Origin of the sequence: Micromonospora sp. B11E3, from assembly GCF_039871625.1 — a bacterium.
Lineage (GTDB): Bacteria > Actinomycetota > Actinomycetes > Mycobacteriales > Micromonosporaceae > Micromonospora.
Genome location: NZ_JBDPMC010000041.1, coordinates 1 through 56,585, shown reverse-complemented (window position 1 = coordinate 56,585; position 56,585 = coordinate 1). Strand labels below are relative to the sequence as shown.

General features: G+C 74.5%; 49 protein-coding genes, 3 tRNA genes and 3 pseudogenes (1 of these 55 running past the window's edge). 34 read left to right on the top strand and 21 right to left on the bottom strand.

Annotated features, from left to right (window positions below; all coding sequences use genetic code 11):
- Positions 1-1,234, bottom strand: partial view of a dihydroxy-acid dehydratase gene (gene ilvD, locus ABGB16_RS20590; protein ID WP_347669712.1) — the 5' portion only. It extends 614 nt beyond the left edge of the window; the window shows 1,234 of its 1,848 coding nt (coding positions 1-1,234); it begins with the start codon at positions 1,232-1,234; its stop codon lies beyond the left edge, outside the window.
- Between the two features lie 111 nt (positions 1,235-1,345).
- Here ilvD and ABGB16_RS20585 point away from each other — a divergent pair, with 111 nt between their 5' ends.
- The 5 genes from ABGB16_RS20585 to serA all read left to right on the top strand — a co-directional run bounded on the left by ABGB16_RS20585 (position 1,346) and on the right by serA (position 9,564).
- Positions 1,346-3,952, top strand: a complete 2,607-nt coding sequence (locus ABGB16_RS20585; protein WP_347669711.1) for an EAL domain-containing protein — start codon at positions 1,346-1,348, stop codon at positions 3,950-3,952.
- 188 nt (positions 3,953-4,140) lie between these two features.
- Positions 4,141-6,018 (top strand): acetolactate synthase large subunit, encoded by a 1,878-nt coding sequence (locus ABGB16_RS20580; RefSeq protein WP_347669710.1) that lies wholly within the window; start codon positions 4,141-4,143, stop codon positions 6,016-6,018.
- A 2-nt stretch (positions 6,019-6,020) separates the two neighbouring features.
- Positions 6,021-6,545 (top strand): acetolactate synthase small subunit, encoded by a 525-nt coding sequence (ilvN, locus tag ABGB16_RS20575; RefSeq protein WP_347669709.1) that lies wholly within the window; start codon positions 6,021-6,023, stop codon positions 6,543-6,545.
- 103 nt (positions 6,546-6,648) lie between these two features.
- Positions 6,649-7,662, top strand: coding sequence for a ketol-acid reductoisomerase (gene ilvC / locus ABGB16_RS20570; RefSeq protein WP_347669708.1), 1,014 nt, complete (start codon positions 6,649-6,651; stop codon positions 7,660-7,662).
- A gap of 303 nt (positions 7,663-7,965) precedes the next feature.
- The gene (gene serA, locus ABGB16_RS20565) at positions 7,966-9,564 is read left to right on the top strand and encodes a phosphoglycerate dehydrogenase (protein WP_347669707.1); all 1,599 of its coding nucleotides are present in this window, start codon (positions 7,966-7,968) and stop codon (positions 9,562-9,564) included.
- A 117-nt stretch (positions 9,565-9,681) separates the two neighbouring features.
- On the opposite strand, the gene ABGB16_RS20560 is transcribed toward serA, so the two are convergent.
- Together ABGB16_RS20560 and ABGB16_RS20555 are read right to left on the bottom strand one after the other, a co-directional pair.
- A complete protein-coding gene (locus ABGB16_RS20560; RefSeq protein WP_347669706.1) occupies positions 9,682-10,035 on the bottom strand; it encodes a hypothetical protein in 354 nt (117 codons plus the stop codon).
- Between the two features lie 339 nt (positions 10,036-10,374).
- Complete coding sequence (locus ABGB16_RS20555; protein ID WP_347669705.1) at positions 10,375-11,241, bottom strand: FAD:protein FMN transferase; 867 nt, start codon at positions 11,239-11,241, stop codon at positions 10,375-10,377.
- Positions 11,242-11,462: 221 nt separating this feature from the next.
- On the opposite strand from ABGB16_RS20555, the gene ABGB16_RS20550 reads away from it, so the two are divergent.
- Positions 11,463-12,494: a 3-isopropylmalate dehydrogenase gene (locus tag ABGB16_RS20550; RefSeq protein ID WP_347669704.1), complete on the top strand. Its 1,032-nt coding sequence runs from the start codon at positions 11,463-11,465 to the stop codon at positions 12,492-12,494.
- 315 nt (positions 12,495-12,809) lie between these two features.
- Positions 12,810-13,907, top strand: coding sequence for a branched-chain amino acid aminotransferase (locus ABGB16_RS20545; RefSeq protein WP_347669703.1), 1,098 nt, complete (start codon positions 12,810-12,812; stop codon positions 13,905-13,907).
- A gap of 579 nt (positions 13,908-14,486) precedes the next feature.
- Here the strand turns inward: ABGB16_RS20545 and ABGB16_RS20540 are convergent.
- The 4 genes from ABGB16_RS20540 to ABGB16_RS20525 all read right to left on the bottom strand — a co-directional run bounded on the left by ABGB16_RS20540 (position 14,487) and on the right by ABGB16_RS20525 (position 17,058).
- Positions 14,487-15,227 carry a tyrosine-protein phosphatase gene (locus ABGB16_RS20540; RefSeq protein ID WP_347669702.1) on the bottom strand — a complete coding sequence of 247 codons (741 nt, stop codon included), beginning with the start codon at positions 15,225-15,227 and terminating at the stop codon, positions 14,487-14,489.
- Between the two features lie 72 nt (positions 15,228-15,299).
- A complete protein-coding gene (locus ABGB16_RS20535; protein WP_347669701.1) occupies positions 15,300-15,758 on the bottom strand; it encodes a PRC-barrel domain containing protein in 459 nt (152 codons plus the stop codon).
- Positions 15,759-15,964: 206 nt separating this feature from the next.
- A complete protein-coding gene (locus ABGB16_RS20530; protein ID WP_347669700.1) occupies positions 15,965-16,495 on the bottom strand; it encodes a carboxymuconolactone decarboxylase family protein in 531 nt (176 codons plus the stop codon).
- 2 nt (positions 16,496-16,497) lie between these two features.
- Complete coding sequence (locus ABGB16_RS20525; RefSeq protein ID WP_347669699.1) at positions 16,498-17,058, bottom strand: peroxiredoxin; 561 nt, start codon at positions 17,056-17,058, stop codon at positions 16,498-16,500.
- A gap of 367 nt (positions 17,059-17,425) precedes the next feature.
- Between ABGB16_RS20525 and cimA the strand changes: the two genes are divergently transcribed.
- On the top strand, positions 17,426-19,009 hold the full coding sequence (cimA, locus tag ABGB16_RS20520) for a citramalate synthase (RefSeq protein WP_347669698.1): 1,584 nt from the start codon (positions 17,426-17,428) through the stop codon (positions 19,007-19,009).
- A gap of 3 nt (positions 19,010-19,012) precedes the next feature.
- On the opposite strand, the gene ABGB16_RS20515 is transcribed toward cimA, so the two are convergent.
- Positions 19,013-20,002 (bottom strand): endonuclease/exonuclease/phosphatase family protein, encoded by a 990-nt coding sequence (locus tag ABGB16_RS20515; RefSeq protein ID WP_347669718.1) that lies wholly within the window; start codon positions 20,000-20,002, stop codon positions 19,013-19,015.
- A gap of 375 nt (positions 20,003-20,377) precedes the next feature.
- Between ABGB16_RS20515 and ABGB16_RS20510 the strand changes: the two genes are divergently transcribed.
- The 8 genes and pseudogenes from ABGB16_RS20510 (at position 20,378) to ABGB16_RS20475 (ending at position 26,511) form a co-directional block, all read left to right on the top strand.
- Positions 20,378-20,878, top strand: coding sequence for a hypothetical protein (locus ABGB16_RS20510; protein WP_347669697.1), 501 nt, complete (start codon positions 20,378-20,380; stop codon positions 20,876-20,878).
- 195 nt (positions 20,879-21,073) lie between these two features.
- Entirely contained in the window at positions 21,074-22,123 is a 1,050-nt protein-coding gene (locus tag ABGB16_RS20505; RefSeq protein WP_347669696.1) for a MoxR family ATPase, read from the top strand.
- Between the two features lie 74 nt (positions 22,124-22,197).
- A pseudogene (locus tag ABGB16_RS20500) lies at positions 22,198-23,151 on the top strand (DUF58 domain-containing protein); the annotation flags it as partial.
- Between the two features lie 167 nt (positions 23,152-23,318).
- A complete protein-coding gene (locus ABGB16_RS20495) occupies positions 23,319-24,278 on the top strand; it encodes a VWA domain-containing protein (protein WP_347669695.1) in 960 nt (319 codons plus the stop codon).
- A gap of 91 nt (positions 24,279-24,369) precedes the next feature.
- A complete protein-coding gene (locus ABGB16_RS20490; RefSeq protein ID WP_347669694.1) occupies positions 24,370-25,233 on the top strand; it encodes a trypsin-like peptidase domain-containing protein in 864 nt (287 codons plus the stop codon).
- A gap of 107 nt (positions 25,234-25,340) precedes the next feature.
- On the top strand, positions 25,341-25,649 hold the full coding sequence (locus ABGB16_RS20485) for a hypothetical protein (protein ID WP_347669693.1): 309 nt from the start codon (positions 25,341-25,343) through the stop codon (positions 25,647-25,649).
- A gap of 10 nt (positions 25,650-25,659) precedes the next feature.
- A complete protein-coding gene (gene arfB, locus ABGB16_RS20480) occupies positions 25,660-26,082 on the top strand; it encodes an alternative ribosome rescue aminoacyl-tRNA hydrolase ArfB (RefSeq protein ID WP_347669692.1) in 423 nt (140 codons plus the stop codon).
- Between the two features lie 109 nt (positions 26,083-26,191).
- A pseudogene (locus ABGB16_RS20475) lies at positions 26,192-26,511 on the top strand (GNAT family protein).
- 22 nt (positions 26,512-26,533) lie between these two features.
- Here the strand turns inward: ABGB16_RS20475 and ABGB16_RS20470 are convergent.
- The 3 genes from ABGB16_RS20470 to ABGB16_RS20460 form a co-directional block, all read right to left on the bottom strand.
- Positions 26,534-27,277 carry a hypothetical protein gene (locus ABGB16_RS20470; protein WP_347669691.1) on the bottom strand — a complete coding sequence of 248 codons (744 nt, stop codon included), beginning with the start codon at positions 27,275-27,277 and terminating at the stop codon, positions 26,534-26,536.
- A gap of 164 nt (positions 27,278-27,441) precedes the next feature.
- Positions 27,442-28,314, bottom strand: a complete 873-nt coding sequence (locus tag ABGB16_RS20465; RefSeq protein WP_347669690.1) for a 3-methyladenine DNA glycosylase — start codon at positions 28,312-28,314, stop codon at positions 27,442-27,444.
- A gap of 120 nt (positions 28,315-28,434) precedes the next feature.
- A complete protein-coding gene (locus ABGB16_RS20460) occupies positions 28,435-29,913 on the bottom strand; it encodes a hypothetical protein (protein WP_347669717.1) in 1,479 nt (492 codons plus the stop codon).
- Positions 29,914-30,312: 399 nt separating this feature from the next.
- On the opposite strand from ABGB16_RS20460, the gene ABGB16_RS20455 reads away from it, so the two are divergent.
- The 4 genes from ABGB16_RS20455 (at position 30,313) to ABGB16_RS20440 (ending at position 31,778) form a co-directional block, all read left to right on the top strand.
- A complete protein-coding gene (locus ABGB16_RS20455; protein WP_347669689.1) occupies positions 30,313-31,116 on the top strand; it encodes a fumarylacetoacetate hydrolase family protein in 804 nt (267 codons plus the stop codon).
- 125 nt (positions 31,117-31,241) lie between these two features.
- Positions 31,242-31,313: transfer RNA gene (locus ABGB16_RS20450), tRNA-Gln, on the top strand.
- Positions 31,314-31,449: 136 nt separating this feature from the next.
- A tRNA-Glu gene (locus ABGB16_RS20445) sits at positions 31,450-31,522 on the top strand.
- A gap of 183 nt (positions 31,523-31,705) precedes the next feature.
- A tRNA-Glu gene (locus ABGB16_RS20440) sits at positions 31,706-31,778 on the top strand.
- A gap of 315 nt (positions 31,779-32,093) precedes the next feature.
- On the opposite strand, the gene ABGB16_RS20435 is transcribed toward ABGB16_RS20440, so the two are convergent.
- On the bottom strand, positions 32,094-32,780 hold the full coding sequence (locus ABGB16_RS20435) for an IclR family transcriptional regulator (RefSeq protein WP_145775510.1): 687 nt from the start codon (positions 32,778-32,780) through the stop codon (positions 32,094-32,096).
- Between the two features lie 49 nt (positions 32,781-32,829).
- On the opposite strand from ABGB16_RS20435, the gene leuC reads away from it, so the two are divergent.
- The 4 genes from leuC to ABGB16_RS20415 all read left to right on the top strand — a co-directional run bounded on the left by leuC (position 32,830) and on the right by ABGB16_RS20415 (position 37,658).
- Positions 32,830-34,275: a 3-isopropylmalate dehydratase large subunit gene (gene leuC, locus ABGB16_RS20430; RefSeq protein ID WP_347669688.1), complete on the top strand. Its 1,446-nt coding sequence runs from the start codon at positions 32,830-32,832 to the stop codon at positions 34,273-34,275.
- 17 nt (positions 34,276-34,292) lie between these two features.
- On the top strand, positions 34,293-34,880 hold the full coding sequence (gene leuD / locus ABGB16_RS20425; protein WP_347669687.1) for a 3-isopropylmalate dehydratase small subunit: 588 nt from the start codon (positions 34,293-34,295) through the stop codon (positions 34,878-34,880).
- A 172-nt stretch (positions 34,881-35,052) separates the two neighbouring features.
- Positions 35,053-35,766, top strand: a complete 714-nt coding sequence (locus tag ABGB16_RS20420; RefSeq protein ID WP_347669686.1) for an HU family DNA-binding protein — start codon at positions 35,053-35,055, stop codon at positions 35,764-35,766.
- Positions 35,767-35,936: 170 nt separating this feature from the next.
- Positions 35,937-37,658 (top strand): endonuclease/exonuclease/phosphatase family protein, encoded by a 1,722-nt coding sequence (locus ABGB16_RS20415; RefSeq protein WP_347669685.1) that lies wholly within the window; start codon positions 35,937-35,939, stop codon positions 37,656-37,658.
- 15 nt (positions 37,659-37,673) lie between these two features.
- On the opposite strand, the gene ABGB16_RS20410 is transcribed toward ABGB16_RS20415, so the two are convergent.
- The 4 genes from ABGB16_RS20410 to cofC form a co-directional block, all read right to left on the bottom strand.
- Entirely contained in the window at positions 37,674-38,552 is an 879-nt protein-coding gene (locus ABGB16_RS20410; RefSeq protein WP_347669684.1) for an NUDIX hydrolase, read from the bottom strand.
- 15 nt (positions 38,553-38,567) lie between these two features.
- Positions 38,568-40,703 (bottom strand): RNA degradosome polyphosphate kinase, encoded by a 2,136-nt coding sequence (locus ABGB16_RS20405; protein WP_347669716.1) that lies wholly within the window; start codon positions 40,701-40,703, stop codon positions 38,568-38,570.
- Positions 40,704-41,008: 305 nt separating this feature from the next.
- On the bottom strand, positions 41,009-41,206 hold the full coding sequence (locus ABGB16_RS20400) for a cold-shock protein (protein WP_145775517.1): 198 nt from the start codon (positions 41,204-41,206) through the stop codon (positions 41,009-41,011).
- 23 nt (positions 41,207-41,229) lie between these two features.
- Positions 41,230-41,874 (bottom strand): 2-phospho-L-lactate guanylyltransferase, encoded by a 645-nt coding sequence (gene cofC / locus ABGB16_RS20395; RefSeq protein WP_347669683.1) that lies wholly within the window; start codon positions 41,872-41,874, stop codon positions 41,230-41,232.
- 122 nt (positions 41,875-41,996) lie between these two features.
- Here cofC and ABGB16_RS20390 point away from each other — a divergent pair, with 122 nt between their 5' ends.
- The 4 genes from ABGB16_RS20390 to ABGB16_RS20375 all read left to right on the top strand — a co-directional run bounded on the left by ABGB16_RS20390 (position 41,997) and on the right by ABGB16_RS20375 (position 46,047).
- Entirely contained in the window at positions 41,997-42,740 is a 744-nt protein-coding gene (locus ABGB16_RS20390) for a lysophospholipid acyltransferase family protein (protein WP_347669682.1), read from the top strand.
- A gap of 156 nt (positions 42,741-42,896) precedes the next feature.
- Positions 42,897-43,904: an NAD(P)H-dependent glycerol-3-phosphate dehydrogenase gene (locus ABGB16_RS20385; RefSeq protein WP_347669680.1), complete on the top strand. Its 1,008-nt coding sequence runs from the start codon at positions 42,897-42,899 to the stop codon at positions 43,902-43,904.
- A 9-nt stretch (positions 43,905-43,913) separates the two neighbouring features.
- Positions 43,914-45,026 (top strand): cystathionine gamma-lyase, encoded by a 1,113-nt coding sequence (locus ABGB16_RS20380; RefSeq protein ID WP_347669679.1) that lies wholly within the window; start codon positions 43,914-43,916, stop codon positions 45,024-45,026.
- 238 nt (positions 45,027-45,264) lie between these two features.
- Positions 45,265-46,047, top strand: a complete 783-nt coding sequence (locus tag ABGB16_RS20375; RefSeq protein ID WP_347669715.1) for a putative protein N(5)-glutamine methyltransferase — start codon at positions 45,265-45,267, stop codon at positions 46,045-46,047.
- 161 nt (positions 46,048-46,208) lie between these two features.
- Here ABGB16_RS20375 and ABGB16_RS20370 read toward each other — a convergent pair whose 3' ends face one another.
- Together ABGB16_RS20370 and ABGB16_RS20365 are read right to left on the bottom strand one after the other, a co-directional pair.
- On the bottom strand, positions 46,209-46,409 hold the full coding sequence (locus ABGB16_RS20370) for a DUF397 domain-containing protein (protein ID WP_347669678.1): 201 nt from the start codon (positions 46,407-46,409) through the stop codon (positions 46,209-46,211).
- A 4-nt stretch (positions 46,410-46,413) separates the two neighbouring features.
- Positions 46,414-47,055, bottom strand: a pseudogene (locus ABGB16_RS20365) (DUF5753 domain-containing protein); the annotation flags it as partial.
- A gap of 97 nt (positions 47,056-47,152) precedes the next feature.
- On the opposite strand from ABGB16_RS20365, the gene ABGB16_RS20360 reads away from it, so the two are divergent.
- Together ABGB16_RS20360 and ABGB16_RS20355 are read left to right on the top strand one after the other, a co-directional pair.
- Entirely contained in the window at positions 47,153-47,374 is a 222-nt protein-coding gene (locus tag ABGB16_RS20360) for a hypothetical protein (RefSeq protein WP_347669677.1), read from the top strand.
- A 222-nt stretch (positions 47,375-47,596) separates the two neighbouring features.
- Positions 47,597-48,694 carry a D-alanine--D-alanine ligase family protein gene (locus tag ABGB16_RS20355; protein WP_347669676.1) on the top strand — a complete coding sequence of 366 codons (1,098 nt, stop codon included), beginning with the start codon at positions 47,597-47,599 and terminating at the stop codon, positions 48,692-48,694.
- A 156-nt stretch (positions 48,695-48,850) separates the two neighbouring features.
- Here ABGB16_RS20355 and ABGB16_RS20350 read toward each other — a convergent pair whose 3' ends face one another.
- Together ABGB16_RS20350 and ABGB16_RS20345 are read right to left on the bottom strand one after the other, a co-directional pair.
- The gene (locus ABGB16_RS20350) at positions 48,851-49,459 is read right to left on the bottom strand and encodes a DUF3515 family protein (RefSeq protein WP_347669675.1); all 609 of its coding nucleotides are present in this window, start codon (positions 49,457-49,459) and stop codon (positions 48,851-48,853) included.
- The gene (locus tag ABGB16_RS20345) at positions 49,460-49,693 is read right to left on the bottom strand and encodes an Lrp/AsnC ligand binding domain-containing protein (protein WP_347669674.1); all 234 of its coding nucleotides are present in this window, start codon (positions 49,691-49,693) and stop codon (positions 49,460-49,462) included.
- 176 nt (positions 49,694-49,869) lie between these two features.
- Here ABGB16_RS20345 and ABGB16_RS20340 point away from each other — a divergent pair, with 176 nt between their 5' ends.
- On the top strand, positions 49,870-50,808 hold the full coding sequence (locus ABGB16_RS20340) for a thiamine-phosphate kinase (RefSeq protein ID WP_347669673.1): 939 nt from the start codon (positions 49,870-49,872) through the stop codon (positions 50,806-50,808).
- 44 nt (positions 50,809-50,852) lie between these two features.
- On the top strand, positions 50,853-51,320 hold the full coding sequence (locus tag ABGB16_RS20335) for a GNAT family N-acetyltransferase (protein ID WP_347669672.1): 468 nt from the start codon (positions 50,853-50,855) through the stop codon (positions 51,318-51,320).
- Positions 51,321-51,726: 406 nt separating this feature from the next.
- Here the strand turns inward: ABGB16_RS20335 and rpmB are convergent, their stop codons facing one another.
- The gene (gene rpmB, locus ABGB16_RS20330) at positions 51,727-51,918 is read right to left on the bottom strand and encodes a 50S ribosomal protein L28 (protein WP_145775527.1); all 192 of its coding nucleotides are present in this window, start codon (positions 51,916-51,918) and stop codon (positions 51,727-51,729) included.
- A 201-nt stretch (positions 51,919-52,119) separates the two neighbouring features.
- On the opposite strand from rpmB, the gene ABGB16_RS20325 reads away from it, so the two are divergent.
- Positions 52,120-53,736 carry a DAK2 domain-containing protein gene (locus tag ABGB16_RS20325; protein WP_347669671.1) on the top strand — a complete coding sequence of 539 codons (1,617 nt, stop codon included), beginning with the start codon at positions 52,120-52,122 and terminating at the stop codon, positions 53,734-53,736.
- Positions 53,733-55,934, top strand: a complete 2,202-nt coding sequence (recG, locus tag ABGB16_RS20320) for an ATP-dependent DNA helicase RecG (protein WP_347669670.1) — start codon at positions 53,733-53,735, stop codon at positions 55,932-55,934. The genes ABGB16_RS20325 and recG overlap by 4 nt, the downstream gene beginning before the upstream one ends.
- Positions 55,935-56,585 lie beyond the last annotated feature (651 nt).

The following is a 56,585-nucleotide window of genomic DNA, read 5'->3' as shown; positions in this document are numbered from 1 at the left end:
CGCAGCCGCCGGCCGCGTCCGTGTCCAGCGACGACCAGCGGTTGGTGGTGGAGAACGGCTCGGTGGTGCGCACCCCGCCCGGGGCGGCGTGGAACAGCTCGACCGCCTCCCGCGTGGCGGAGCCGCCGCGGACGTCCCAGTCGGCGAGCCAGCGCTCCAGCGTGGGGGAGTGGACGGCGTGCACGTCCCGGTTGAGCAGGCCGGCGCGGTCCAGTTCGCCGAGGATGGCGGGGATGCCGCCGGCCCGGTGCACGTCCTCCATGTGGTACTGCGGCGAGTTCGGGGCGACCTTGGCCAGGCAGGGCACCCGGCGGGAGATCGCGTCGATGTCGGCGACGCCGAAGTCCAGCTCGGCCTCCCGGGCGGCGGCGAGCAGGTGCAGGATCGTGTTGGTCGAGCCGCCCATCGCCACGTCCAGGGCGACCGCGTTCTCGAACGCGGCCCGGCCGGCGATCGCGCGGGGCAGCACCGAGGCGTCGTCGCCGTCGTACCAGCGCTTGGCGATCTCCACGACGGTGCGGCCGGCCTCGACGAAGAGCGACCGGCGCGCGGCGTGGGTGGCCAGCGTCGAGCCGTTGCCGGGCAGCGCCAGGCCGATGGCCTCGGTCAGGCAGTTCATCGAGTTGGCGGTGAACATGCCGGAGCAGGAGCCGCAGGTCGGGCAGGCGGAGCGCTCGATAGCGCCGAGCTGGTCGTCGGTGACCGACTCGTTCGACGCGGCGATCATCGCGTCGATCAGGTCGATCTTGGAGTGGACCACGCCCTCGATCGCGACGGTCTTGCCGGCCTCCATGGGGCCGCCGGAGACGAAGACGGTGGGGATGTTGAGCCGCAGCGCGGCCAGCAGCATGCCCGGGGTGATCTTGTCGCAGTTGGAGATGCAGACCAGGGCGTCCGCGCAGTGCGCGTTGACCATGTACTCCACCGCGTCGGCGATCAGCTCGCGGCTGGGCAGCGAGTAGAGCATCCCGCCGTGGCCCATGGCGATGCCGTCGTCGACGGCGATCGTGTTGAACTCCCGGCCCACGCCGCCGGCCTCGGCCACCGCGTCGGCGACCAGGCCGCCGAGGTCCTTGAGGTGTACGTGGCCGGGGACGAACTGGGTGAAACTGTTGGCGATGGCGACGATCGGCTTGCCGAAGTCGTCGTCGGTCATCCCGGTGGCCCGCCACAGGGCCCGGGCGCCGGCCATCGTCCGACCGTGCGTGGAGGTCTTCGACCGCAGCTCAGGCATGCCTACCAGTCTGGCACCACCGGGCGGGTCGCTCCCAGCCGTGCACGCCGCGTCCCAACAGATGCACACCTGGTACCCCACGGCGTGCGGTCATCCGGCAGAGTTGAGGGCGTGCACTTCCCCCCGGGCATGATCGCGGTCGCGGTGCTGAGTGGGCTCGTCGCCGTCGGCGCCACCGGGCTGCTGGCCCTGGTCGTCCGGCGGCTCGGGCGGCCGTGCGGGCAGGCCGCCGCCCTGGTCGCCACGGCGGCGGCGTTCGCGCTGGTCAGCCTCCTGGTCGGGCTCACCGCGGCGTTCGGTGTGGGGTACGACGCGGACCAGCGGGGGCAGCGCGTGGGCTGGGCGACCCTGGTCTCGGCCGGCACCGCCGCGAGCGCGCTCGCGTTCGGCGCGGGACTGCTGCGGCTGCCCGGCGCCCCGAACACCCCGGCGGCCCGGGCGCGGCTGTTCCTGGACGGCCTGATCATGGCGACCGCGCTGTGGTTCGTCGGCTGGGTCCTCGTCTCCGAGCCGACCCGGCTGCTGGGCGTCGCGACGCCGCCGGCGTGCGTACCGATCCTGCTGGCCACCGTCGGCGTCGCGCTCGCCGTGGGGCTCACCGTGGTCGTGCTCACGCGGGCCGCCCCGCCCCGGCGCCGGCTGGCCTGGCTCGGTGCCGGGATCACCGCGGCGACCTGCGGCGGGCTCGGCATCGCGGTGGGGCTCCTGCAGGCCCTGCCGGCGACGGTGGTGGCCGGCGCCGCCCTGGTCGCGGGCGGGCTGGTGGCCGCCGCGTTCGCCGTGCACCGGGCCGCGCCGACCGGCGAGATCGAGGTCGACCTGATCGGCCGGGACGGCGCGTACGCCTTCGTGCCGATGCTCGCGATGGCGGCGTCGGCGATGTACCACCTGTTCCAGGGCGGCCGGTTCGACGCCCTGGGCATCGTCGCCGGCAGCGTCGAGGGCTTCGCGCTGGTGGCCCGGCAACAGTTGACGCTCAACGACGTGCGCGGGTACGCGGGCCGGCTGGCCGCGCGGGAGGCGCACTTCCGGGAGTTGGCGCACACCGACCCGCTGACCGGCCTGGCCAACCGTCGGGGCCTGCTGCGCGCCCTGCACCGGGCCGCCGCCTCGGGCGCCCCGCGCGTGCTGCTCGGCCTCGACCTGGACGGCTTCAAGAACGTCAACGACATGCGTGGGCACGACGTCGGTGACAACGTGCTGGCGGAGGTGGGGCGGCGGCTGCGCGGCAACCTGCGGCCCGGGGACCTGGCGGCCCGCCTGGGCGGGGACGAGTTCGCGGTGCTCATGCCCGGCCGGGAGGCCGACGCGGGCCGGGTCGCGCAGCGCCTGCTCGGGGTGCTCGGCGAGCCGTACCAGCAGCCGGACGGGCCGGTCTTCCTCTCGGCCAGCATCGGGGTGGCCGCCCAGTCCGACGACCCGGACGTGGAGCTGCTGCTGCGCAACGCCGACCTGGCCCTGCGCTACGCCAAGCAGCGCGGCAAGGACCGGATCGAGCACTACGACGCCGCGTACGACCAGCGGCTGCGCCGCCGCACGACGCTGGAGCACGAGTTGCGCGGCGCGATCGAGCGCGACGAGCTGCGGCTGGCGTTCCAGCCGGTGGCCTCGCTGCCGTCGGTGCGTCCGGTCGGCGCGGAGGCGCTGCTGCGCTGGCACCACCCGGAGCTGGGCAACGTCCGCCCGGACGAGTTCATCCCGCTGGCGGAGGAGTGCGGGATGATCGCCAAGCTCGGCGCCTGGGTGCTGCACCAGGCGTGCTGGCAGTTGTCCCGCTGGCTGGCGGACGGGCACGACGTCTGGGTCTCGGTGAACGTCTCGCCCCGCGAGCTGCACGCGCCGGAGTACGTCGTCCAGGTCGCCGACGCGCTGCGCGCCCACCACGTGCCCCCGCAGCGGCTGGTGCTGGAAGTCACCGAGCACGCCGTCGCCACCGACCTGGACGAGCTGATCCGGCGGCTGACCGCGCTGCGGCGCACCGGCGTCCGGATCGCGCTGGACGACTTCGGCGCGGGCTACTCGTCCCTGGGTCAGCTGCGCCGCCTCCCGATCGACATCCTCAAGATCGACCACAGCCTCGTCGCCGAGCACGAGCCGGTCCGCCCGGCGGACGCCGAGGGGCCGGCCTTCGCCCCGATGGTCGACATCGTGATGCGGCTGGGCCACCAGCTTGGCCTGCAGGTGATCGCCGAGGGGGTCACCACCCCGGCGGAGCTGGCCGCGGTGGTCGCCGCCGGCTGTCGGTTCGGCCAGGGCGCGCTCTTCGGCTGGGGGGTGCCGGCCGAGCACCTGGAGGCGATGCTGGAGGCGGCGACCTCGGCCGGCGCGCGTCCCGCTCCGGCCGTGACCCCGCCCGGCTCGGCCGTGACCTCTGCCACCTCTGCGGCCGGCTCGGCCGTGACCTCTGCCACCTCCGCGGCCGGCTCTGCCGTGACCTCCGCCACCTCTGCGGCCGGCTCGGCCGTGACCTCCGCCACCTCCGCGGCCGGCTCTGCCGTGACCTCCGACACCTCCGCGGCCGGCTCGGCCGTGACCTCCGCCACCGCGCCGTCCGCCGCGTCTCGGCGGCTGTCCCCGGCGCCCACGCAGCGCCCCGCGGAGGAGCCGTCCGCGCAGCTCGGAGCGGGGGTCGACGGCGCGTCGCCGGGCGGCGCGCCGACGTCCGTGAATCAAAATATGGGATCAGTTGACTCATCGCGTGAGATGCGTCAGGCTTGACCGCATGCTGTCGAACCGGTTCCCGCGAGTACTTACCTGAGCGCACTCTCCGCCGTCGAGAGTGCGCTGGCCCCGTGCATCTGCACGAGGGCCGTTTTTGTTGCCGTCGGACCCAGCGCCGGCGGGCCCCGCCCGCGGCGCACCGCTTGAAGAGCCCCAGCCACTCGAAGCCGAAGGCCTGAACCGCCATGACGCGACCAACGCCAGAGACACTCGCCCACTCCGCCCGCCGATCCCGACCCGCCGGTGAGCCGGCGACCGACGCCGACCGGGCCGCACCGGCCGCCCGCGCCACCGCCCCGGCGGTACGGCAGTCCGAGCCCGTCCAGGTCTCCGGGGCCGGCTCCCTCGTGCGGTCCCTCGAGGCGCTCGGCGTGGACGTCGTCTTCGGCATCCCCGGCGGGGCGATCCTCCCGGCGTACGACCCCCTCTACGACTCCACCGTCCGGCACATCCTGGTCCGGCACGAGCAGGGCGCCGGCCACGCGGCCACCGGGTACGCCCAGGCCACCGGCAGGGTCGGCGTCTGCATGGCCACCTCCGGGCCCGGCGCGACGAACCTGGTCACCCCGATCGCCGACGCGTACATGGACTCGGTGCCGATGGTGGCGATCACCGGTCAGGTCCCCCGGCAGGCGATCGGCACGGACGCCTTCCAGGAGGCCGACATCCAGGGCATCACCCTGCCGATCACCAAGCACAACTTCCTGGTGCAGACGCCCGAGGAGATCCCGCAGGTGCTCGCCGAGGCGTTCCACCTGGCCGCGACCGGGCGCCCCGGCCCGGTCCTGGTGGACATCCCCAAGGACGTCCTGCAGGCGCAGACCACGTTCACCTGGCCGCCGACGCTGGACCTGCCCGGCTACCGGCCCACCCTGCACCCGCACGGCAAGCAGATCCGGGAGGCCGCGAGGCTGATGACCGCGGCCCGCCGCCCGGTGCTCTACGTCGGCGGCGGCGTGCTCAAGGCCGGGGCCACCGAGGGGCTGCGCCGGCTGGCCGAGCTGACCGGCATTCCCGTGGTCACCACCCTGATGGCGCTCGGCGCGTTCCCCGACTCGCACCGGCAGCACCTGGGCATGCCCGGCATGCACGGCACGGTCGCGGCGGTCTACGGCCTGCAGAAGGCCGACCTGATCGTGGCGCTGGGCGCCCGGTTCGACGACCGGGTCACCGGCCGGCTGGACACCTTCGCCCCGGACGCCGCCGTCGTGCACGCCGACATCGACCCGGCCGAGATCGGCAAGAACCGGCACGCGGACGTGCCGATCGTCGGTGACGCCCGGCACGTGATCGACGAGCTGGTCGCGGCGGTCACGGCCGAGCGGGCCGCCCACGAGCCGGCCGACCTCGCCGACTGGTGGAACCAGCTGGACGACCTGCGCCGGCGCTACCCGCTGGGGTACGAGGAGCCGGCCGACGGCACCCTGTCGCCGCAGTACGTGATCGAGCGGCTGGGCAAGATCGCCGGGCCGGACGCGATCTACGTCGCCGGGGTCGGCCAGCACCAGATGTGGGCCTCCCAGTTCATCTCGTACGAGAAGCCGTACACCTGGCTCAACTCCGGCGGCCTCGGCACGATGGGGTACGCGGTCCCGGCCGCGATGGGCGCCAAGGTCGGCCGGCCGGACACGGTGGTCTGGGGGGTGGACGGCGACGGCTGCTTCCAGATGACCAACCAGGAGCTGGCCACCTGCGCCCTGGAGGGCATCCCGGTCAAGATCGCCGTGATCAACAACGGCAACCTCGGGATGGTCCGGCAGTGGCAGACGCTGTTCTACAACGAGCGGTACTCCAACACCGAGCTGGGCACCCACAAGCACCGCATCCCGGACTTCGTCAAGCTCGCCGAGGCGCTCGGCTGCGTCGGCCTGCGCTGCGAGAGCGCCGCCGACGTCGACAAGACCATCAAGGCGGCCATGGAGATCAACGACGTGCCCGTCGTGATCGACTTCGTGGTCGGCAAGGACGCGATGGTGTGGCCGATGGTGGCCGCCGGCACCAGCAACGACGAGATCATGTTCGCCCGGGGTGTCCGCCCCGCGTTCGACGAGGACGAACTCTAACTATGACGACGCAGAGTCTGCACACGCTGTCCGTACTGGTGGAGAACAAGCCGGGCGTCCTGGCCCGGGTCTCGGGGCTGTTCTCCCGGCGCGGCTTCAACATCGACAGCCTCGCCGTCGGCGAGACCGAGAACCCGGACGTCTCCCGGATCACCATCGTGGTCAACGCCGAGTCGTCCCCGCTGGAGCAGGTCACCAAGCAGCTCAACAAGCTGGTCAACGTGCTCAAGATCGTCGAGCTGGACCCGCAGGTCTCGGTGGCCCGGGAGCTGCTGCTGGTCAAGGTCCGCGCCGAGCGCAGCGCCCGGGCGCAGGTGCTGGAGACGGTCAACCTGTTCCGCGCCCGGGTGGTCGACGTCGCGCCGGACACGCTGACCATCGAGGCCACCGGCACCCCGGACAAGCTGGACGCGCTGCTGCGCGACCTCGAACCGTACGGGATCAAGGAGATGGTCCAGTCGGGCACGGTCGCCATCGGGCGCGGCTCGCGCTCGATCACCGTCGGCCCGGCCCTGCGGGCCGCCTGAACTCCCTCCGCCGGCCGGCCTGTCGGGCCGCCCGGGAACAAGCCCCCATCAGCCACAGGAAACAACGACGGGCCACCCGGGCCGCCGTACGAAAGGGAAGTCAATGAGCGTTGAGGTGTACTACGACGACGACGCGGACCTGGGCCTGATCCAGGGCCGCAAGGTGGCGGTGATCGGGTACGGCAGCCAGGGCCACGCCCACGCGCTGTCGCTGCGCGACTCCGGCGTCGACGTGGTGATCGGCCTGCCGGCGGGCTCGATGAGCCGCCCGAAGGCGGAGGAGCAGGGCCTGCGGGTGCTCACCCCGGCCGAGGCGGCGGCCGAGGCCGACGTCATCATGATCCTCGCCCCGGACACCGCCCAGCGGGCCCTGTACGCCGAGTCGATCGCGCCCAACCTGGCCCCGGGCAAGGCGATCTTCTTCGGACACGGCTTCAACATCCGGTACGACCTGATCAAGCCGCCGGCCGACGTGGACGTCGCCATGGTCGCCCCGAAGGGCCCGGGTCACCTGGTCCGCCGCCAGTACGTCGACGGCAAGGGCGTGCCCTGCCTGGTCGCCGTCGAGCAGGACGCCTCGGGCTCCGCGTTCGCTCTCGCCCTGTCGTACGCGAAGGCCATCGGCGGCACCCGGGCCGGCGCGATCCGGACCTCCTTCAAGGAGGAGACCGAGACGGACCTGTTCGGCGAGCAGGCGGTGCTCTGCGGCGGCGCGGCGGCCCTGGTCCAGACCGGGTTCGAGGTGCTCACCGAGGCCGGCTACGCCCCCGAGGTGGCGTACTTCGAGTGCCTGCACGAGCTGAAGCTGATCGTCGACCTCATGTACGAGGGCGGCATCGCCCGGATGCGCTACAGCATCTCCGACACGGCCGAGTACGGCGACCTCTCCCGGGGCCCGCGCGTGATCGACTCGCGGGTCAAGGAGGAGATGCGCAAGATCCTGTCCGAGATCCAGTCCGGCGAGTTCGCCCGCGAGTGGGTCGCCGAGGACGAGGCGGGCCGGCCGAACTTCACCAAGTGGCGGGCCGAGGGCGCGGCGCACCCGATCGAGGAGACGGGCCGGAAGCTGCGGGACATGATGAGCTGGGTGGACCAGCCCATCACCGAGACCGCCTGAACCGGCGCCGCCGGAAAGACCGAGACCGCTTCGACCGGCATCGCCCGAGGCACGCGGTGGCCGCCCGCCGCTGTTCCCGGGGTCGGGCGGCCACCGCTGTCCACTTCCGCGCCCGGAACCCCCGGCCATGTCGGGTTTGTGAGGGCGCTCACCCCTCCGTCCATGCCATGTCGGCCGGGCCGCACCCTACGATCGCGGTAGGTGCGTAGCGGCGCACCAGACGGCCATGGCACGACTGAGCGCGGGGCGCAGTGCGGCGTCCCGGGCAACCCGGCCGCCGCCACCCGACCTCTACGAGGACCGATGACTCCTGTCGTACTGATCGCCGAAGAACTCGCCCCCGCCGCCATCGAGGTGCTCGCCCACGACTTCGATGTCCGGCACGTTGACGGCACCGACCGCCCGGCCCTGCTCTCCGCCCTCTCCGAGGCCGACGCGGTGATCGTGCGCAGCGCCACGCAGATCGACGCCGAGGCGATCGCCGCGGCGCCCCGGCTGAAGGTGGTCGCCCGGGCCGGCGTGGGCCTGGACAACGTCGAGGTGCCGGCCGCCACCGCCCGGGGCGTGATGGTCGTCAACGCGCCCACCTCCAACATCGTCTCCGCCGCCGAGCAGGCCGTCGCGCTGCTGCTCGCCGTGGCCCGCAACACCGCCAGCGCCAGCGCCGCGCTGAAGGCCGGCGAGTGGAAGCGGTCCAAGTACACCGGCGTCGAGGTGCAGGGCAAGACGGTCGGCGTGGTCGGCCTCGGCCGTATCGGCGTGCTCTTCGCGCAGCGGATCGCCGCCTTCGGCACCCGGCTGATCGCGTACGACCCCTACATCCAGCCGGCCCGCGCGGCCCAGCTCGGGGTGCGCCTGGTCGGGCTGGAGGAGCTGCTCCGGGAGAGCGACTTCATCTCGATCCACCTGCCGAAGACCCCGGAGACCGTGGGCCTGATCGGTGAGAAGGAGCTGGCGATCGTCAAGCCGGGTGTGCGGATCGTCAACGCCGCCCGGGGCGGGCTGGTCGACGAGCAGGCCCTGGCGGACGCGATCGCCGAGGGTCGGGTGGCCGGCGCCGGCGTGGACGTGTACGCCAAGGAGCCCTGCACCTCCTCGCCGCTGTTCGCCTTCGACAACGTGGTGGCCACCCCGCACCTGGGCGCCTCCACGCACGAGGCGCAGGACAAGGCCGGCCTGGCCGTGGCCAGGAGCGTGAAGCTGGCCCTGCAGGGCGAGTTCGTGCCGGACGCGGTCAACGTGCAGGCCGGCGGCGTCGTCGCCGAGGACGTCCGGCCGTTGCTGCCGCTGGCGGAGAAGCTGGGCCGGGCGTTCACCGCCCTGGCGGGCGGGGTGGCCGCCAGCGTCACGGTCGAGGTGCGTGGCGAGATCGTCAACCACGACGTGTCGGTGCTCAAGCTCGCCGCCACCAAGGGGCTGTTCAGCTCGGTGGTGGAGGAGCAGGTCACCTACGTCAACGCGCCGCACCTGGCCACCGAGCGCGGCGTCGAGGTCACCCTGTTCACCCAGGCCGAGACGACGGACCACCCGAACCTGGTGACCGTCCGCGGCGCCCTGCCGGACGGCCGCACGGTCAGCGTCTCGGGCACCGTGACGTACGCCGGCGCGCGGGACGTCATCAAGCTGACCGAGGTGGACGGCTTCGACGTGGAGATCGGCGCGGAGGGCATCCTGCTCTTCCTGCGCTACGTCGACCGGCCGGGCGTGGTCGGCACGGTCGGCACGCTGCTCGGCGCGGCCGGCATCAACATCGCGGCGATGCAGGTCGCCCGTCGGGAGGCCGGCGGCGAGACGCTGATGACCCTCACCGTCGACCAGGCGCTCGGCGCGGACCTGCTCACCTCGGCCGCCGACTCGATCGGCGCGGTCTCGGCCAGCGCCGCGGACCTGCGCGACGAGTAGGCGCCGCCCACGGCCTGCCCGGCGGGCAGGTCCGGGCGGAGGTTCCGCCCACGCGTGACCCCCGGGGGCCCGGCCGCACGGCCGGGCCCCTCGCCGTGTCGGGGAAACGTCGCCGGATCAGCGCCGCACGGAGGCGGGCGGCGGGTAGACGGAGCCGTCCTGGTAGTCGAAGAGCATCAGGTTGTGCTCTCCGGCGAGCCGCTCGATGTCGAGCAGCACCTGGTCCTCGCAGGCCGGGTTGAGGTTCATGACGATGTGGTCGGCGGTCGCGTGCAGCGGCGACACCTCCCACGGCGACCCCTCGCCTGTCCGGTCGGGGTAGTTGGCCGTGATCGCCCGGTAGAAGGCGACCACCCGCGGGTCCGGGTAACGTTCGCCGTGCTGCCCCTGATGGCACCGTTGCACCGCTGCCCGCACGTCCGCGGGCGTGGCTCCGTCCGGGAGAGCCCATACGCTCAGATCGAAACTCACGGCGGACAGCGTGCCATCTTGCGCCCGGGAAGTCACCGCGACCCCGCCGCAGGTCAGCCGGGAACATTCCAAATCGTCCCGTCGGGACGGTCCGCTGTGGAGACTCTTGCGACGAGTTACGTCAATTCGATAGCGTACTCGTGCGGTCACTGGCTGAGTTCGGTCGTCGGCCCGTCTTCGGGTGACGTGGTCGGACGTCCGGCCCGACCAGTCCGCGCCCCTCGATTGCGCGAGCCACGCGCACTCGTCGCTGACCGGCCCCCACGGTCGTTGCCGAGACCGTGGGGGCCGATCGCGGGCCGCCCGCAGCCGGGATGCGAGATCCGGCCGGAGGATCGGTCAGCGGTGGGCGAAAAGCGCCCGGTAGTCCGAGCCGCCGCGGAACCAGACGAGCCCGGTCGGGCCGGCGGCGTAGAGCGCGGTGGCGTACGCGTCGGCCACCGCGAGGTCCGGGCCGATCACGGTGGCGGAGGCGAGCTGGTCGGCGGGCTCCCCGGTGTGCGGGTCGACGACGTGCCCCCGCCGCCCGGTCACGCCGGAGGTGCCCACCGCGCCGGCCGTCATCTCCAGCACCAGCGGGGTCCGGCGGGCGTCGGTGGGGTGGTGCACCGCGACGCGCCACGGGCCGCCGTGCGGGGCGCGGCCGCGTACCACGAGGTCGGCCCCCGTGAGCACGGCGTAGTCGTGGATGCCGGCGGCGCGCAGCCGGGCCGCGGCCCGCTCCACCGCCCAGCCGCCGAGCAGGCCGCCCGGGTCGAAGCCGCCGGGCACCGCCCAGGCGTCGAACCACCCGTCGGTCGCCGCCCGCATCGCGGCGCAGCGGTCCACCAGGTCGGCCAGCGGGGGGTACGACTCGGGGCTGATCTCTCCCCGGCGCAGCCGGGACACGAGGCTTCCGGGCCGGGTCGGGCCGTACGTGAGGTCGATGGCGCGCAGTTCGCCGACGGCGTCCGCCAGCGCCTCGCCGACGCCGCGCCGGCCCAGCCACTGGGGGGCGTTGAGCAGCAGCGAGTACTCGGCGGGGCCGGTACGGACGGTGTGCCGTACGACGATGCGGTCGACGGGGGTCGCGGCGGACCGGTCGAGGCGGTGGCTGCGGGCGCCGAGCCGCAGGTCGGGGCGCCGGCTGCGGAGGTCCTGGTCAACCCACCGCGGCTGCGGCTGCTCGTGGGCCCAGCGGGGGCGGGGCTGCTCGTCGATGCGCATGGCCTGCTCCTTCGCTGACGGCGCCGCGGCGCTGCGGCGAATCCCGTCACGGGCCCGTGACCCGCTCGTCACCGACCCTAGGCCGCGAAGATGGCCGCCCCATGAAAGCCGTCTGGGAACCTGCTGTGCATCCGCATTTCCCAAACTATGGAAGGGTTGTACCGGGAGGCGGGACGGAGTCGTACGGTTGCAGAGAACGACGAGGTGAGGGAGCGCAGGACGTGGCACGCATCGCGGTGGTGGCCGGAGACGGGATCGGGCCCGAGGTGGTCGCGCAGGCCCGGAAGGTCCTCGACGCCGTGCTCCCCGGGGTGGAGGCCACCGAGTACGACCTCGGCGCCGCCCGGTACCACCGTACGGGCGAGGTGCTGCCCGACTCCGTCCTGACCGAGCTGGCCGGGCACGACGCGATCCTGCTGGGCGCGGTCGGCGACCCGAGCGTCCCGCCGGGTGTGCTGGAGCGGGGCCTGCTGCTCAAGCTCCGCTTCGCCTTCGACCAGTACGTCAACCTGCGGCCGTCGCGGCTGTGGCCGGGTGTCGCCGGCCCGCTGGCGACCGTCAAGCCCGGCGAGGTCGACCTGGTCGTGGTGCGCGAGGGCACCGAGGGCCTGTACGCCGGCGCGGGCGGCTCGCTGCACCGGGACACCCCGGCCGAGGTGGCCACGGAGGAGAGCCTGAACACCCGGCACGGCGTGGAGCGGGTGATCCGGGACGCCTTCGCCCGGGCGGAACGCCGCGAGCGGCGCAAGGTCACCCTCGTGCACAAGACCAACGTGCTGACCCACGCCGGGTCGCTCTGGGCCCGTGCGTTCGAGGCCGTGGCCGCCGAGCACCCCGACGTCACCACCGAGTACCAGCACGTCGACGCCGCCGCCATGTTTATGGTCACCCAGCCCCAGCGGTACGACGTCGTGGTCACCGACAACCTCTTCGGCGACATCCTCACCGACATCGCCGCCGCAGTGACCGGCGGCATCGGGCTCGCCGCCAGCGGCTGCATCAACCCCGAGGGGCGCTACCCGTCCATGTTCGAGCCGGTGCACGGTTCCGCGCCGGACATCGCCGGCCAGGGCGTCGCCGACCCGGTCGCCGCGGTCCTCTCCGCCGCCCTGCTGCTGGACCAGCTCGGGCACGCCGAGGCCGCCGCGCGGGTGACCGCCGCCGTCGGCACGGAGCTGGCCAACCGGGCCCCGGACGTACCGCTGCGCACCGCCGAGGTAGGCGACCGGCTCGCCGCGTACGCGGTGGCCTGACCAGGCGTTCCGTCGCCGCGAGCGCGGCGATCCGACCAGGTGTCCCGTTGCTGCGAATGCGGCGATCCGACCGGTGTCCAGTGGCCGCCTGGGCGGGGGATCTGTCCAGGCGGCCAGCCGCTGCGTACGCGGCGGCCTGACCGATATCCGACCACCAGGCGCCCGACGGGGCGTCCGATCTGCCCGAACCTGCGTCCGGCGCGCCTGGTCGCGACCACCGATCTACCTGCTCAGGGGCGGTGGGGGTAAGTTTCTGGCAACAGCTGAATCGGTATGCGGTCCCGCATGCCGTTGTCCCGCAGGGAGGTCCGCGCGATGAGCGGTGGTGACATGCTCGACTTCGAGATCCGTCCGAATCCCGCGCCGGTATCGGTCGCCGACCGGGCCGCCCTGCTCGCCAACCCGGGCTTCGGGCGGGTCTTCACCGACCACATGGTCACGATCCACTACGCCGAGGGCAAGGGCTGGTACGACCCCCGGGTCGAGGCGCGGGCGCCGATCCCGCTGGACCCGGCCGCCGCCGTGCTGCACTACGCGCAGGAGATCTTCGAGGGGCTCAAGGCGTACCGGACGGCCGACGGCGGGGTGACCCTGTTCCGGCCGCAGGCCAACGCCGCCCGGTTCGCCGCCTCCGCCCGTCGGATGGCGATGCCGGCGCTGCCCGAGGCGACGTTCGTCGAGTCGCTGCGCCGGATCGTCGAGATCGACCGCGACTGGGTCCCGGAGGGCGAGGACGGCAGCCTGTACCTGCGGCCGTTCATGTTCGCCAGCGAGGTCTTCCTCGGCGTCCGGCCGGCCAACGAGTACCTCTACGTGGTCATCGCCTCGCCGGCCGGGGCCTACTTCACCGGCGGGGTCAAGCCGGTGACGGTCTGGGCGTCGCCGGACTACACCCGCGCGGCCCCCGGCGGCACGGGCGCGGCGAAGTGCGGCGGCAACTACGCCGCCTCGCTCGCGGCGCAGGCCGAGGCGATCGAGGCGGGCTGCGACCAGGTGGTGTTTCTGGACGCGGTGGAGCGGCGTTACGTCGACGAGCTGGGCGGGATGAACGTCTTCTTCGTCTACGACGACGGCACGCTGGTGACCCCGCCGCTGACCGGCACCATACTGCCCGGCATCACCCGGGACGCGGTCCTCACGCTGGCCGGTGAGGCCGGGCTCGGGGTGCAGGAGCGGCCGGTCAGCTTCGCCGAGTGGCAGGCCGACGCGGCCAGCGGCCGGCTGCGGGAGGTCTTCGCGTGCGGCACCGCGGCCGTGGTCACGCCGATCGGCGGGGTCCGCTTCCCGGACGGCGAGTTCCTCATCGGCGGCGGGGAGCCGGGCCGGGTCACGATGGAGCTGCGGCAGCAGCTGGTCGACATCCAGCGCGGCCGGGCCGCCGACCCGCACGGCTGGGTCGTCCGGGTCCTCTGACCGCGGGCACCTGCCGGCGCATGCGTCACCGGGCCCTGCCCGGCACGCGCCGGCAGGTGCCGGTGTCGCGGGCTCGCGGCCTGTAGCTGCCTGTGGTCGGTGTCGCGGGTTCGCGGTCTGGCCTGTAGCTACCTGTGGTCGGTGTCGCGGGTTCGCGGTCTGGCCTGTAGCTACCTGTGGTCGGTGTCGCGGGTTCGCGGTCTGGCCGGTAGCTTTCCGCGGCCTGTGGAGCTGCCCGCGCAGACGGGGCACGCGTTCGCGGCAACGCCGCGCCCGGCCGTGCGCGGAGCGTGCGGCAATGCCTCGCCGGGCCGTGCGGCAATGCCTCGCCGGGCCGTGCGGCAATGCCTCGCCGGGCCGTGCGGCAATGCCTCGCCGGGCCGTGCGGCAATGCCTCGCCGGGCCGTGCGGCAATGCCCCGCCGGGCCGTGCGGCAATGCCCCGCCCGGCCGGGCGCGGAGTGTGCGGCATTGCCCCGCCCGGCGGGCGAGGCGCCGAGCCTGGGCGCACGAACGGGGCAGCTGCACAGCTCGCGCGACACCAGGCAGCACCAGTCGCTCGCCCGACCGCCGCCGAAGCTCACTCCAGCAGGTGGGCGCGGAGCGCGGCGAGCTGGGCGTCGGTGATCCCGGCGTGCCGCAGGTAGCCCTCCACCGAGCCGTGCCCCTGCCGCAGCTCGGTCAGGAAGAGCGCCATGGCCTCGGCCGGGGACGCCAGGAACGGCGGCGGAAGCTCCTCGCCCTCCGGCATCGTGGCGGCCACCCAGGCGCTGAATCGCTGCGACGCCTCGGTGCTCAGCGCGTAGTCCGCGGCGATGTCGGCGTCGCTCACCCCGAGCGCCGCCAGCGTCAACGCGCAGACGATGCCGGTGCGGTCCTTGCCCGCCACGCAGTGCACCACGACCGGCGCGTTCGCGCTGTCGGCGATCAGCCCGACCGCCTCGGCCAGCCCCGCGGCGCCGGTCCCGGCCAGGTCGGCGTACCGGTCGGCCAGGTAGCGGGCCAGGCTGCTGCCGGCCTCGTACGGCGCCTGCGACCAGTCGGCGTGCTCCGGGTGGATGTGCCGGTAGGTGAGTCCGTCGAGCTCGGGAACCCGGCCGTCCCGGGCCACCTCGGTGGGACGGCGCAGGTCGATCACGGTCCGGATGCCGAGGGCGACGAAGGCGTCCCGGTCGGCGCCGTCGATGCGGTGCGGGGAGTCCGAGCGGTAGAGCCGGCCCCAGCGCACGGCCCGCCCGTCCCGGGTCGGGTATCCGCCCACGTCGCGGAAGTTGAACAGGGCGGAGAAGGGAATCCTGCGGTTGACCTCTGTCGCGTCCACGCTGACACGGTAACGGCCGGCGGGGACGTACCCGTCGGCCGTGACGTCGGACCGCCCCGCCGGCCCGGACGGTCAGCGCGTCGTGCCCGGCGGCACGTCGGTGTAGCTGACGTCGTAGTAGCCGCCGAGCCGGTCCCGGTACGCCGGGTCGCCGTGGCTGTTCTCGTCGTACTCCGGCGCGGCCTTGATCTGGTCCCGCGTCCGGTCGACGTGGACCTCGCGCGCGTCGTGGTCGACGTGGCTGACCGTGCCGGCCGGCAGCATGACCTTCCTGCCGAAGATCCACCGCCCGGTGTCGACCACCAGGTAGCTTCCGCCGACCTCGTGGCTCGCGCTGTCGATCCTGCCGATGCCGCCGTCGGTGGCCTCGACCCGGTAGCCGACCAGGTCGACGTCGGTGACCGAGGACCGGTCGCGGTAGCTCCAGGGGTCGAAGGAGCCGGCGGGGGCGCCGCCGGCGACGGCCCCCTGACCGCCGTCGACGATGGGAACGGGGCTGGCGTGCACGGCGCGCGGGTCGAGCCTGTCCATGGGTGACTCCTGGGTCGCCTCGGAGAGAGCGGATGTCCGTGCACACACGTACCCGGGGGCGTTCGCCCCTACACGCCGCCGCCGGACCGCCGCGCCGGACCGGCCACCGGCGGGCGGTCGTGCCGGACCGGCCGACGGCGGCCGTCGACGGAGACGGCGACGGGCCGGCGCCGTGCGTGCGGCGCCGGCCCGTCGGGGCGTACGGCTCAGGCCAGCGCGGCCTGCGCGTCGAGGGCCACCGCGGCCGCGTGTACGACGGCGGCGATGCGCAGCCCCTCGTGCACCTGCTCCCGGGTGAACCCGGCGGCGCGCAGCGTCTTCTCGTGCGACTCCAGGCAGACGCCGCAGCCGGTGATGGCCGAGACGGCGAGGCACCACAGCTCGAAGTCCGCCTTATCCACGCCCGGCCTGGCGATGATCTGCATCCGCAGCCGGGCCGGCATCGACGCGTACTGCTCGTCGCCGATGAGGTGCTTGGCCCGGTAGTAGACGTTGTTCATCGCCATGATCGTGGCGGCGCCCTTGGCCGCCTCGACCGCCTCCGGCGTGAGGTGCTCGGCCGCCTCGGCGGCGATCTCCCGCAGCACCTGCGGGTTGCGCGCCGCGACCGCGCAGGCCAGGGCGGTGCCCCAGGCCTGCTCCGGCTTCAGCGTGGAGGTGGCGACGGTGGAGCCGAGGTTGAGCTTGATGTCCTTGGCGTACTCGGGCAGGGCCGCCTTGACCGCGTCCAGGCCCATCGTCAGGCCCCGGCGCCGGCGAGCAGCCTGGTGGCGTCCAGGGTCTCGCCGCCCTTGTTCCAGTTGCACGGGCACAGCTCGTCGGTCTGCAGGGCGTCGAGCACCCGCAGCACCTCGGAGACGTTCCGGCCGACCGAGCCGGCGGTCACCATGGCGAACTGGATCTCGTTGTTCGGGTCCACGATGAAAGTGGCGCGCTGGGCCACGCCGTCCTCGCCGAGCACGCCGCAGGCGTCGGTCAGCTCGCGCTTGATGTCGCTGAGCATCGGGAAGGGCAGCTCGCGCAGGTCCGGGTGGTCCTTGCGCCAGGCGTAGTGGACGAACTCGCTGTCCACGGACACCCCGAGCACCTGGGCGTCCCGGTCGGCGAACTCGCCGTTCAGGCGGCCGAACTCGGCGATCTCGGTCGGACAGATGAAGGTGAAGTCCTTCGGCCAGAAGAAGACCACCCGCCACATGCCCTCGTGGGACTTGTGGTTGATCGACTCGAACGCCTTCTCGGCGTCCAACGACACGCAGGCGGTGAGCTCGTACTCGGGGAAGCGGTCACCGACAGTGAGCACAGGTCCTCCTTGACAGTGGCACTAGGCCGGAAACTGGATCAGTTCCAGATACTGCCGCAGCGATGTTTCGCCTTGATGGCGGCCGGGTGACTTGTGAAGTCGATCACCCGTGCGAGATTTTGCCCCGGCGAGGGGTCGGATCGGGCCCGGCGACCCTCCGTGACCGTCTCGTCATATGGACTGGTTCTCCCAGAAGCGGGGGAGGGGTGGCAGAGTGGGGAGCGTGACCAGCACCGTCGTCATTATCGGCAACTAGCGCGCCCGGCCCACCCCCGCCGAGCGCGCAGACCTCCCGCAACCGCGGGGGGTCTTTTTGTTGGTCCGGTCGCCGCTGCCCCCTGCCCAACCCGCGCCTGAAAGGACCCCCATGACGTTCCAGGTCTACGACACGACGCTGCGCGACGGCGCACAGCGTGAGGGGCTCAGCTACTCGGTGGTCGACAAGCTGGCCGTGGCCCAACTGCTGGACGAGTTCGGCGTCGGCTTCATCGAGGGCGGCTGGCCGGGGGCGGTGCCCAAGGACACCGAGTTCTTCCGGCGCGCCCGCACGGAGTTGAACCTGAAACACGCCGTGCTGGTGGCGTTCGGCGCCACCCGCAAGGCCGGCGTGGCGGTGGCCGACGACCCGCAGGTCCGCGGGCTGCTCGACGCGCAGACCCCGGCCGTCGCGCTGGTCGCCAAGGCCGACCTGCGGCACGTCGAGCGGGCGCTGCGCACCACCCCCGCCGAGAACCTGGCGATGATCCACGACACCGTGACGTACCTGGTCGCCGAGGGCCGGCGGGTCTTCGTCGACGGGGAGCACTTCTTCGACGGCTACCGGCACGACCCGGCGTACGGGGCCCAGGTGGTCGAGACGGCGCTGGCCGCCGGTGCCGAGCGGTTCGTGCTCTGCGACACCAACGGCGGGATGCTGCCCTCCCAGGTCACCGCCGCGATCGCCGACCTGACCGCGCGCACCGGCGTCGACCCGGGGCGGCTCGGCATCCACTGCCAGAACGACACGGCCTGCGCGGTGGCCAACACCATCGCCGCCGTCGAGGCCGGCGTCCGCCACGCTCAGGGCACCGCCAACGGGTACGGCGAGCGCCCCGGCAACGCGGACATCTTCGCCGTCGTCGCCAACCTCCAGCTCAAGCTCGGGATGCCCGTCCTACCGGACGGCTGCCTGGAGCAGATGGTGCGGGTCTCCCACGCCATCGCCGAGATCGCCAACATCGCCCCCGACACCCACCAGGCCTACGTCGGGGCCGCCGCCTTCGCCCACAAGGCGGGGCTGCACGCGAGCGCGATCAAGGTGGATCCGCTGCTGTACAACCACGTCGACCCGTCCGTGGTGGGCAACGACATGCGGATCCTGGTCACCGAGATGGCCGGCCGGGCCAGCGTCGAGCTGAAAAGCCGCGAGCTTGGCCTGGACCTGGCCGGCCATCCGGAGGCGCTGTCCACGGTCACCAAGCGGGTCAAGGAGTTGGAGGCGGGCGGCTGGTCGTTCGAGGCCGCGGACGCGTCGTTCGAGCTGTTGGTCCGCTCCGAGCTGCCGGGCGCCGCGCCGGCCCGGCCGTTCGCGCTCGAGTCGTACCGGGTGCTGGTCGAGCACCGGGAGGACGGCGCGGTGGTCTCCGAGGCCACGGTGAAGATCCGGGTACGCGGCGAGCGGGTGATCGCCACCGCCGAGGGCAACGGCCCGGTCAACGCCCTGGACGAGGCGCTGCGGACCGGCCTGTCCCGGCACTACCCGGAGCTGCGCGGCTTCGAGCTGGCCGACTACAAGGTGCGCATCCTGGAGGGCAGCAGCGGCACCGGCGCGGTGACCCGGGTGCTCGTGGAGACCGCCGACGACGCGGGCCGCGACTGGACGACGGTCGGCGTGCACCCCAACGTCGTCGAGGCGTCCTGGCACGCCCTGGTCGACGCCCTCACGTACGGCCTGGACCGGGCCCGGGTGTAAGGGCTAGGCGGTGGGCAGGCGCAGCTCGGCGAACACCGCCCGGTGGTCGCTGCCCGGCACCGGCCGCACCGCCACCGCGTGCACCGCGATCCGCCGGTCCACCAGCACGTGGTCGATCGTCACCGGCGGAATGGGATCGCCGTCGTACGGGCCCCAGGTGCCGACCAGCCCGACGCCGACGGCGTCCGCCGCGTCGACGTACCCGGTCGCCAGCAGCGCGCGCAGCGGGGCGTGGTCGAGGGTGGCGTTGAAGTCCCCGGCGAGCACGCGCAGCCCGGCGTCCGGGGTGGCCGGCAGCTGGGCCGTCAGGTCGGTGCGCCAGTAACCGACCTGGTCGATCGCGTACGGGGCCGCCGGGTGGGCCGACTCGACCCGCACCGGCGGCCCGCCCGGCGGCGTCACCGTCCCGTACGCCTGGCTGAATCCCCACCCGCCCCGGTTGAGCCGGACGCCGCCTCCGCTGATGGGAAAGCGGGCGTACAGGCCGGAGCCCGGGGTGCCCACCTGCGGGTTGAGCTGCCGGTGGGGCAGCAGCGCGGCCAGGCCGAGCTGGTCCAGCTCCGCCGCCGCGCGCGGCGTGAACTCCTGCACGGCCAGCACGTCGACCCGGTGCGCGCGGACCAGGTCGACCAGGGCGCGGGTGTCGGCGGCCCCGGCCAGCAGGTTGGCGGTGAGCAGGCGCAGCGTGGGCCCAGTCGCGGGCGGTCGCGGCGACGGCAGCGCCCGGGGCGCCACCACGCCGAGCAGTGCGGCGGCGACCAGGGCCGCGACCGCCGCCGGCCACCGGCGCCGCAGGGCGAGGGCCAGCAGCAGCGGGGCCGGCGCCCAGGCGGCGACGTACGGGGTGAAGGCGACCGCCTGCACGAGGGGCCCCCGTTCCAGGCCGGGCAGTCGGACGGCCGCCCAGACCAGCCCGGGTGTTACGGCGAGCCAGCAGAGCCAGGTGCGTACCCGGTCCCGCCGGCCGGGCGGCGACGCGGCGCGGGTGCGGATGATCACGGCGCCAGGGTAGCCCCCGGGCGGCGCCGGTGTGGTCCGCCCGCCTTTTCCGGCGGCCTTTCATGAATGGTCGACCATTCATGTCTCGCAATTATCCGGCTCGTACGACGAATGGCGACACGCGATGTCGTCATTGACGGCCGGCTTTTGTCAGTGCTACGTTCCACCTGGTTCCAGGCCCCGCAACTATCCGTAGTAATTCCAGCTCAAGCCTTGTGTAAATTACTCGCGGCGGGCAATTCTCGGCGCGGTGGGGCAATTGTTGCCGCAATTGTTTCGCGCCTGCCCGGCCTTGGAGCCACGGCATCAAGGCCGGCCCGTCGGATGCGGGTCGGCCCCATCACCCCGGTCAACTGAGGGAGACCTGTCATGCCCACATTCCTGCGACGCAAGGCGGCGGTCACGCTCGGCGTGCTGGCGCTCACCCTGGCCGGCGGTGGCATCGCCGCCGCCCAGCCCTCGGCGAAGTCCGTCGACCTCGCGCAGCCCGCCGCCCGCAGGGTCGGCTCGCAGCCGGCGGTGAGCGCGGAGTCCGCCCGGCTGTCCCGCTCGCTGTTGGCGGAGCCCTCCGCCGACATCGCCACCACCGTCGACATCGTCGTGGTGAACGCGAACGGGACCAAGGCCCGGGGCGTGGGCTTCGTGATCAAGTACGGCGTCGGCGAGTACGAGGTGCAGTTCGGCCACGTCGTCAGCCGGGGCGTCTACGTCGCCTCGATCGGCCGGCCGGACGACTGCTGCATCCCGCCCGGCGGCGAGGTGGTGGTCGCGCCCCGGCTCCAGACCCCCAACGGCGTGTTCATCCAGACCCGCAACTCGGCGGGCGCCCCGGCCAACCTGCCCTTCCACCTGGTCGTGCACACCCCCTGACCCGGCCTGCCGGCGGTGAACGGCACTGGCCCCCGACCGCCTCGGGGGCCGGTGCCGCGCCGTTTCGTCCCGGCCGGCCGCCGCCCCGCCCGCTCGTCCCGTTCGGGGTGGAATGGGGTGCCGACGCGCCCGCAGGGCACGCCAGGGGCGGATAATCCGACGTTTGTCCGGGCGGCGGCGCGGGAAGCAAGCACCGTGACGGACATCTCGGACACCCTGGCCAGCCTGCCCGGCACGGTCGGTCCCGACGCGGCGGGCGCCGAGCTGGAACAGACCCTCTTCGAGGTCAAACGCGTGATCGTCGGGCAGGACCGGCTCGTCGACCGCCTGCTCACCGCACTGCTCGCCGACGGGCACTGCCTGCTGGAGGGCGTACCCGGCGTGGCCAAGACGCTGGCCGCGCAGACCCTCGCGACCGTGGTCGGCGGCACCTTCTCCCGGATCCAGTTCACCCCGGACCTGGTGCCCTCCGACATCGTCGGCACCCGCATCTACCGGGCCGCGAAGGAGACCTTCGACGTCGAGCTCGGACCGGTCATGGCGAACCTGGTGCTCGCCGACGAGATCAACCGGGCGCCGGCCAAGGTGCAGTCGGCGCTGCTGGAGGCCATGGCCGAGCGTCAGGTGTCGATCGGCGGTCGCAGCTGGCGGATGCCCGAGCCGTTCCTGGTGCTCGCCACGCAGAACCCGATCGAGTCCGAGGGGGTCTACCAGCTTCCCGAGGCGCAGCGGGACCGCTTCCTGATGAAGATCGTCGTGGACTACCCGGGGGACGACGACGAGCTGGCGATCCTCTACCGGATGAGCGCCGACCGGCCCGTCGCGCACCAGGTCCTCGACCCCGTCCGGCTGCGCGGGCTCCAGCGGCGCGCCGGTCACGTCTTCGTGCACCACGCCATCGCCGAGTACGTCGTCCGGCTGATCCTCGCCACCCGCGACCCGGGCCGGTTCGGGCTGCCCGAGGTCGCCCCGTTGCTGGCGTACGGGGCGAGCCCCCGCGCCACGCTCGGCCTGGTCGCCGCCGCCCGGGCCCAGGCGCTGCTGCGCGGCCGGGAGTACGTGGTGCCGGAGGACGTACGGGACCTGGCCGTGGACGTCCTCGCCCACCGGCTGGTGCTCTCCTTCGACGCGGTCGCCGACGGGGCGTCCGCCGACGCGGTGGTCCGCCGGCTCGTCGACGCGGTGCCGCCGCCCCGGGTCGCCGCCGGCCGGCCCGAGCCCGCCCCCGACCTGGCGGCGGCGTGAGGCGCGCGGCCGGGAGAAGGGAACCCTTCTCCACCGGAGGCGTCAAGGAGGGGCCCTTTCCCGCGCCGCAGGCGGTGGCCGCCGAGCCGACCCTGGCCGACCTGGCCCCCGACCAGCGGCTGCGCCGGCTGGAGTTGACCGTGACCCGCCGCCTGGACGGGTTGCTGCACGGCCAGCACCATGGCCTGCTGCCCGGCCCGGGCAGCGAGTTCGCCGGCAGCCGCGAGTACCGGCCGGGCGAGGACGAGGTGCGCCGGATGGACTGGGCCGTGACCGCCCGCACCACCGTCCCGCACGTCCGCGAGGTGGACGCCGACCGGGAACTGACCACGTGGCTGCTCGTGGACGCCAGCCCGAGCATGGAGTTCGGCACCGCCGAGCTGGACAAGCGCGAGCTGACGGTGGCCGCCGTGGCGGCGGTCGGCTTCCTCACCGCCGGCGTCGGCAACCGGCTCGGCGCGCTGCTGCTCGGCCCGGAGGGGCTGCGTCGGTTCCCGCCCCGCAGCGGCCGGACCCATCTGCTCGGCCTGCTCCGCACGCTGCTGGCCGCGCCGCGCGCCGGCCGGACCGATTCGGAGGCCGCCGAGCCCGGCGCGCCGCTGGCCGACGGGCTGGCCGCAGTCGGGCGGGTCGCCACCCGGCGGGGCCTGGTCGTGGTGGTCTCCGACTTCCTCGACGCGCTGCCGGACGATCCGGCGGAGCCGCCCCCGTGGGAGCCGACGCTGCGCCGGCTCGCCGTCCGGCACCAGGTGCTCGCCGTGGAGGTGACCGACCCGCGCGAGCTGGAACTGCCGGACGTCGGCCTGATCACCCTCGTCGACCCCGAGTCCGGCCGGCGGCGGGAGGTCTGGACGGGCGACCGCCGGCTGCGCGAGCGGTACGCGGCCGCCGCCGCCGCCCAGCGCGGGCAGGTCCGGCAGGTGCTGCGCCGGTGCGGGGCGACCCACCTGCCGCTGCGCACCGACCGGGACTGGTGCGCCGACGTCGTGCGGCACGTGCACGCCCAGCGCCGGCTGGCCCTGGCCCCGACCTCCGGGTCGGGCTCGGCGGCCGCCGGCGCCGGCCGGCCGGGCCCTGGGCCGCGCGCCGGGGCCTCCGGGTCGGGTTCGGCGCCCGCCGGCGCCGGCCGGCCGCGCGCCGGGGCCTCCGGGTCGGGTTCGGCGTCGCCCGCCGACGCGCTCCCGGGAGGCGCCGCGTGACCTGGCAGTCACCCGCCCGGCTCTGGCTGCTGCTCGGCGTCCTCGCCGTCGCCGCCGGCTACCTGCTGGCGCAGCGCCGCCGCAGCCGGTACGCCGTCCGCTTCACCAACCTGCGGCTGCTCGACCGGGTCGCCCCGGACCGTCCCGCCTGGCGGCGGCACGTACCGGCGGGTCTCTTCCTGGCCATGCTGGCGCTGCTGGTGGTGGGCTTCGCCCGGCCCAGCGCCGAGGTGCGGGTGCCCCGGGAGCGGGCCACGGTGATGGTGGCGGTGGACGTGTCGACCTCCATGCTCGCCACCGACGTGGCGCCGGACCGGCTCACCGCGGCCAAGGCGGCGGCCCGGCGCTTCGTCGACGGCCTGCCGGACGAGTTCAACGTGGGGCTGGTCGCGTTCGCCGGCAGCGCCGCGGTGGTGGTGCCGCCGGGCACGGACCGCGAACCGCTGCACGAGGGGATAGAGCGCCTCGCGGAGGGCAGCACCGGCGTGCAGGGCACCGCCATCGGCGAGGCCATCAGCACCTCCCTCGGGGCGGTGAAGGGGCTGGACAGCGAGGCGGCGAAGGAGCCGCCGCCGGCCCGGGTCATCCTGCTCTCCGACGGTGCCAACACCTCCGGCATGGACCCGATGGAGGCCGCGGCCGAGGCGGTCGCCGCGAAGGTGCAGGTGCACGCCATCTCCTTCGGCACCCTCTCCGGCTCCGTCGACCGGGGCGGCCGGCCCATCCAGGTGCCGGTGGACGGACAGACGCTCAAGGCCGTCGCCGAGGAGACCGGGGGCGGCTTCCACGAGGCCACCAACAGCGAGGAGCTGCGCGCCGTCTACGACGACATCGGCACCTCGGTGGGCTACCGCAGGGAACGGCAGGACGTCTCCGCCCGGTTCATCGGCCTCGGGCTGGTCCTGGCCATGGGTGCCGCGGCGGGATCGATGCGGTGGTTCTCCCGGCTGCCCTGAACAGCCGGCGGGTGAGCCGCCCCGGCGGGCCGTCGGGCCCGCCCCGGTACGACCGGACATCCGGCGGTGACGAGGACGTGAGGAGCGACGGATGGCAGTGCAGACCGGACTGGGCGAGCCGCGCGGGCCGTGGTTCGTCTCACCGGAACTGGACCCGGACGGGCGGGCGCGTTGGGACGTACCCGGTGGGCGTGGGGGCGGCCCGCCGCGGAGCTGGCGGGGGCGGTTGCTGGCCGGGGCCGCGGTGGTCGCCCTCTCCACCCTCTCGGGCGCGGCGGCCGGCGCCTGGGTCGCCGACCAGACCGGTACGGCGGGGCCGGCGCCGGCGTCGGCGGCGCCGGTGCCCGCGGAGCTGGTGACCGCCGCGGAGCGGACCGTGCCCGGCGTCGTGTCGGTCATGGTCGGGGGCGGCGCCGGCACCTCGGCGACCGGCTCGGGGTTCGCGATCGATGACCAGCAGCATCTGATCACCAACGACCACATCCTGGCCAAGGGCGGCGGGGGCGGGGTGACGGTGGAACTGCCGGACGGCCGGCGGTTCCCGGCGGAGGTGGTCGGCCGGGAGCCGGACAGCGACCTGGCCGTGCTCAAGGTGCCCCCGGCGGCCCGGCTGGCCGCGCTGCCGCTGGCCAAGCCCGGCTCGACCCGGGTCGGCGAGCCGGTGCTCGCGGTCGGCTGTCCGCTCGGGCTGGCCGGCACGGTCACCGCGGGTATCGTCAGCGCGCTCGACCGGCAGGTACGACTGGGCACGAGCCGGCACCGCGCGGTGCAGACCGACGCCTCGATCAACCCGGGCAACTCCGGCGGCCCGTTGGTCAACGCCCGGGGCGAGGTGGTCGGGGTGAACACGGCCATCGCCACCATCGACGGCAGCGGCTCGATCGGCATCGGCTTCGCCATTCCGATCGACCAGGTGCAGCAGACCGCCGACACCATCATCGGCAAGGGCGGCTGAACCGCGGATCACGCCAACCCGGCCGGTCGAAATGGGAAAATTGTCAGACGCGCGGCGCGAAATGGCGCGTCATGGAACTACTACTCTGAGTATGCATACTCACGAGGATGGAGCTATCGGTCGTTGCGGCCCTGCTGCTGGGGGGCCTGTTCATCGGGTGGGGAGTGGGCGCCGCGTACGCCCGCGCGCGGCGCGGGTGGAAGGACTACCAGACCGCGCGGCGCACCGTGCCGACGGCGCGGCGCGTGGCCTGGGGCCTGATCCGGGCGGTCGGCACCAGGGTCGGCGTGGTGGCGCTGCTGCTCCTGGGCGCGGTCGCGTACGCCGCCGCCGGCCCGGACGACGACCGCGCGGGCCCGACGCCCGGGCCGTCGGCCACCCCGAGCGCCACCCGGGAGGCCCGGGTCGGGCGATAGCCTTCGGGGCGTGGACGGACTGCGGGTGACCGACCGGCTGGTCGTGCCGGGCACCGAGCTGCGGGAGCGCTTCTCCCGCTCGTCGGGCCCCGGCGGGCAGGGCGTCAACACCGCCGACTCCCGGGTGGAGCTGAGTTTCGACCTGGCCGGCTCGCCGAGTCTGCCGGAGCCGCTGCGGGCCCGCGCGCTGGACCGCCTGGCCAACCGGCTGGTCGACGGGGTGCTCACGGTCGTGGCGAGCGAGCACCGGGCCCAGCTCGCCAACCGGGAGGCCGCCCGCGAGCGGATGGCGGCGCTGCTGCGCGAGGCCGTCGCGCCGCCGCCCCCGCCGCGCCGCCCCACCCGCCCCTCGAAGGGCGCGAAGGAACGCCGCCTCGCCGACAAGAAACGCCAGGCCCAGCGCAAGCGCGACCGCCGGGTCGACGGCGACTGACGCGCACGAATTCGGTTGAGCCCGGCCTGCGAGCCGCCCACAATCGCCCGGTGCCCGACGACCGGACCGCCCCCGACTTCACGCCAAGCCCACCCTCGTCGGAGAGCGCGTGGTCCTGCGCCCGTTCGTCGACGACGACCTGGCCGCCCTGTCCGCCGCCCTGGCCGACCCCGAGGTGTGCCGGCTGACCGGCAGCCCGCCGGAGGCGGTCGACGAGGCGTCGGGTACGGCTTCGAGCGGCTCGGCCTGCACCGGATCTCGTTGGAGGTGTTCGCCATCAACTCCCGGGTGCGGCGGGTCTACGAGAAGGTCGGCTTCGTCGCCGAGGGGGTGCTGCGCCAGGTGCTGCGCGACGGCGACGACTGGGTGGACGCCACCGTGATGTCGATCCTCGCCCCCGAGTGGGCGGCGCACCAGGGCCGCCCCTGAGCGACGAGGCGGCCGGGTGCGGCTACCCTTTGCCGCCCGTCCGCGCCGACGGCACCGTGTCCGCCCAGACGGCCGGGCGCGGCAGCAGCCAGTGGTTGAAGTCCCAGCTGAAGATCGAGGTGCAGGTCATCCGGTGCACCCCGGCCTTGAAGCCCCAGAAGTCGAGCCGGCCGAGGCCGTAGGCGGCCAGCTCCTCGGCGGCCGGGTCCGTCGTCGAGAGGTCCGTGTCGTCGAGCACGACCAGGCCGGACGGGCTGAGGTACTTCGGCGCGACCCGGGCGCAGACGGTGCGGGAACTGCCGTCGATCACGACGACGTCCCACGGCGCGCCGTTCGCGATCGCCCGCACGTACGGGGAGTCCTCGGAGCCGTCCCACCAGCCGTCGGCGCAGGGCACGTGCCGGATCTCCCCGTTGGCCGGCTGGGGAAGCCGGGCGTACCAGGCGGCGTCGTGTTCGACCGAGACGATCTCCCCGACCCGGCCGGGCCGCGCGAACCAGGACGTCGACGACCCCGAGCCGTACTCGAACACCCGGGCCGCGGGGTGCAGCACCGCCTCCAGCCAGCGCACCGCCGGGTAACTGAGCCAGGGGATCGGCCTGCCGTGGGCGTCGACGGGCGCGCCGCCCACGGAACGCTGCCAGCCTTCCTGACGCAGCGTGGTCAGCGCCAGGAGCGACGTGTGGGCCCGGCGGGACTGCGGAATGCGCAGCACGACCCGCGTGATCAGCCCGCGTGCCCGGGCGGTGAGCGGTGTCCTCGTCATTGGGTCCTCCTCCTCGGCGCCGACGTACAGCCGAGCCAACGAACCGCACCCCGAAAAGGTGATGAAGAGTACGAAACGTCACTGATCCGGCCGGCCGTGCCGGGCGCCGCCGCGCACGGTCGACGCCGGGTCAGGCGCCGCCTCACGTACGGGGGAGCAGGCGCTCAGTCGTCCCCGAGCGCGGCCAGCAGGCGGGCCCGGAGCACCCCGGCCCGCTCCGCGAAGCCGCGCTGGGCGGCGGCGTACTCCGCGCGTCCCTCCGGCGTCTCCACCCGCACCGGCGGGTACCCGAGCGCCACCAGGTCGTACGGGCTGGCCCGCATGTCCAGCGTGCGGATCTCCCGGGCCAGCGCGAACGCGTCCGCGACGAGCTCGCTCGGCACCAGCGGAGACAGCTTGTACGCCCACTTGTACAGGTCCATGTTGGCGTGCAGACAGCCCGGCTGCTCCAGCTCGTGCTGGCGCTCCCTGGTCGGGGCGAGCAGGTTCAGCGGCCGGGCCGGCGCCGTGAAGAACCGGTACGCGTCGAAGTGGCTGCACCGCACGCCCCGCTCCTCGACGACGGCCGCCGTCTCGGCCGGGCTCAGCCGCAGCGGCCACGCGTTGTGGCGTACCTCCTCCTGGGTCTGCCGGTAGACCATCGCCCACTCGTGCATCCCGAAGCAGCCGAGGTGCGCCGGGCGGCCGGCCGTGGCCGCCAGCAGCGTCCGGATCCAGCCGACCGACTCGGCCCGCCGGGCGCGTACCGCCGCGGTGTCGAGCGTGAGCCCGGCGGCGGTGGTCTGGTAGTCCCGGCCGAACTCGGCGGGGTCCGCCCCGCTCAGCACGACGCCGGCGCCCGGGTGCCAGCGGCGCAGTTGGGCGGGGCGGTGCGAGTAGTAGGTGAAGAGGAAGTCCTCCACCGGGTGCCTCTCGCCGGCCCGCCGGCGCGCCAGGTGCGCCGCCAGCCAGGCGTCGACCCGCTCCTCGTGGGCCCGCCGTCGGGCCTGCCAGTCGGCCACGTCGAGCGGCGCGGCGGAGGCGAGGGCGGCGGTCACGCACCCAGCGTACGACCGCCGCCCACCCGCGCCTCCTCGTGCCGACCCCGGTGCGGCCCCGGTGCCGCGCCCCCCCGGTGGTGCCCCGGCCGGCGCCGACCCGACACGTCCGGCGCCGCCTCAGGGCACGTCCACCCGTACGCCGGCCGAGAACACCCCGCTGCGCAGCTCCAGTTGCTTCGGCTGGGCCGTCCCGCCGACGGTGAACACCAGCGGCAACACCATCCGGGCGCCGGCGGCGAGCGGCTGGGCGAAGACGTCCCGTCCCTGGTTGGCCTGCCGGGTGGCCTGCTCGTCGGTGCTCACCCAGTTGCCCCCCGGCAGGTACGCCCGCTGCATCTGGCCGTGCCAGGTCTGCTGCTGTGGCGTGACGTTGCGCACCCCGACCGTGGCCTGACACCGTCGCCCGCCGCCGTCGGGCGGACAGGTCAGCCGGTACACGGTGAACTCGAACGCGGACTCGCGCAGCGGCACGCCGATCGCCCCGGTGGCACTCTGCCCCAGCCATGCGCCGCTGGTCGGCTGCTTGTTGGTGTCGATCGCGGCGACCCGCTGGCTCGCGGTCAACGCCGCCGCGAACACCACCCCGGCCAGGAGCGTGGCGGCGCCCGCCACCACCAGCCACACGGGAGGCCGGCGGCGGGCCGTCGCCACCGGACGGGAGTAGACCGCGCCCCGGCCGGCCGTCCCCGGGGCACCCGCCCCGACCTCGGCCCCGGCGGTTCCGGCGGTTCCAGCCGCGACCCCGGTTCCGGCCCCGGCGGTTCCGGCGGTTCCAGCCGCGACCCCGGTTCCGGCCCCGGCGGTTCCGGCGGTTCCAGCCGCGACCCCGGTTCCGATCCCGGCGCGGATCTCGGCCCGCCGGCGTCGGCGCCGATGCCACCACCAGAGCCCGCCCACCGTGAGCAGCAACACCCCGGCCAGCGCGCCGAGCAGGACCGGGGGCCGGCGCCACACGGCCGCCTCGGTCACCTTGGCCGCCGCCGGCATCATCGGGCGGTTCCAGGTCGCCGTGGCGCAGTCGTACGTCCGGTTGCCGTCGTTGGTGAAGGCACAGGCCGGCGCGCTCAGCGGCCGGCCGGGCGCGACGGCGGCGAGTGCGGTGTGCAGCGTGGTGCTGCCTCGGGCCGGCAGCTTGAGCTGCCAGGTCACCTCCGTGGTGGCGGCTTGTCCGGCTGTGCGGCTGGCCCGGCCGCCGGGCGTGATCCAGGTCGCCCGCGTGCCGGCCGGCAGTTCCTGGCGCACCGTGGTGGTCACCGGCAGGCTGCCCTGGTTGCGGACCTCGATCCGGTACCCGGGCGCGGGCGTGCCGGCGGGCGCGACCGCCACGGTCACCGGCGACGGCGCGCCCTGGGTGGGCACCACCACCGACGGCGAGACCAACGGTGGCGGCGCCGCCGGCGTCGGCACCGCCGAGTCCGAGGGCGACGGGGTGTCGGTGGGTTCCTCGGTGGCCGCCGCCGGGCGGGCCGACGGCGCCCCCGTCGGCACTGTTGCCGCCCCCGGCGTGGTCGGCACTGTTGCCGCCCCCGGCGTGGTCGGCACTGTTGCCGCCCCCGGCGTCGCCGCGGCCACCGCTGTGGCCGCCGCCGTCCGCATGGGCTGCGCCGCAGCCTCCGCAGCCTCCGCAGCCTCCGCGGCCGCAGCCTCCGCGGCCGCAGCCTTCGGGACCGTCGTCTTCGGGGCCGTCGCCGGCAGCGCCGGCACGGCGGCGAGCACGCCGAGGCAGTGTACGAACACCGCGAGAGCCCTGTGGTGTCGTGTCGATGCAGGCATACGAACGCACCTCCGGAGCCCGACGCTAGGTGCGCGGGCACGTCGTGCGGGTACGAAGTCGCGAAGTCGGCCCCCGACGACGGCCGCCGGCGTAGGGTGGGCCGCCGCGCGGGTCGGGGCTGGCCACCGGCGTCGTCGGGCTGCTGCTCGCCACCGGTGTCGCCGGGTCGGGGCTGGCCACCGGCGCGACCCCGCGTCCCCCGGAGGGCTTAGATTGGCCTGGTGCGTATCGCTCGTTTCGCTCATGCCAAGGAAATGTCGTTCGGGATCGTCGAGGGGGAGCCGGGGGCGGGCCTCCAGGGCCTGACCATCGCGGAGATCGAGGGACACCCGTTCGGGCAGATCCAGTTCACCGGTGCGCGGTGGGCGGTGTCGGACGTCCGGCTGCTCTCCCCGATCCTGCCCAGCAAGGTCGTCTGCGTCGGCCGTAACTACGCCGAGCACGCCGCCGAGCACGGCAGCGAGGTACCCAAGGAGCCCCTGCTCTTTCTCAAGCCGTCCACCTCGGTCATCGGGCCGCGGGACGCCATCCGGCTGCCGATCTTCTCGAAGCGCGTCGAGCACGAGGCGGAGTTGGCCGTGGTGATCGGGGCGTCGGGGGCGCGCCGGGCCGACCGGGCCGCCGCCGAGCGGGCCATCTTCGGCTACACCTGCGCCAACGACGTCACCGCCCGGGACCTCCAGCGTTCAGACGGCCAGTGGACGCGGGCCAAGGGCTTCGACTCGTTCTGCCCCATCGGCCCCTGGATCACCACCGGCCTCGACGCGACCGACCTGGAGATCCGGTGTGAGGTGGGTCGCGATCCGGAGGAGATGGAAGTGCGGCAGCTGGGTCGTACCCGGGACATGGTCTTCGACGTCCCGGCCCTGGTGTCGTACGTCTCGCACGTGATGACGCTGCTCCCCGGCGACGTCGTGCTGACTGGTACGCCCGCGGGGGTTAGCCCGCTCGTGGAGGGGGATACGGTCACCGTGAGTATCGAGGGGATCGGAGAGCTGACCAATCCGGTCGTGCCGGTCAGCTGACCCGTCGAAGCGGCGAAAGAGCAGGTCAGGGGTCGTTTCGGTAACCCGATTTGGCCTGCCGGCACGGGGAGGGTAAAGTTTCCCTCCGGTGCCGCAAGGCACCGAACGGCACCGAGAGGTGCCGGTGGGGTATGGGGTAATTGGCAGCCCGACTGATTCTGGTTCAGTTAGTCTAGGTTCGAGTCCTGGTACCCCAGCAACCGATGCTCGTGAGAGCATCGGTCGCTGGATCGGCTGGAGAGCCCTCCGATCGGCCCGACAGGGTCGGAGGTCATCTCTGGCAGATTTCAGCGGCGCCGCCCCCGGGAGGGGCGGCCAAGCAGGGAAAGTTCTGGCCCCGTCGTCTAGCGGCCCAGGACGCCGCCCTCTCAAGGCGGTAGCGCCGGTTCGAATCCGGTCGGGGCTACAGTTGTGCGGCCCGTCTCATCTTCGGTGAGGCGGGCCGTTCCACGTTCGGCGCTCTTACGCCGTCCGGACGCGGCGGGTGTCCGAGCGCGGTTTGCCCCACCCCCCGGGCGCGGGCGCCCGGGGACACGTCGCTAGACTACAGCGGTGCCGCCCGGAAGAGCGGCCAAGCAGGGAAAGTTCTGGCCCCGTCGTCTAGCGGCCCAGGACGCCGCCCTCTCAAGGCGGTAGCGCCGGTTCGAATCCGGTCGGGGCTACACACGTAGGGCCCGCCTCACTCCGGTGAGGCGGGCCGTTTCCGTACCACCACGCGCCCGTGTCCGGGTGCGTCGGCTCGCGCGATGTCGGCGACGTGGGGGTGTCCCGCCGTTCCGGCCGCGCGATGTCGGCGACATGGCGTCGTTGGCGGGGTTCGGGGTGCGTCGGCTCGCGCGATGTCGGCGACGTGGGGGTGTCCCGCCGTTCCGGCCCCGTACCTCCGCGGCGATCATGGAGTTGGCGGCGGCTTTGATCTCTCTTGCTGCCGCCAACTCCATGATCACCGAGGAGGGCCCGAGGAGGGGCCGGGGTGGTCAGAGGCCGGAGAGGCGTTGGCCGGCCCGGACGACGGCCATGGCGTGCCGTTCACCGGGGCGGCGGCCGAGACGCTCGATCGGCCCGGAGATGCTGATGGCGGCGATCACCCGGCCCGTGCGGTCGCGGATCGGGGCGGAGACGCTCGCCACACCCGCCTCGCGTTCGGCGACGCTCTGCGCCCAGCCGCGGCGGCGTACCTCGGCCAGGGTGCGGCCGGTGAACTTCGACCTGGGCAGCAGCGGCATCACCGCCTCCGGCGGCTCCCAGGCCAGCAGGATCTGCGCCCCCGAGCCGGCGGTCATCGGCAGCACCGAGCCGACGGGCACGGTGTCTCGCAGGCCGCTGGCCCGCTCGGCGGCGGCCACGCAGATCCGCTCGTCCGCCCGGCGCAGGTAGAGCTGGGCGCTCTCCCCGGTGGCATCGCGCAGCGCGGACAGCAGCGGCTCCGCCGCGGTCAGCAACACGTCCGGCGCGGCGTTGGCCAGCTCGCCGAGCCGGGGGCCCGGGCGCCAGCGGCCCTGGGTGTCCCGGACCAGCATCCGGTGGATCTCCAGCGCCTGTGCCAGCCGGTGCGCGGTCGCCCGGGGCAGCTTGGTGCGTTCAACGAGTTCGGCCAGGCTGGCGCCGTCGACGCAGGCGGCCAGGATGACCACCGCCTTGTCGAGAACGCCGACACCGCTCATACTGTGTCCCACAAGCCGAAATTTACCTCCCAGAATTTAGGATGTCCAGATGGTGGGAGTCACTCCTGAGTCGAGGACCCTGGCCGAGAAGGTTTGGGACGCGCACGTCGTCCGGTCCGCCGAGGGCGAGCCGGATCTGCTCTACATCGACCTGCACCTGCTGCACGAGGTGACCAGCCCGCAGGCGTTCGACGGGCTGCGGCTCGCCGGCCGCCGGGTGCGGCGTACCGACCTCACGCTCGCGACCGAGGACCACAACACCCCGACCGGGTACGCGGACCCGTCGTTCCAGCAGCGGCGCGGCGACCTGTTGACGATCGCCGACCCGACCTCGCGTACGCAGCTGGAGACGCTGCGCCGCAACTGCGCCGAGTTCGGCGTCCGGCTGCACCCCCTCGGCGACGAGAACCAGGGGATCGTGCACGTCATCGGCCCCCAACTGGGCGTCACCCAGCCCGGCATGACCATCGTCTGTGGCGATTCACACACCGCCACCCACGGGGCTTTCGGCGCCCTGGCCTTCGGCATCGGCACCAGTGAGGTCGAACACGTCCTGGCCACCCAGACGCTGCCGCAGATCCGGCCGAAGACGATGGCCGTGAACGTCACCGGCCAGCTCCGTCCCGGCGTCACCGCCAAGGACCTCGTGCTCGCCCTGATCGCCCAGGTGGGCACCGGCGGCGGGCGCGGCCACATCGTGGAGTACCGCGGCGAGGCGATCCGGTCGCTGTCCATGGAGGGGCGGATGACGGTCGCCAACATGTCCATCGAGTGGGGCGCCAAGGCCGGGATGATCGCGCCGGACGAGACCACCTTCGCGTACCTGAAGGGACGGCCCAACGCCCCGCGCGGGGCCGACTGGGACGCCGCCGTGGCGTACTGGCGGACGCTGGTCACCGACGAGGGCGCGACCTTCGACGCCGAGGTGACCCTGGACGCGAGCACCGTCACCCCGTTCGTCACCTGGGGCACCAACCCCGGGCAGGGCGCGCCGCTCGGCTCGGCCGTGCCCGACCCGGAGGAGTTCGGCACCGACGCCGAGCGGACCGCCGCGCGCCGGGCCCTGGAGTACATGGACCTCACCCCGGGCACCCCGCTGCGGGACCTGGCCGTCGACGTGGTCTTCGTCGGTTCCTGCACCAACGGCCGGCTGGAGGACCTGCGCGCCGCGGCCGACGTGCTGCGCGGGCACAAGGTCGCCGACGGCGTACGGATGCTCGTGGTGCCCGGCTCGGCCGCCGTCCGGGAGGCCGCCGAGGCCGAGGGGCTGGACAAGGTCTTCACCGATGCCGGCGCCGAGTGGCGCTTCGCCGGTTGCTCCATGTGTCTGGGCATGAACCCGGACACGCTCGCCCCCGGTGAGCGCTCCGCCTCGACCTCCAACCGCAACTTCGAGGGCCGCCAGGGCCGGGGCGGACGCACCCACCTGGTCTCGCCGCCGGTCGCCGCCGCCACCGCCGTGGTCGGCCGGCTGGCCGCCCCCGCCGACCTGTAGAAGGGCAGCCGCGACAGATGGACAAGTTCACCGTGCACACCGGCACCGCCGTGCCGCTGCGTCGTTCCAACGTGGACACCGATCAGATCATCCCCGCCGTGTACCTCAAGCGGGTGACCCGTACCGGATTCGCCGACGGGCTCTTCAGCGCCTGGCGGGAGGATCCCGCATTCGTTCTGAACGACCCTGCGTATTCGGGTGCGTCGATTCTCGTGGCCGGCCCGGAGTTCGGCACCGGGTCCTCCCGGGAGCACGCCGTGTGGGCGCTTCGGGACTGGGGCTTCCAGGCGGTGGTCTCGCCTCGTTTCGGCGACATCTTCCGGGGCAACGCGTTGAAGGAGGGTCTCCTACCGGTCGAGTTGGAATTGAAAGCCGTCGAGGAACTCTGGAACCTCGTCGAGTCCGACCCGACCACCCCGGTGACCGTCGACCTCACCTCTCGGCAGGTCCGGGCCGGGGACGCCGCCTGGTCGTTCCCGCTTGACGACTTCAGCCGCTGGCGGCTGATGGAGGGGCTGGACGACATTGGACTCACCCTCCGGCACGAGGCCGAGATCGGCGCGTACGAGCGCACCCGGCCCCCGTTCATGCCCTCCGTGGCATAGCCGGACGCCCGATCCGGCATCGGTTTCCGCCCCCACCGGCACGGCCGGTGGGGGCGAATCCGTTGCGACACAAGGCCTTTTTTCCACCGAATGTTTGTGTCCAGGCAGCACAGGGCATACCGTGCGCGCAGAATGGCTCGCGTCGAGTCAGTTGCACAATCGGGAGGAAGTCGTGAACAAGGCCGAGCTCATCGAGGCGCTCGCCGTTCGCCTGGGGGACCGGAAGACGGCGACGGCCGCGCTCGACGCGGTCCTCGCTGAGGTCCAGGCGGCGGTCACCAAGGGCGAGAAGGTGGCGATCACCGGATTCGGAGCGTTCGAGAAGCGCGTCCGGGGCGCCCGAACAGCGCGCAACCCGCGAACAGGCGAGGCGGTGAAGGTCAAGAAGACATCCGTCCCGACCTTCCGGCCCGGCGCCGGCTTCAAGGAGATGGTGGCCAGCGGCAAGGTGCCGAAGAACACGGTGGCGGCGAAGAAGACCGCTGCCACCGCCGCCACCGCCGGGAAGGCCGCTGGCGCCAAGGCCGCCGGTGCCAAGGCGGCGGGCGCGAAGGCGGCGGGTGCCAAGGCGGCCGGCGCGAAGGCGGCCGGAGCCAAGGCCACGACCGCGGCGAAGAAGACGACCGCGGCCAAGAAGACCACCGCGGCGAAGGCGGCCAAGACCACCGCCGCCAAGAAGGCGGCACCGGCGAAGAAGGCCGCGCCGGCGAAGAAGACCACGGCGGCCACCAAGAAGGCCGCCCCCGCGAAGAAGACCACCACCAAGGCGACCAAGAGCGCGGCGACCAAGAGCGCGGCGACCAAGAGCGCGGCGACCAAGAGCACGGCGGCCAAGAAGGCGCCGGCGAGGAAGTCCGCGGCCAGGAAGGCGACCACCACTCGCTGAGCGGCCGGAGACGGAGAGAATCAACGAGCGAAAGGGCGGCCACCAGCGCGGTGGGCGCCCTTTCTCGCGTACGGAGCGGGCGCGTCGCGGGCGTGCTCGCCGGCCGTTGACCGGGACCGCCCCGCGCACGCAGAATCGCCGCACCACCACCGGTCGGCGAAAGGCATCCCGTGCGCCACCGCCACCTGGACACCGCCACGCTCGCCCTCGGCGTCGTCGTCCTGACGGACGTGCTGCGCGTCTTCCTCCCGTCCGTCATCACCGTCTTCGGGCAGGCCGCCGCCACCCCCGCCGCGCTGCTGGGCGCGTACGCGCTCGGCTGGTTCCTGCTCGCCCTGGCCGCCCCGGCGCTGGTCCGCCGGATCGGCGCCCGCCCGGTCGCGGCTGTGGCCGCCGTGGCGCTGGCCGCCGCCCGGCTCGCGCTGACCGCCGCCCCGGGCGGCCGTACGCAGCTCTGGCTGGCCACCGCCGGCCTCCTCGCCGGGCTGGTCTGGCTCGCCGGCACCGCCGAGCGGGCGGCCCGGCCAGCGACCGGGCTGGGGCTGGCGCTCGGCGCGGTCACCCACGCGGCCCTCGGCACGTACGACCTGGTGTGGCGCTCCGGGTGGGCCGGCTGGGCCGGCAGCGGCGCGCTCGTGGCACTCTTCCTGGCCGGGACCGTGCGGCCGGCGTCGCCGCGGAGGCGCGCGGCGCGGGCGCGTCCGGGCGGCGCGCGGGTGTGGTTGCTCGCCGGCCCGGCGTTGCTGCTCACCGGCATGGTGGCGCTGTCCCCGGCGGTGGCGGGGACGGCCTCGTCCTACCGGCGTGGGCCCGCCGACGGGCTCGCCCGCCCGCCGGCCGCCGGTGACCTGCCGTTGCTGTTCGCCGGGGCCGTCGCCCTGTTCCTGTTCGCGGCACTGGCCCGGCCACCCCGGGGGTACGCCCGACTGTGGGGTCCGCTCGCGGCGCTGGCCGGGACGGCCGCCTACGACCTGGGCTACCCGAACGGGGCCGTGCCGGTGGCCGTGGCCGGCCTCGCCGCCGTCGTGGCCCTCGCCCCCGGTGCCGCCGGCCCCCATTCGCGCCCACAGCCGCGGCGGCCCGCCGTGGCGGCCCGGATCGCCGCAAGCGGGCTCCTGTGCGCCCTCGTCGCGTCCGGCCTGTCCCACGCCGCCCCGGCCGCGTCCCGCCATCACGGGCCGCCGCCCGCGCAGGTGCGAATGGTGGCGTACAACGTCCGGATGGGGTACGGCCTCGACGGGCGGCTCGACCCGGACGGGCTGGCCCGCGTCGTGGCGGGGCAGCGGCCCGACGTGGTGGTGCTCAGCGAGGTGGACCGGGGCTGGCTGCTCAACGGCGGCCACGACACCCTCACGCTGCTGGCGGAACGGCTCGGCATGACGTACGTCTTCGCGCCGGCAGCCGACCCGCTCTGGGGCGACGCGGTGCTCAGCGACCTCCCGCTGGCGTCGGCCCGGACCCGGCGGCTCGCGCCGGTCGGCGCGCCCACCGGGGCGCAGGCGCTCGGCGTCACCGTCGACCTCGGCGGCGGCGCGGGACTCGCGGTGGTCGCCACCCACCTGCAACCGCCGCCCGGGCGGGAGCCGGTGGCGCAGGCCCGGGCGGTGGCCGACTTCGCCCTCGGGTACGCGCACGGCCGCCCGCTGGTGGTCGCCGGCGACCTGAACACCGAGCCGGGCGCGCCCGCGTACGCGGAGTTCACCCGCGCCGGGCTCGTCGACGCGCTGGCCGCGGCCCGTCCGCTGCCGACCAGCCCGGCCGACGACCCCCGGGCGCAGATCGACCACGTCCTGGTGACGCCGGGGACGGCGGTCAGCGGTCCGGCGGCGCCGCGCAGCACGGCCAGCGACCACCTGCCGGTCGCGGTGACCGTCCACCCGCCGCCGCCCTGAGCCGTCGCGCGTCCCTCACAGGCGGTCGGCGGCGACGAGGCGGTCGGCGGCGAAGGCGAGCAGCCAGCCGCCGCCCTTCGGCGTGACGTAGTCACCGGGGCGCCCGGCGAGGTGTTCCAGCGCGCCCGGGATCACCTTGCCCTGGCTGCACACCGCGACCGGCTCCCCGGCGGCGGCCAGCTCGGCGAGGCACGCCGCGGCCGCGAGGGCCCGCTCGTCCGGGTCCTGGCCGCCCACCGGCTCGTCGAGGTCGCCCGTCACCTCGATGGGCAGGTCGAGCAGGGCGGCGGCCGGGTCGAGGGTCTGCACGCACCGCCGGGCGGACGCCGAGAGCAGCCGGGCCGGCCGCAGCAGGGCGAGCAGGGGCGCCAGGCGGTGCGCCTGGGCCCAGCCGGTCGCGTCGAGCGGGCGGCCGGCGTCCGGGCCGGTCCAGGTGCCGCGCCTGCCGGCGTGGCCGTGCCGGACCAGCGCCACCGTCCCGGTCACCGGGGGCAGGGCAGCGAACGCCGCCAGCACCTGACCGTCGTGCGGATAGCTGACCAGGCGTACGGCGTCGTCGACGGGCAGCCAGCGGACCTCGTCGACCTCCGTGTCGGGCTGGAACCCGCCCTCGCCGACCACCCGCATCGACCAGAAGTCGACCACCTTGGGCCGGCCCTCGCTGCGGTACCGGGCGCTGGGCAGCCGCACCTGCGGCACGGCCCGCACGTCGGCCTCCTCGGCCAGCTCCCGCACCGCCGCCGTCAACGGGTGCTCGCCCGGGTCCAGCTTGCCCTTCGGCAGCGACCAGTCGCCGTACCGGGGGCGGTGCACCAGGCAGACCCGCACGTCGTCGCCGTCCGGGCGCCAGGCCACCCCGCCCGCCGCCCGGATCGCGTCCTGCTGCTCCGCCATCCGCCCAGCCTAGGGTCAACCGGCCGTGCCGCCGACGCGGCGCAGCAGCAGGTCCTGCAGATGGGTCGGCGGCGCCTCCGGCGCCCCGGTGTGCCGCGTCCAACTGCCGTCCCCGGCCAGCTCGAACGCCTCCACGTCCGGGCTGAACGCGGCGGTGAGCACGTGGTCCAGCTCGGCCCGCGCCACCGGGTCGCTCACCTGCACCAGCGCCTCCACCCGCCGGTCGAGGTTGCGGTGCATCAGGTCCGCCGAGCCCATCCAGAACTCCGCCTGCCCGTTGTTGCCGAACCGGAACACCCGGGAGTGCTCCAGGAACCGGCCGAGGATCGAGCGGACGCGGATGTTGTCCGACAGCCCCGGCACCCCGGGCCGCAGCGTGCACATGCCCCGGATCAGCAGGTCGACGTGCACCCCGGCCCGGGACGCCCGGTAGAGCGCGTCGACGACCTCCTCGTCGACCAGCGAGTTCACCTTGATCTGCACGAGCCCCGGCACGCCCAGCCGGACGTGGGCGATCTCCCGCTCGATCCGGTCGATCAGCCCCCGGCGGATGCCCTGCGGGGCCACCAGCAGCCGCCGGTACGCGGTCTGCCGGCTGTAGCCGGTGAGCACGTTGAACAGGTCGGTCAGGTCGGCGCCGACCTCCGGGTCGGCGGTGAGCACGCCGAAGTCCTCGTACAACCGGGCGGTCTTCGGGTGGTAGTTGCCCGTGCCGATGTGGCAGTAGCGGCGGATCTGGTTGCCCTCCTGGCGGACCACCAGGGCCGTCTTGCAGTGCGTCTTGAGGCCCACCAGCCCGTACACGACGTGGCAGCCGGCGCGCTCCAGCGTGCGCGCCCAGCCGATGTTCGCCACCTCGTCGAAGCGGGCCTTCAGCTCGACCAGCACCACCACCTGCTTGCCGGCGGCGGCGGCGTCGACCAGCGCGTCGACGATCGGGGAGTCGCCGCTGGTGCGGTAGAGGGTCTGCTTGATGGCCAGCACGTTCGGGTCGGCGGCGGCCTGCTCGATGAACCGCTGCACACTGGTCGCGAACGAATGGTACGGGTGGTGCACCAGCACGTCGCCGTCGCGCAGCGTGGCGAAGACGCTGCGCGGCACCTCGCCCTCGGTGAGCCGGGGGTGGGTGGCCGGCACGAACGGCGGGTCCGTCAGGTCGGGACGGTCGGCCTCGCCGTAGAGCTGCCACAGCGCGGACAGGTCGAGCAGGCCGCGCACCCGCAGCACGTCCTGGGCGTCCATGTCCAGCTCGCGGACCAGCAGCTCCAGCATGTAATCGGAGATGGAGGCGGCGACCTCCAGGCGTACCGGGGGGCCGAACCGGCGGCGGGCCAGCTCCCGTTCCAGGGCCTGGAGCAGATCCTCGTCGCGGTCCTCGTCGACCTCGACCTCGGCGTTGCGGGTGACCCGGAACAGGTGGCACTCCACCACCTGCATCCCGGAGAAGAGCTGCCCCAGGTGCACCGAGATCAGCTCCTCCACCGGCAGTACCCGCACGCCGGGGGCGTCCCGGTCGACCCGGACGAAGCGCGGCACGTTGTTCGGCACCTTGACCCGGGCGAACAGCTCCGAGCCGCCGTCCGGGTCGCGGACCGTGACGGCCAGGTTCAGCGACCGGCCCGAGATGTACGGGAACGGGTGCGCCGGGTCCACCGCCAGCGGGGTGAGCACCGGGAAGACGTGCTCCCGGAAGTAGGTGCGCAGCCGTTCCCGCTCGGGGGCGCCCAGGTCGCTCCACCGCAGGATGCGGATGTCCTCGGCGGCCAGCCTCGGCAGCACGTCGTCCACGAAGCAGGCGGCGTGCCGGGCGACCAGCGTGGCGCTCTTCTCGGCGATCAGCTCCAGCTGGGTGCGCAGCGGCAGCCGGTCGCCGCCGCGCACCGGCAGGCCGGCCGACAGGCGGCGCTTCAGGCCCGCCACCCGCACCATGTAGAACTCGTCGAGGTTGCTGGCGAAGATGGCCAGGAACTTCACCCGCTCCAGCAGCGGGGTGCGGGGGTCCTCGGCCAGGGCGAGGACCCGGGCGTTGAAGTCGAGCCAGGACAGCTCCCGGTTGAAGAACCGGTCGTCGGGCAGCGGCTCGGGTGCCGGCGGCTCGTCGTCGGGACCGGCCGCCTGGTCGGGAGTGGCCGCCTGATCGAGGCTGGCCACCTGGTCGGGGCCAGCCGCCGCCGGGGCCGCGGGCGGCGCCTCGGACACCGGGTCGAGGACCTCCTCCAGGCCGGCGGAGGCGGCCGCGGCGGCGGGCCCGGCGGTCACCGCGTCGTCCTCGGCGTTCTCGTGGCCGCGGAACCGGCCGTCGGCGCCGCGCGGGCGGGCCCCGTTGCGGGCGAACGCGGGATCGCCGGGGGAGTCCCGGCTGTCGTCGGGCCGGCTGGCGCGGGGCTCGCGAGGGGTGCTCACCCGCTCATAATCACCCGAACCCGGTTAACGCAAAATGAACTCGGGCCGGTACGTCAGGGCATCGTCGGCAACGTCACCCGGACGATCTCCCCGGCGGCGTCCGTCTCGACCCGGACGCGCTGGCCGAGCCGCAGCAGCCGCAGCCCGGAGGCGTCGAAGGCGCGAGCGGGGAAGGCCAGCTCGGTGCCGTCGTCCAGGAGCAGCACGCCGCTGCGCGTCGCCGCGTCGTAGGTGGCCACCGTGCCCTGCATGCCAGCACCGTACACCGGCGGGGTCAGGCCGGCCGGCCGGCGGCGGCCAGGGCGGCGCTGCGCGCCCCGAGCCCGAGCCGGGCGGCCGCCGCCAGGTCCGCGGCGGTGTCCACGTCCCGGCGCAGGGTGGGCCAGTCTCCGGCCAGCGGCAGCGCGCCGCTGGCCAGGTGCGCCGCCGCCGAGCCCGCCCCGAACCGGGGGTCCAGCGGCACGCCGGGCGGCGCGGCGAGCAGCACGGTGCCGCTGCCCGGGGCGTCGGCCACGAACCGGCGTACCCCCGACGGGCCGGCGGCGACCGCGACCAGCGCGGCGGCCAACTCGTCCGGGCGCAGCGCCGGCAGGTCGGCGGTGAGTCCCACCACCCAGGCGCCGCCGTTCGCGGTCGCGACCCCGGCGCCGTGCCGGAAGGCGGCGTTCAGGCCCGCGTCCGGCGCGTCCGGCACCGTTCGCGCGCCCGCCGCGCCGGCCGCCGCCGCCACCCGCGGGTCGTCGGTGACCACCACCACGTCGGCGACCGCCGGGCACGCCCGCGCCGCGGCGACCGTGTCGGCCGCCAGGGCCAGCGCCAACTCCTCGTGCGGTACGCCCGGCAGCGCCCCGCGCAGGCGGCTCTTCGCCACGCCGAGGCGCTTCACCGGCACCACCACAGTCCAGGTCCGCTGCCGCACGGCACAATCCTGCCAGTCGGGCAGCGGTACCCTCACTGGCCGTACCCCGGGCGAGCAGGCATGATTTCGCTGCGGGCGGCGCGGGCGGGTGCGGCCGGGGGTCGGGGCTACGAGGAGGCAGGGTGACGCGGCGCAGGCTGGGATTCTGGCAACGGTTCGCCGTGGTGGTGGTCAAGCCCGTGATGGTGGTCTGGACACGGCGCACCTGGCGGGGCATGGAGCACCTGCGCCGCGACGGCGGTGTCATCATCGTGCCGAACCACCTCTCGCACGCGGACCCGCTGGTCTCCGCGCACTTCGTCTACGACGCCGGGCGCTGGCCGCAGTTCCTCGGCAAGGCCAGCCTGTTCCGGCTGCCGCTGGTGGGCCGGATCCTGCACTGGTGCCGGCAGATCCCGGTGGAACGCGGCACCGTCGACGCGGCGAAGTCGCTGGACGCCCTGGTCGCCGCGCTGCGCGAGGGCGGCGCCGTGGTGATCTACCCGGAGGGCACCACGACCCGCGAGCCGGAGCTGTGGCCGATGCGGGGCAAGACCGGGGCGGCGCGGCTGGCGCTGGCCACCGGCGCCCCGGTGATCCCGGTCGCCATGTGGGGCCCGGAGCGGATCTTCGACCCGCGCACCAAGCGGCTCAGCCTGCGGCCCCGGATCCCGGTGACCGTGGTCGCCGGGCCGCCGGTGGACCTGAGCCGGTGGGCCGGCGCCGCGCCCACCAGGGCCACCCTCGAGGAGATGACCGACGCCATCATGCTGCGCCTGCGCGACATGCTCGCCGAGATCCGCGGCGGCACCCCGCCACCGCTGTGGCAGCGCCCGTCCCGGTCCGCCGCCGCCCGTCCGCAACAGGAGCGGGGAGGCGCCGCGTGAGCGGGCGTAGCGAGCGAACCATTGGGCTCGGTAGCGTGGCGTCTCGCGCCGCCGGGGAGCGAAGCGAGGCGGCGGCGTGAGCGGGCGTAGCGAGCGAACCATTGGGCTCGGTAGCGTGGCGTCTCGCGCCGCCGGGGAGCGAAGCGAGGCGGCGGCGTGAGCGGGCACGTGGCCGTCCTGGGCGCCGGCTCCTGGGGTACGGCGTTCGCCAAGATCCTCGCCGACGCCGGGCGGGACGTGACGGTCTGGGCCCGCCGGCGGCCCGTGGCCGAGGCGATCCGGCTGCGCCGGCACAACCCGGACTACCTGCCGGACCTGCGGCTTCCCGAGCGGGTCACGGCGACCGGCGACGCCGCCGAGGCGATCACCGGCGCGGAGCTCGTGGTGCTGGCCGTGCCGTCGCAGACGCTGCGCGCCAACCTCGCCGAGTGGACCGGCCACCTGCACCCCGACGCGACGCTGGTCTCCCTGATGAAGGGCATCGAGCTGGGCACCACCAGGCGGATGAGCGAGGTGATCGTGGAGACCGCCGGGGTCACGCCGAGCCGGGTGGTGGTGGTCTCCGGCCCCAACCTGGCCCCCGAGATCGCCGCCGAGCAGCCCGCCGCGACCGTGGTCGCCGGCACCGACGACCGCCGGGCCCGGCTCGTCCAGGCGTCGATCCGTACGCCGTACTTCCGGCCGTACACGAACGACGACGTGATCGGCTGCGAGCTGGGCGGGGCGGTCAAGAACGTGATCGCCCTGGCGTACGGGATCGCGACCGCGATGGGCTTCGGCGACAACACCCGGGCGATGCTGATGACCCGGGGACTGGCCGAGACGGCCCGCCTCGGGGTGGCGCTCGGCGCGGACCCGATCACGTTCGCCGGCCTGGCCGGGATGGGCGACCTCGTGGCCTCATGCTCGTCGCCGCTGGCCCGTAACCGGACATTCGGGGAGCACCTGGGCCGGGGGGAGACCCTGGAGCAGGCGCAGGCGGCCACCCGGCAGACCGCCGAGGGCGTGAAGAGCTGCCTGGCGATCCGGGACCTGGCCCGGGCGCACGGGGTGGAGATGCCGATCACCGAGCAGATCGAGCGGATCTGCCACGAGGGCATGGACCCGCGGCTGGCCGTCGACGCGCTGATGAGCCGCACCGCGAAGCCCGAGTCGTACGAGTAGGGGGGCGGCGTGACCGACGGGATCAGCGACGGCGACGGCACCCGGTGCGTCCGGGCCGGCCTGCCCGACCCGGTGCCGGGTCAGCCGTTCCTGCCCGGGCCGGTCCTCGCCGCGCCGTACCACCTCGACCCGTGGCAGGGGCCGGCCGCCGCCGCGAACGGGTACGGCCGCCCCGACAACCCGACCCGCCGGCTGCTGGAGGCGGCGATCGGGGAGCTGGAGGGCGGCGACTGCCGCGTCTTCGCCAGCGGGCAGGCCGCGATCACCGGTCTGCTGCTGGCGCTGCTGCGCCCCGGGGACGCGGTGGTGCTGCCCGCCGACGGGTACTTCCCGGTGCGGGCGTTCGCCGCGGACACCCTCGCCGGGATCGGCGTGCGGGTGCACCTCGCGCCGACCGTCGGGCCGTACCCGTCGTTCGACGGGGTGCGGCTGGTGCTGGTGGAGACCCCGGCGAACCCGGGCCTGGACGTCGTCGACGTCGCCGCCCTGGCCCGGGACGCGCACGCCGCCGGTGCCCTCGTCGCGGTGGACAACACCACCGCCACGCCGCTCGGACAGCGCCCGCTCGACCTCGGCGCCGACCTGGTGGTCGCCTCCGGCACCAAGGCCCTGACCGGCCACTCCGACCTGCTGCTCGGCTACGTGGCGACCCGTACGCCCGACCTGCTGGGCCCGGTCACCGCCTGGCGGACGGTCACCGGCGCGGTGCCCGGGGCCTTCGACGCCTGGCTGGCGCACCGCTCGCTGGCCACCCTGGACCTGCGGCTGGCCCGGCAGTCGGCCAACGCCGAGGCGCTGGCCCACCTGCTCGCCGACCGGCCCGACGTCGCCGGGCTGCGCTGGCCGGGCCTGCCCGGCGACCCCGCGTACGCGGTGGCGGCGGCGCAGATGCGGCGGCTGCCCGGGGTGCTCTCGTTCGACCTGGGCAGCGCCGAGCGGGTCGCCCGGTTCCTCGACGCGGCCCGGCTGGTGGGCGCGGCGACCTCGTTCGGCGGCCTGCACACCACCGCGGACCGTCGGGCGCAGTGGGGCGACGACACCGCGCCGGGCTTCGTCCGACTCTCCTGCGGGATCGAGGACACCGCCGACCTGCTCGCCGACGTCACGGCCGCCCTCGGGTAAGGGCCTTCTGTCAACGCTGCGGGGTTCCCTTCTCGTCCGGCGGCGGCCGGGGGCGCGGGCCGTGGCCGGAGACGCGGCAGGGTATCGTGAGCGCGCCCGCACCGGGCCCCGAACGGGAGGAGGTGAGACCGATCCACCAGCAAGCAGGACCGGCGCTCCGCCCCGGGCCCGTGCCGCCCTCTCGGTAGGCCGCCCACGGGAGCGCCGCCGAGCGACCCCGGAGCTTCCCGTGACATCCATGCAGTGCCGCCCCGACCGTTCCGCCGTCGTCACCCGCCTACGCGCCGCCGGCTGCGTCTTCGCCGAGGACGAGGCCGACCTGCTCATCTCCGCCGCCGACTCGCCCGAGCGGCTCGCCGACCTCGTCGACCGGCGCGCCGCCGGGCAGCCGTTGGAGCACCTGCTCGGCTGGGCCGAGTTCTGCGGCCTGCGGGTCGGCGTCGATCCCGGCGTGTTCGTCCCGCGGGCCCGTACCGCCCTGCTCGTCTCGGCCGCCGCGGCGGCCACCCGCCCCGGCGCCGCGGTGCTCGACCTCTGCTGCGGGTCGGGGGCCGCCGCGCTGGTGCTCGCCGGGCGGCTGCGCCCCCGCTGGCTCGCCGCCGCCGACCTGGACCCGGCCGCGGTCGCCTGCGCCCGGCGCAACCTCGCCCACCTCGGCGTGCCGGTCTACCAGGGCGACCTGTTCGACGCCGTGCCGCCCGAACGGCGCGGCCGGCTCGACCTGGTGGTCGCCAACGCCCCGTACGTGCCGACGGAGGCGGTGCCGCTGCTGCCGCCCGAGGCGCGGCTGTACGAGGCCCCGGTGGCGCTGGACGGCGGGCGGGACGGGCTGGCCGTGCTGCGCCGGGTGGCGCGGGGAGCGGTCGACTGGCTCGCGCCGGGCGGGCACCTGGCGGTCGAGGTCAGCGGGCGCCAGGTCGACGCGTACCGCGCGGTGTTGACCGGCCTGGGGCTGGTGCCGTCCGTCGTCCACGACGAGGACCTGGACGCCACGGCGGTGCTCGGCCGCCGCCCGGGTTGACGACCTGGACCCCGCGCCTCCACTTCGGAGCCTTCCGCCGCGCGGGGCGCGGCGCAACGGCGGGTGGCCCACTCGTCGACCCGGCGGTGCGGACCGGGCGGCGGGTGGGCCACGATCAGGGGCCGCCGGTGGCGGACGGCCAGGTGCCGCGCCTGCGGCGGTCAGCGACGGGGCGGGGCCGCGGCGAACGAGGCCCACGCGGCCGGCCGGAAGAGCAGGGCCGGCCCGGTCGGGTCCTTCGAGTCGCGGACGGCGACCGCCCCGGGTACGACGGCCATCTCCACGCAGGCGCCCTCGTCGCCGCTGCGGCGGCTCTTGCGCCACCGCGCCGCGGCCAGCGCCGCGCTCGTCGTCGGGGTCATCGTCCTACCGTCCCTTCAGAAGTTGCAGGAGCTGGTCGCGGCTGGCCGCGGGGGTGAGCGCGACCGTCCGCAGGTGCTCCATGATCTTGGTGCAGGTGCGCAGGTCACCGGGTCGGTCGAGGACCATCTGCCCGGCCACCGTCTCGACCGAGGCGATGAGCGGGTCCTCCGGGTCGGCGAACTCCAGGATGTGCAGGGAGCCCCGGGTGCCCCGGTGGTAACCGGCGGACAGCGGGATCACCTGGACGGTGATGTTGGGCAGCTCGGCCATCTTCAGCAGGTGGCGCAGCTGCCCCTCCATCACGGCCTGGTCGCCCACCGGGCGCAGCAGCGCGGCCTCGTCGATGATCGCGTCGAGGATCGGCGGGTCGGCCTCGGTGAGCCGCTGCTGGCGGTCGAGTCGCAAGTGGACCCGCTGCTCGACCTGGTCGTCGCCGAGGGTGTGCGGGCCGCCCCGCATCACCCCACGGATGTAGTCGGCGGTCTGGAGCAGGCCGGGCACCACCGACGGCTCGAAGTTGGCGATGCCGGTGGCCTCGGCCTCCAGGGCGATGAAGTCGATGGTGCGCCGGTCCAGCAGGTACGAGTAGGACACCGTGGCCGGGCTGACCAGCGTCTGGGCGTTCTCGTACCGGGACAGGGTGCTCTCCCCCCACCCGATCGCCGCGTGCCGCCCCACGACGCACGGAAGGGGCTCACATGACGGGGAGCGCCTGCTGGTGGGGCGGTGCCGGGGGGCGGGGATGACCCGGTTTCTGGTGGTGCTCACCGACGTCCGGCCGTTCCTCGACGGTGCCGTCCGCGACGAGCGGCGCGCCCCGGAGCGCAGGCGCCAGGTGGTCGGGGCGAGCAGCCGGGAGGCCGCCGACCGGATCGCCGGCGCGTTCATGGCGCTGGGCATGGTCCGGGCCGGCCGGCAGCGGGTCAAGGTGGTCGCCGTGGGCCGCCGCTACGGCGGCGGCTGACCCGCCGCCCCGGCCGTCCGCGCCGCCCTCGCCGTTCGCGCCTTTCCCGGGTACGCCCCGGCGCGGTCACGTACGGTATAGCCGCGGCTGACCGATTGCGGTGTGCTGTCACATCTCCCCGGGTATGCCTTCGGCGTCCTGCCACGCACAGTAGGGTCAACCGGGTGACCGCCACCGGCGAGCACCACGAGCCCTCGCAGTCGCGAACGAAAGGGTGACCGAGTGACCACCCCAGGCAAGACCCGCGTGGCCCTCGTCTTCGGCGGCCGCAGCCCCGAGCACGGCATCTCCTGCGTCACCGCCGGCAGCGTGCTGGGCGCTCTTGACCCGGACGAGTTCGAGGTGGTCCCCGTGGGCATCACCCGGGCCGGCAAGTGGGTGCTGACCAGCGGCGACCCGGGCGAGCTGGCGATCACCGCCCGGCGGCTGCCGGAGATCACCGCCGAGGCGGGCAGCGACCTCGTGCTGCGCGCCGACCCGACCGGCAACGGGCTGCTGGTGCTCGACCCGGTCGAGGGCCCCCGGGCACTCGCCGACGTCGACGTGGTCTTCCCCGTGCTGCACGGCGCGTACGGCGAGGACGGCACCATCCAGGGGATGCTCGAGATGGCCGGCATCCCGTACGTCGGGGCGAACGTCTTCGCCTCCGCGGCCGCCATGGACAAGGAGTTCACCAAGAAGCTCTGCGCCGCCGACGGCATCCCGGTCGGCCCGTACGCGGTGCTGCGCAACGGGATGACCCTGTCGGAGGAGGACAAGCGGCGCCTCGGCCTGCCGGTCTTCGTCAAGCCGTCGCGGGCCGGCTCCTCGTTCGGCATCACCAAGGTCGACGACTGGGCCGGCCTGGACGCCGCCGTCGCCGCGGCCCGGGAGATCGACCCGAAGGTGCTGGTGGAGGCGGCGATCGTCGGCCGCGAGATCGAGTGCGGCGTGCTGGAGAGCGAGGCCGTGGGCGGCGCCGAGGCGTCCCTGCTGGCCGAGGTCCGGGTCGGCGGGGACCACGGCTGGTACGACTTCGAGGCCAAGTACCTCTCCGAGCCCGACTACGACATCCCGGCCGAGCTGCCCGAGCACGTCGCCCGGCAGATCCAGGCGTACGCCGTCCGGGCGTTCGCCGCGCTGGACTGCGCCGGGCTCGCCCGGGTCGACTTCTTCGTCACCCCGGAGCTGGACGTCTACCTCAACGAGATCAACACCATGCCCGGGTTCACCCCGACCTCGATGTTCCCCATGATGTGGGCGGCCTCGGGCCTGGAGTACCCGAAGCTGGTCACCCGCCTGATCCGCACCGCGCAGCGGCGCGGCGTCGGCCTGCACTGAGGCGTCGCTGAGCGCGTCGCGCACCGGGCGGGCCCGACAGCCCGCCCGGCTTCCGCATCAGCCGGGCAGACCGTCGGGAACGGCGTCGGGCGATCCGGGTAGGCCGCCGGGGGGTGCCTCGGGCCCGCCGGGCGGGCCGGCGGTAACGGTGCCGGGTCAGCCCGAGCAGCCGGCCGGGGCGGTGCCGCCGGAGGGCACCGTGGCGACCACCGTGTCGGCGATCGGGCTCACCCACTGCAGCGCCGCTCCGTACGTGCGGGGCACGGTGACCCGTACGGCGGTCTCCCGGTCCAGGGTGGTGAGCACGGTGGCGTCGGGCCCCTCGGCCGCGTACCAGCAGACCTTGTTGACGACCCAGACGTCGTCGGTCTGCCCGGGGGTGGGCTCCGTGCCGCCGCAGGCGACGGTCAGCGCGGGATCGCCGTACGCGGCGTTCTGCTCGGCGCCGGCGGTGACCGGCCGCTGCCGCAGATCGCGAACCGCGTCGGGTAGCTGCGACGTCAGGGCGCGGCAGACGGTCGCCGGCCGCTCCGCCAGCGCCGGCGCGGCCATCTCGACCGGCGCGGTGGACTGCGGCCGGGCGGCGCTCGCCGACGGGCTGGGCTGGGACGTCGGGGCGTCCGGGGCGAGCTTCGCGAACGTGAATCCGGCCACGGCCACCGTCACCGGCACCGCGATCAGCGTGGCCAGCAGCGCGGCACCCCGGTTCGTGCGGTTCCGCCGCGCCGGGGCCTTCTCGTCGGGGGAGGAAGTGATCTGGTCCACTTACAGGTGCACCACCGAACACGTGAGGGTGCGGGTGATGCCGGGCACCATCTGCACCTTGCTGACGATGAGTCTGCCGAGCTCGTCGACGGTGTTCGCCTCGGTGAGCACGACCACGTCGTACGGCCCGGTGACGGCGTCGACCCGCACCACGCCGGCAAGGTCCGCGATCAGACCGGCCACGTCACGCGCCCGGCCGACCTCCGTCTGGATGAGGATGTACGCCTGTACCACGACTCGACCTCCGTCTGTCGCCGCCCGTGGGCGGCCCGAAGGGTGAAACTACCTTACGGAGCAGGTCGGATCCCTATCGGTGGCCAAGGAGCAGCGGTGAGCGAGCGCGGCGGGCGCGACGGCGGGTGCGGGCAGGACAGGAAGCGGTTGATCGGGTTGGGAAGCGGAGTGCCGGCATGAGCGTGGCCGGGATCGGCGAGTTCGGACTGATCGACCGGGTGACCGCCCGGCTGACCCACGGCCCGGCCGTCCTGCTCGGGCCGGGCGACGACGCCGCCGTGCTGGCCGCGCCGGACGCGCGGGTCGCCGCGTCGACCGACGTGCTGGTGGAGGGGCGGCACTTCCGGCGGGACTGGTCCAGCGCCCGCGACGTGGGGCATCGGGCGGCGGCGGCCAACCTGGCGGACATCGTGGCCATGGGGGCGACCCCGACCGCCCTGCTGGTGGCGCTGTGCATGCCGGCGGACCTGGACCCGGCGTGGGCCGAGGAGTTGGCCGACGGGCTGGCGGCCGAGGCGGCCACGGTGGGCGCCAGCGTGGTCGGCGGGGACATGTCGGCCAGCCCGACGCTGACCGTCGCGGTCACCGCCCTCGGGGACCTGGGCGGCCGGGCCCCGGTGCTCCGCTCGGGCGCGCGGCCCGGGGACGTGGTCGCCGTCGCTGGCCGCAGCGGGTACGCCGCCGCCGGCTACACCGTGCTCTCCCGGGGCTTCCGCACGCCGAAACTGCTGGTCGAGGCGTACCGGCGGCCGGAGGTGCCGTACGCGGCCGGGCCGCACGCCGCCCGGCTCGGCGCCACCGCCATGATCGACGTCTCCGACGGGCTGCTGGCCGATCTCGGGCACGTCGCCAAGGCCAGCGGGGTCGGCATCGACGTGCGGCGGGACGCCTTCGAGGTGCCCCGGCAGATGCGCGACGCCGCCCAGGCGCTCGGGGTCGATCCGTACGCCTGGATCCTCGGCGGGGGCGACGACCACGCGCTGGCCGCCACCTTCCCGCCGGCGGTGGCGCTGCCGGCGCCGTGGCGGGAGGTCGGCCGGGTGTCCGACGGCGCGGGCGTCACGGTGGACGGCGAACCGTACGCCGGCCCGGCCGGCTGGGACCACTTCCGGTAAGGGGCACCTCGGGTATCCGCAGGTCAGCGACGTACCCTTCACCCGTGAGCGAGATCGAGATTCGCGCGGCCCGCTTCGATTCGCCGGAGGCGCAGCGGTTGATCCGGGCCGCGTTGGTGGACCTGGGTGAGCGCTACGGCGGCAGCGGCGACGACACACCCGTCGACGCCACCGAGTTCGAGCCGCCGCACGGGGCGTTCCTGATCGCTCACGTCGACGGCGAGCCGGTCGGCTGCGGCGGCTGGCGCAGCCACGGCGACGACGGGGACACCGCCGAGGTGAAGCGGATGTACACGACCCCGGCGGCCCGGGGCCGGGGCGTCGCCCGGGCCGTGCTCGCCGCCGTCGAGCGGTCGGCGCGGGAGCAGGGGCGCAAGCGGATCGTGCTGGAGTGCGGCGACAAGCAGCCCGAGGCGGTCGCCATGTACACCTCGGCCGGCTACGAGCGCATCCCCAACTTCGGCTACTACCGCGACTCCCCGGGCTGCATCTCCTTCGGCCGTACCCTCTGACCGGGCGTTGCTGACGGGGTGGCCCGGCCGGTCGGGCGGACGTCGTACGGCGCCTGTGGAGTTGCCCCGTCCACGCCACCGCCTCCGCCCGGCCACGCCATCCTGATGATCATGGAGTTGGCGGCGGCATTTGGCCCGGTGGACGCCGCACAGCTCATGATCGCGCGGCGCGGGGCAGAGCGGGACGGCCGGTGTGGGCGCGGCGGGGCGGGCGCATGGACGGGGCAGCTCCACAGGCAGCGGACTGACATGCCCGAGCCGCAGCCCGACACGCCCGGCACGCCAAACCTCGAACCCCCGAGCCGCCAGGCGATGTCGCAGACGACTCAGGTCCAGACGCACGACAAGCCGGCGGGCCCGAGGGCCCGCCGGCTTGGACGAGGTTACGAGGTCGGCGCTACCCGCGTCAGGCGCGGGTGACCTTGCCAGCCTTGATGCAGGAGGTGCAGACCTGCACCTTCCGGGTGGTGCCGCCACCGGCCGGGGTACGCACCGACTGGATGTTCGGGTTCCAGCGGCGGTTGGTCCGCCGGTGCGAGTGGGACACGTTGTGGCCGAAGCCCGGTCCCTTGCCACAGACGTCGCACACGCTAGCCACGGGATACTCCTGGGTTTGAAACGTTCATGAGGTCGCCGCCAGGCGCTGCCCGGGCAACCTGGCCAGGTTACCCGACGATCCCCGCGCCTGACCAACCGGCCCCGGCAGGGCACCCGCGCCGCCGCCGACGGCCGGCGGGGACACGCCGGGGCGGGCCGGTCGGCATCGGTGCGTGTCGGTGCGCGCCAGTAGGCTTCTGGCGTGCTGGACACGCTGGACGCCGCTGCGGTGCGCCGCTGGTGCGCGGGCGGGCTGGCCGCGCTGCGCGACCACCAGGGCGAGATCGACGACCTCAACGTCTACCCGGTCCCCGACGGCGACACCGGCACCAACCTGGTGCTCACCCTCACCTCGGCCCAGCAGGCCCTGACGATGGACCGGGACACCCTCCCCGAGGGCGGGCCCACCGCGCACGGGCACGCGCTGCGGCTCATGGCGCGCGGGGCGTTGCTCGGCGCCCGGGGCAACTCGGGCGTGATCCTGTCGCAGATCCTGCGCGGCCTCGCCGACGCCCTGGCCGCCGCGCCCGTGGTGCGGGGCCGGCAGCTCGCCGCCGCGCTGCGTGACGCGGCCACCGCCGCGTACGCCGCCGTCGCCCGGCCGGTCGAGGGCACCCTGCTCAGCGTGGTCGCCGCGGCGGCCCGCGCGGCCGAGGCCGCGGACACCGACGACCTGCGGGCGGTGGCCCGGGCGGCGGCCGCCGAGGCGGCCCGCGCCCTGGCCCGCACCCCCGAGCAGCTGCCGGCGCTGGCCCGCGCCGGGGTGGTCGACGCCGGCGGCCGGGGGCTCTGCCTGCTGCTCGACGCGCTGGTCGAGGTGGTCACGGGGGAGAGCCCGGACCGGCCGGCCCCCGCGCCCCGCCGGGTCCGCCAGCCCGCCGTGGCCGTGCGGGAGACCGGCTCCGACGAGTACGCGTACGAGGTGCAGTTCCTGCTCGACGCCGAGCCGGAGGCGGTCGAGCGGATGCGGCAGACCCTCGCCGGGCTGGGCGACTCGCTGGTCGTGGCCGGCGACAGGGCCGACGGGCCGGGCACCTGGAACGTGCACGTGCACGTCAACGACGTCGGCGCGGCGGTCGAGGCGGGGGTGGTGGCCGGCCGGCCGTACCAGATCTCCGTGACCCGCTTCGCCGACCAGGCCGCGGCGGTCCCGCCGACCCCGGCCGGCGACGGCCGCGCGGCGGTCGTGGTCGCCACCGGCGCGGGCATCGCGGAGCTGTTCACGGGGGAGGGGGCGACGGTGGTGCCGGGCAACCCGTCCACCGGCGAGCTGCTCGACGCGATCCGGGCCACCGCCGCGGCCCGCGTGGTGGTGCTGCCCAACGACCCGAACACCCAGGCCGTGGCGAGCGCCGCCGCGCGGGAGGCGCACGCGCTGGGGGTGAAGGTCAGCGTGGTGCCGACCCGCTCGCCGGTGCAGGCGCTCGCCGCGCTGGCCGTGCGCGACCCGAAGCGGCGCTTCTCCGACGACGTGATCGCGATGGCCGAGGCCGCCGGGGCCTGCCGGTACGCCGAGGTCTGCTGGGCCGGCCGGGAGGCGCTGACGGTCGCCGGCCCCTGCCGGCCCGGCGACGTGCTCGCCCTCGTCGAGGGGGAGGTGCACCTGATCGGCGCCGACCTGGCCGACACCTGCGTCGCCGTGGTCGACCGGATGCTCGGCGGCGGCGGCGAGCTGGTCACCCTGCTCACCGGTGTCGACGCCCCGGAGGGCCTGGCCGACGCCGTACGCGAGCACGTCGCCCGGCGCTGGCCGTTCGTGGAGGTCCAGGCGTTCCCGGGCGGCCAGCCGCACTATCCGCTCCTGGTGGGGGTCGAATGACGTCCGAGCCGTCGACGGTCGACACGCCGCTGAAGAAGCTGGTCGGGGAGAAGACGGCCAAGGCCCTGGCCGCCCACCTCGACCTGCACACCGCCGGCGACCTGATCTACCACTTCCCGCGCCGGTACGACGAGCGCGGCGAGCACACCGACATCCGCTCGCTGGACGTCGGCGAGCAGGTCACCGTGCTGGCCCAGGTGCAGCGCACCGCCGTACGGCCGATGCGCCAGCGCCGGGGCAACCTGCTGGAGGTGACCGTCGGGGACGACTCCGGCGGGGTGCTCACGCTGACCTTCTTCGGCAACCAGGCGTGGCGGGAGCGGGAGCTGCGCCCCGGCCGGTGGGGGCTGTTCGCCGGCAAGGTCACCGAGTTCCGCGGCAAGCGCCAACTCAACGGCCCGGAGTACGTGCTGCTCGGGGAGGGCGGCGACGGCGAGGCGGCGGCCAACGAGGAGGTCGAGGAGTTCGCCGGGGCGCTGATCCCGGTGTACCCGGCCGCGGCGGCCGTGCCGACCTGGGTGATCGCCCGCTGCGTCCGGGTGGTGCTGGACACGTTCACCCCGCCGGACGATCCGCTGCCGGCCACCGTCCGGGCCACCCGCAAACTGGTCGGCATCGGCCCGGCGCTGCGCGAGATCCACCGGCCGTCCAGCAAGGAGGACCTGTACCGGGCCCGCCGCCGGCTCAAGTGGGACGAGGCGTTCGCCGTGCAGCTCACCCTGGTGCAGCGCAAGCACCGGGCCGCCGCCTGGCCGGCGCAGGCCCGCCCCGCACAGCCGGGCGGCCTGCTCGACGCGTTCGACGCGCGGCTGCCGTACGAGCTGACCCCCGGCCAGCGGGCGGTCGGCGCGGAGATCGCCGCCGACCTGGCCACCGCCCACCCGATGCACCGGTTGTTGCAGGGCGAGGTCGGCTCCGGCAAGACGGTCGTGGCGTTGCGGGCGATGCTCCAGGTCGTCGACGCCGGCGGGCAGGCCGCGCTGCTCGCCCCGACCGAGGTGCTCGCCGCCCAGCACCACCGGGGCATGCTCGACCTGCTCGGCCCACTCGCCCGCGCCGGGGAGCTGGGCGCGGCCGACGGCGCCACCCGGGTCGAGCTGGTCACCGGCTCGCTCGGCGCGGCGGCCCGGCGCCGGGCGCTCGCCGAGGTGGCGGAGGGCCGCGCCGGGATCGTGCTCGGCACCCACGCCCTGCTGTACGAGGGCGTCGACTTCCACGACCTCGGCCTCGTCGTGGTCGACGAGCAGCACCGGTTCGGCGTCGAGCAGCGCGACGCGCTGCGCGCCAAGGCCGACCAGCCGCCGCACGTGCTGGTGATGACGGCCACCCCGATCCCGCGCACGGTGGCGATGACCGTCTACGGCGACCTGGAGGTGTCCTCGCTCACCCAGCTCCCGCAGGGGCGCTCGCCGATCGCGTCGCACGTGGTGCCGGCCGCCGAGAAGCCGGCGTTCCTCGACCGGGCCTGGCGCCGGCTGCGCGAGGAGGTCGCCGCGGGCCACCAGGCGTACGTCGTGTGCCCCCGCATCGGTGACGGCCCCGCGTCGGAGGAGGAGGCCCCGCGCGAGGACGACACCGGCCGGCGGCCGCCGCTCGCGGTGACCGAGGTCGCCCCGCTGCTGGCCGAGGGGCCGCTGCACGGGCTGCGGATCGGCGTCCTGCACGGCCGGCTGCCCGCCGACGAGAAGGACGCGGTGATGCGTTCCTTCGCCGCCGGCGACCTGGACGTGCTGGTCGCCACCACGGTCGTCGAGGTCGGCGTCGACGTGCCCAACGCCACCGTGATGATCGTGCTGGACGCCGACCGGTTCGGCGTGTCCCAGCTGCACCAGCTGCGCGGCCGGGTGGGCCGGGGCTCCGCGCCCGGGCTGTGCCTGCTGGTGACCGAGGCCGGCGAGGGCTCGTCGGCCCGGGAACGCCTCGACGCCGTCGCCTCCACCACGGACGGCTTCAAGCTGGCCGAGCTCGACCTGGAGCAGCGCCGCGAGGGCGACGTGCTGGGCGCCACCCAGTCCGGCCGCCGGTCGCACCTGCGGCTGCTGTCGCTGCTGCGCGACTCCGACCTGATCCGGGACGCCCGCGCCGAGGCGATCGCGCTGGTCGAGGAGGACCCGGAGCTGGAGCGACACCCGGCGCTCGCCGCCTCGGTGGCCGCCCTGGTCGACGAGGAGCGCGCGGAGTACCTGGAGAAGGGCTGACGCGTCCGCTCGGCGTCCGCAGCGTGCGGCCGGGCCCGCCGCCCCGAGGCCTGCCGTTCCGGGGCTCACCCACACCTCCGGCCTGGGCCACTGGCGGGAGTGTCCGGCCACCGACCTGGCGGCCCGCGCCGACCCGGACGAGCTGCTGGCCGCGGTATTCGCTGCCGCGGTCGCTGTGGAAGATCACCCCGTCGACCGTGCCGCCGCGGGTCGCGGCGGCCATCGACAAGGATGCGGTGGTCAGATCGGCGTCGTGCCGGTCGCTCGTGGCGTAGCCGAGCAACCGGCGGGAGTGCAGTGCCCTCGTTGATCCCGAGATCCCGAGCGCCCTGCGCGATCGGCTTGCCGGTCTCCCGCACGATCCGCACCGCGCCCTCGCGGAACTCCCTATCGAACCGCCTTCTCGTTTCAGCCATGACCATCTATCCCCTTAGGTCTGGCCTCCACGCTGACGGGGGAACCTCACACGGCGATGATCTTCCCCGCAGAGGAGCCGCACCCGAACGAAACAACGCCGGGTCCCGGTCAGGTCGGTGGGGGCGTGGTGTCGGTTTCTTGTTTGATGGGTGGGAAATTCTTCTCCGCGTTTTCCCCGGCGAAGTAGGAAGGGCCGTAGTCGACGATGACGATGCGATTGGGGTTGATAATAGG

Bases quoted from the DNA above. Each gene is read 5' to 3' on its own strand.
- ABGB16_RS20555 (WP_347669705.1), bottom strand. From the start codon at position 11,241: ATGCGCATCGACGAGCAGCCCCGCCCCCGCTGGGCCCACGAGCAGCCG.
- ABGB16_RS20485 (WP_347669693.1), top strand. From the start codon at position 25,341: ATGGAGCTATCGGTCGTTGCGGCCCTGCTGCTGGGGGGCCTGTTCATC.
- leuC (WP_347669688.1), top strand. From the start codon at position 32,830: ATGGTGGGAGTCACTCCTGAGTCGAGGACCCTGGCCGAGAAGGTTTGG.
- ABGB16_RS20410 (WP_347669684.1), bottom strand. From the start codon at position 38,552: ATGGCGGAGCAGCAGGACGCGATCCGGGCGGCGGGCGGGGTGGCCTGG.
- ABGB16_RS20470 (WP_347669691.1), bottom strand. From the start codon at position 27,277: ATGACGAGGACACCGCTCACCGCCCGGGCACGCGGGCTGATCACGCGG.
- ABGB16_RS20370 (WP_347669678.1), bottom strand. From the start codon at position 46,409: ATGACCCCGACGACGAGCGCGGCGCTGGCCGCGGCGCGGTGGCGCAAG.
- ABGB16_RS20510 (WP_347669697.1), top strand. From the start codon at position 20,378: ATGCCCACATTCCTGCGACGCAAGGCGGCGGTCACGCTCGGCGTGCTG.
- ABGB16_RS20375 (WP_347669715.1), top strand. From the start codon at position 45,265: ATGCAGTGCCGCCCCGACCGTTCCGCCGTCGTCACCCGCCTACGCGCC.
- ABGB16_RS20580 (WP_347669710.1), top strand. From the start codon at position 4,141: ATGACGCGACCAACGCCAGAGACACTCGCCCACTCCGCCCGCCGATCC.
- ABGB16_RS20490 (WP_347669694.1), top strand. From the start codon at position 24,370: ATGGCAGTGCAGACCGGACTGGGCGAGCCGCGCGGGCCGTGGTTCGTC.
- cimA (WP_347669698.1), top strand. From the start codon at position 17,426: ATGACGTTCCAGGTCTACGACACGACGCTGCGCGACGGCGCACAGCGT.
- leuD (WP_347669687.1), top strand. From the start codon at position 34,293: ATGGACAAGTTCACCGTGCACACCGGCACCGCCGTGCCGCTGCGTCGT.
- ABGB16_RS20545 (WP_347669703.1), top strand. From the start codon at position 12,810: ATGAGCGGTGGTGACATGCTCGACTTCGAGATCCGTCCGAATCCCGCG.
- ilvN (WP_347669709.1), top strand. From the start codon at position 6,021: ATGACGACGCAGAGTCTGCACACGCTGTCCGTACTGGTGGAGAACAAG.
- ABGB16_RS20340 (WP_347669673.1), top strand. From the start codon at position 49,870: ATGAGCGTGGCCGGGATCGGCGAGTTCGGACTGATCGACCGGGTGACC.
- ABGB16_RS20435 (WP_145775510.1), bottom strand. From the start codon at position 32,780: ATGAGCGGTGTCGGCGTTCTCGACAAGGCGGTGGTCATCCTGGCCGCC.
- ABGB16_RS20460 (WP_347669717.1), bottom strand. From the start codon at position 29,913: ATGCGGACGGCGGCGGCCACAGCGGTGGCCGCGGCGACGCCGGGGGCG.
- ABGB16_RS20360 (WP_347669677.1), top strand. From the start codon at position 47,153: ATGACCCGGTTTCTGGTGGTGCTCACCGACGTCCGGCCGTTCCTCGAC.
- ABGB16_RS20400 (WP_145775517.1), bottom strand. From the start codon at position 41,206: ATGCAGGGCACGGTGGCCACCTACGACGCGGCGACGCGCAGCGGCGTG.
- ABGB16_RS20530 (WP_347669700.1), bottom strand. From the start codon at position 16,495: ATGGGCCTGGACGCGGTCAAGGCGGCCCTGCCCGAGTACGCCAAGGAC.
- ABGB16_RS20535 (WP_347669701.1), bottom strand. From the start codon at position 15,758: ATGGACAGGCTCGACCCGCGCGCCGTGCACGCCAGCCCCGTTCCCATC.
- ilvC (WP_347669708.1), top strand. From the start codon at position 6,649: ATGAGCGTTGAGGTGTACTACGACGACGACGCGGACCTGGGCCTGATC.
- recG (WP_347669670.1), top strand. From the start codon at position 53,733: ATGACGTCCGAGCCGTCGACGGTCGACACGCCGCTGAAGAAGCTGGTC.
- serA (WP_347669707.1), top strand. From the start codon at position 7,966: ATGACTCCTGTCGTACTGATCGCCGAAGAACTCGCCCCCGCCGCCATC.